Origin of the sequence: Streptomyces monashensis, assembly GCF_001866665.1 — a bacterium.
GTDB lineage: Bacteria > Actinomycetota > Actinomycetes > Streptomycetales > Streptomycetaceae > Streptomyces > Streptomyces monashensis.
This window is the reverse complement of sequence record NZ_MLYO01000018.1, coordinates 228,858-283,878: the sequence shown is the minus strand read 5'-3', so window position 1 is coordinate 283,878 and position 55,021 is coordinate 228,858. Positions and strand designations below refer to the sequence as shown.

The following is a 55,021-nucleotide window of genomic DNA, read 5'->3' as shown; positions in this document are numbered from 1 at the left end:
CTGGAGGACGACCTCCTCGTCGTCGCGGAGGCCGCGACCGGACCCGAGGCCCTCGCCATGGCCCGGGCCCACGCGCCCGACGTGGCCGTACTCGATCTCCAGATGCCGGGCGCCGACGGTGTGAGGGTCGCCACATCCCTGCGTGCCGAACTGCCGGACTGCCGGGTGCTGATCGTCACCGGTCACGGCCGGCCCGGCCATCTGAAACGGGCGCTCGCGGCCGGTGTGCGGGGGTTCGTCCCGAAGACCGTCAGCGCCCAGCGGCTCGCCGAGATCATCCGCACCGTGCACGCCGGAAACCGCTACGTGGACCCGGAGTTGGCCGCCGACGCGATCTCCGCCGGGGACTCCCCGCTGACCGCGCGGGAGGCCGAGGTGCTGGAGCTGGCGGCCGACGGGGCGCCGGTCACGGAGATCGCCGAGCGGGCCGCGCTGTCCCCCGGGACCGTGCGGAACTACCTCTCCTCGGCCGTCACCAAGCTCGGCGCCGAGAACCGTCATACGGCAGTGCGTCTCGCACGCGAGCGAGGTTGGGTATAGTTGCTCTCGCGCCACGGCGCACTGCGGACGTAGCTCAGTTGGTAGAGCGCAACCTTGCCAAGGTTGAGGTCGCGAGTTCGAGCCTCGTCGTCCGCTCCGTCGAAAAGGCCCCCGGTTCTCCGGGGGCCTTTCGCGTGTGGGTCTGTCCTACGCCCAGCTGTGACCCGTCAGGCGTTCGTAGGCCTCCACGTACTTCTGCCGGGTCCGCTCGACGACCTCGGCCGGCAGCGGCGGCGGGGGCTGCTGGCTCGTGCGGTCCCAGCCCGACTCCGCCGAGGTCAGCCAGTCGCGCACGAACTGCTTGTCGTACGACGGCTGGGCGCGGCCCGGCTGCCAGGTGTCGGCCGGCCAGAAGCGGGAGGAGTCCGGGGTGAGGACCTCGTCGGCGAGGACCAGGGCGTCGCCGTCGAAGCCGAACTCGAACTTGGTGTCGGCCAGGATGATCCCGCGGTCGCGGGCGATGTCCCGGGCGCGGGAGTACACGGCGAGGGTGGCCTGGCGCAGCTGGGCGGCGGTCTCGGCGCCGACCTGGCGGGCGACCTCCTCGTAGGACACGTTCTCGTCGTGCTCGCCGACCTCGGCCTTGGCGGCCGGGGTGAAGATCGGGGCGGGCAGCTCGGAGCCGTCGACGAGGCCTTCGGGGAGGGCGAGGCCGCAGACCGTACGGGACTCGTTGTACTCCAGCAGGCCCGAGCCGGTGAGGTAGCCACGGGCCACGCACTCGACCGGGACCATCTTCAGCTGCTTGCAGACCAGCGTGCGGCCCGCCCAGTCGGCCGGGGCGCCCGCGGGCAGCTCGGTGCTGAGGACGTGGTGGGGGGCGAGGTCCCGGAGCTGGTCGAACCACCACAGGGAGAGCTGGGTGAGGACGCGGCCCTTGTCGGGGATCTCGGTGGGCAGCACCCAGTCGTAGGCGGACATGCGGTCGCTGGCGACCATCACGAGGTCGCCCGCCTCGTTCTGGTACAGCTCGCGCACCTTGCCGGTGTGCAGGTGCACCAGGCCCGGAACCTGGATCGGCTCGGGCTTTTCTACGAATCCGGACACGGTTCCTCCCCGTGGTTCTGTCCAAGTGCCTCGATTCTCCCGTATGGGGTGGTCCACTGCGCTCGGGGGGTCAGTCGCGTTTGCAGATGCGGTCCAGGAGGTTCGCCGTGGCGCGCTGGATGCGGGGGTCCACATGGCCGGGGCGGTCCAGGGCCGGGGACCAGGCGAAGGTGCCGGAGGCGAAGACCCAGGCGCCGGAGGGGGCGCGGTACAGGGAGGTCTCCTGGTGGCGCAGGGCGCCGTCGTTGTCGGTGTAGGGGGAGTGGGCGAGCAGGATGCGCTCGTCGCACTCGGGCAGCGGGGTGCGCGGGAAGTACCGGTCGGCCTCGCCGGCGACCAGGCCGTCGATCTCGTCGCCCTCGTGCGCGCCGGTCGCCTCCCACAGCCAGTGCCCGGCGTTGCGGACGACCAGCGGGGCGGGCTCGGGCACCCGGCCCGCGTACTGGATGCCGACGAGCTGCTGCTCGGGCCGGTCGATCTCCCGCCACAGCACCGGCTTTCCGGGGCCCTTGCGCTTGCGGCAGGTCAGCAGCCGGTCCGCGTCGCCGGACGGGGACGGGCCCAACTCGACCTGCCAGTACATGGTGTTGGCGGACAGGAAGACCAGCGAGGTGCCCCGGTCCCGGGCGTCCTCGACGGCCCGGCGCATCGGCGCCGACCAGTACTCGTCGTGACCGGGGAAGACCAGGCCCCGGTAGCGGGTGGGGTCGACGCGGCCGGCGTGCAGATCGCGGGCGTCGGCGTAGGCGAGGTCGTAGCCGTAGCGCTCGGCCCAGCGGATGAAGTCGTAGGCGTGGCCGACGTGGAGCGGGAGGCCGGCGCCCGCGAAGGGGCGGTCGAAGGAGACCGTGGTCGCCGCGTCGGCCTCGCCGAGGAGGCGGCCCTTCTCGTCCCAGGCGTGGTACAGGCTCGCGCCGGTGTGGCCGTCCTCCGGGTAGAGGTTGTACGCCTGCCAGGTGATGTCCGGCAGCAGCAGGAGCAGGTCGGCGGGGTGGTCGTCGCGGACCGTGAACGGCACGTGGGAGCGGTAGCCGTCGACGGTGGTCAGGACGGCCACATAGGCGCCGATGTGCCAGTGGACGGGCACCTGGAGGCGCCAGGAGAGCCACCAGTGGTGGCAGGAGACCGTGCGGTCGGCGGTCAGCGGGGCGGGCTGGACGATGCCGGACAGCCGGGGGCTGGTGGTGATCTTGGCGGCGCCGTCGCCGCCGTAGTGGCCGATTCGGTAGATGTCGACGCTGAACTCCTGGGGCGGGTCGACCGTGATGCGGAAGTCGATCGCCTCGCCGGGTGCGACCGCGCCGGTGGAGGTGAAGCCCTTGATCTGGCGGTGCACGTCGTCGGCGGAGCGGGGGCCGCCGGGGGAGGTGCGCGGCGCGGGGACGCGCGCGGCCCTCGCGGTGTGCTGCTGGGTGGTGGCGTCGACGTACCAGGGCACGACGTGACCGGTGTCGTCGAAGTACGTCTCGCTGCCGCGCAGCCAGGGCACCGGGCCCTGGCCGAACGGGTCCGTGACGGCGTGCGCGAGCGCTCCGGACTCCCAGCGACGAATGTGGTCCGAGGCCATGATCGCTCCCCTCCCTCAGGTCCCCCGTGTCGGCCCTGTCTCGGTGGTGCTCGCTGTGCTCGGTGTGCTCGGCAGTGCTCGGTGGAGCTCGCTGTGCTCGGCCGTGCTGTCGTATGTCGCACGCCTTTGCCAGGTGCGTGGTCGCTCCCAGCACATCACATAACGCACGCGCTCGGTCACCGGTCGTCGCGAATTGACCTGAAGTGGAAGTCAGGGCTCCCATTGGACGCCTGTGGAACGAGGTCCGTCAGACGAGCCGTACGGGCTTTTCCGGACGTATTCCGGTCGCGGCCAGCCAGTCGCGCAGCGGGCCCGGGTCCCCCTCCTCGATGAGGCTGAGCACCTTGGGCGTCAGGTCGGAAGCCCGCTCGCCGTCCAGCAGCAGGGAGGGGCCGTCCAGCCAGTCCAGGGCCGGGGCCGCGCCGGCGTTGTCGACGGCCGCGCAGCACACCATCGCCGTGACGTGGTCGGCGAGGAGGTCGCGGCCGCTGCGCGGGGGTTGGAGCGGGAAGAGCGGAAGGGCGCCGTCGTCCCACAGCGCGCTCTCCGGGCTGCCGCCCGCGGGGCTCGCCCCGCTCGGCGCGACGGCCTCCTCCCGGGCCAGCTCGGCGCTCAGCCGGGCGGCGAGGGCGGCGCTGCGCTCCGTGCCGGCCTCGGCGTCGTCGGCCTCCGGAGGCTCGCCGGCGGTGCGGGAGGCGGCCCGGTGGGGCAGCGCGTCGGCGGGCTCGGTGAGGTGGTCCAGCACCCGGGCCAGGGTCGGGCCGCCGGGGCCCGTGGGGCCGGCCGAGGGGCGCACGCCGAGCGCGTCCAGGACGCGGTGCAGCCGGGCCGCCTCGGCGCGCCAGGTGCGGTCCACGACCTCCTCCGGATACGCCTGCCAGTCCACCGGCGCCCAGTCGGGGCCGGGCTCGGCGGGGCCGCCGTGGAAGAGGCGGGCGGCGAGCAGCGAGGCGGCCTCGTCCACCGTGCCGGGCTCCTCCAGCAGGTCGCAGGCGGGGCGCTCGCCGAGCCGGGAGGCGAAGCCCTCGGCCAGCCGGTCGCGCCGGGACAGCTCGGTGAGCGCCGCGACCACGCCCGCGTCCAGCCGGGCGGGCCAGCGGCCCATGCGCCAGGCAGGCAGCGCGACCCGGGTCAGCAGCCGGTCCCAGCCCGCGTAGGCGAGGCCGACCTGCTCCTGGGCGACGATCCTGAGGCCGTAGTCGACCGCCTGGGCACGCTCGGCCGCGGCTGCCGCGACCCCGCGCTCCATCTGCGTCGCGTGCTCCCGGCAGCCGCTCAGCAGCAGCCGGGCCACCCAGCCGAGCGCCGCGCACGCCGGCCGGGCCAGCGCGCCGCGACCGGGCGCCGAGGCGACCGCGAGCGCCGCGTCCAGCCCGCGTACGAAGCGGCGGGCGGCCGCTATGTCGGGGTGCGCCGAAGGGCCCGTACCGGCGACGACCGGGGCGAGGACCGCGCGCAGCTCGCCGACGCGCATCCACCACAGGAACGGGGAGCCGATCACGAGGACCGGTGCGACCGGCGTACGGCGCGGGGGCGGGGAGCCGGGGGGTCCCGTTATCTCGTCGGGCGCGGAGCGGGCAGGTGGGCCGTGCGCCGCGTGCGTGCGGTCCTCCAGCCAGCTGTCGCAGTCCGGGGTGAGGGCGACCGCCGAGGGCGCCGGCACGTCGAGCCGGTCGGCGAGGTCACGCACCAGCCGGTACAGATCCGGGGCGGACTCCTCCGGGATCGCCACCGTGGGCGTCATGGCGGGGCGGGCGCGGGCCACGACCAGGGCGATGCCGGCGGCGGCCACCAGCACCAGCAGGGCGAGCGCGCTCACCGCCATCCGGGCCGCGTCCCAGCCAGGGCCGACCAGGTGGCCCGTGGAGCCGCCGGTCAGCAGGATCACCGCGGCGCCCGCCGGCAGGAGGGCCGCGGCCACCGCCCGGCCCCGGACCCGCAGGACGGCCAGGGCCCGGGAACGCGCGGCCTGCGCGCCCACTTCCACAACACCGATTCCGCTCACGTGCCGACCTCACCCCCTCGCTGCCGTTGCCGTGCTTGCCTGGTGGTGCTCACTCCCCCACTGTGGCACCCACCACTGACATCGCAATGCCGGTGGGCCAAGTGCCGGAACGCTTGCGCGGCACCCTAGTTGGGGCCCCGGCCCCCGTCAGCCGTATAGACGATTGCTCACTCGATGGAATGGCTTTGGTCAGAGGTGGGTGACAGACAGCAAAGATCAGGCCCCGGATCGTGGATCCGGGGCCCGGGTGCGGTCCTGCGGGAGAACAGGTCGGACGGCCGACCAGGTCAGGCGCGGGCCGCCGCGGCCTCCCGCGCCGCCTTCGCGGCGATGTCGGTGCGGTGCTGGGAGCCGTCCAGCCCGATCCGGCCAACCGCCCGGTACGCCCGCTCGCGCGCCTCGGACAGGTCGCCGCCGACGGCCGTGACGGACAGCACGCGCCCGCCCGCGCTCACCACGGCGTCGCCGTCCCGCCTGGTCCCGGCGTGCAGCACGTACGCGTGCGGGGCGTCCTCGGCGGCCACCTCGGCGAGGCCGGTGATCGGGTCGCCGGTGCGGGGCGTGCCCGGGTAGTTGTGCGAGGCGACGACGACGGTCACGGCGGCGTCCTCGCTCCAGCGCAGCGGCGCCAGGTCGGCGAGCGTGCCGTTCGCCGCGGCCAGCAGGACACCGGCCAGCGGCGTCTTCAGCCGGGCCAGCACGACCTGGGTCTCCGGGTCGCCGAAGCGGGCGTTGAACTCGATGACCCGGACCCCGCGGCTCGTGATCGCGAGGCCGGCGTAGAGCAGACCGGAGAACGGCGTGCCGCGGCGGCGCAGTTCGTCCACGGTCGGCTGCAGGACCGTCTCCAGCACCTCCTCGACCAGCTTCGGGTCGGCCCACGGAAGCGGTGAGTACGCACCCATGCCGCCGGTGTTGGGGCCCTCGTCGCCGTCGAGCGCGCGCTTGAAGTCCTGGGCGGGCTGGAGCGGTACGACGGTCTCGCCGTCGGTGATCGCGAAGAGGGAGACCTCGGGGCCGTCGAGGAACTCCTCGATGACGACCCGGTCGCAAGCGGCGGCGTGCGCCGTCGCCTGCTCGACGTCCTCGGTGACGACGACGCCCTTGCCGGCGGCCAGGCCGTCGTCCTTGACGACGTAGGGGGCGCCGAAGGCGTCGAGGGCCTCGGCGACCTCCTCGGCGGTCGTGCAGACGTAGGAACGGGCGGTCGGCACCCCGGCCGCCGCCATGACGTCCTTGGCGAAGGCCTTGGACCCCTCCAGCCGCGCGGCCTCCTTCGAGGGGCCGAAGACGGGGATGCCCGCCTCCCGGACGGCGTCGGCGACCCCGGCGACCAGCGGGGCCTCCGGGCCGACGACGACCAGCTCGGCGCCGAGGCCCGCGGCCAGTTCGGCCACCGCCTTGCCGTCGAGCGCGTCGACCGGGTGCAGCTGGGCGACCTCGGCGATGCCGGCGTTGCCGGGGGCGCAGTGCAGCGCGGTGACGTCGGGGTCGAGGGACAGGGAGTGGCACAGGGCGTGTTCGCGGGCGCCGCTGCCGATGACGAGGACCTTCACGGGGGTCAGCCTAATGGCAAGGTTGCCGAAGACCGGGGGCCGGGTTTGCTGGAGTTTCCTCCAAAGAAGCCCGGAAGAGACCCCGTGGACGACCCCGGAGACCCGCCGCTCGGACGAGGTACGCGCGTGAGCCGGCCGCCTGGCTACTCGTTCGAGAACTCCTCCACCACCGTCGCCCCCAGCTCCCGCACGATCAGTTCGTGGCCGGAGAGAGCCGACTCGTCCAGGTCGGGGTCGTCGTCCTCCGGGATGTCGTCCTCGGGTGCGACGGGGGGCGGCTCGGGGGCGGGCGTGGGCCGCGAGGCGGGGGCGGGTGCCGCCGGAGCGACCGCGGGGCCGGACTGCGGGGACGCGGGGGCCTGCGAGGCGGGCTGGGACGCCGCGGGGCGGGGTGCGGCCGGGGCGCCGTAGCCACCGCCGGCGGGGGCGCTGCCGTAGCCACCGCTTCCGCCTCCGCCGACGCCGGCCGGGGCCGGGGGCGCGGAGCCGCCGGAGGGGTCGACGACCGCGTCGATCTTCCACTGCACGTTGAACTGCTCGGCCAGCGCCTGCCGCAGCACGTCCTCGCTGCCGCTGCCGGAGAAGTTGTCCCGCGCGCCCGCGTTGACGAAGCCGAGCTGGAGCGTCGTGCCGTCGAAACCGACCACCTGGGCGTTCTGGCTGAGCAGGATCCAGGTGAAGCGGCGGCGGTTCTTGACGGCCTCCAGGATGTTCGGCCACAGGACGCGGGGGTCGAGGCCGCCGGCCGGTGCCGGGGCCGCGGCGGGTGCGGGGGCCGGTGCTGCCGTGGCCGTCGGCGCGGGGGCCGGGGACGGGGCTGCCTGGTGCTGCGGCTGCGCGGGCGCACGGCCGGGGGCCTGGGCCTGCTGCCCCTGGCCGCCTGCCGGGGCGGCTGTGGGCCAGCCACCGGGGCGCCGTCCGCCACCGGCCGGGGAGGCCGTGGGCCAGGCGCCGACCGCAGGAGCGGAGGAGGCCGGGGGCTGCGCCGGTGCCTGGGCGGCGGCGGGCTCGGGGGCCGGCGCGGGGGCGGGCTCCGGGGCCGGTGCGGGCTCCGGGGCCGGTGCGGGCTCCGGGGCCGGTGCGGGCTGCGGAGCGGCGGGGGCGGACGCCGGTGCTGCCGGAGCGCCCGGCGCGCGGACGGCGGCACGGGCCGCGGCGGGACCGCCGCCCGGCGGGACCGGCGGCGTCGGCGCGACAGGCGCGACCGGCGCACCGCCGCCCTGGCCGTGGGCCTCGGGGCCGGGGACGTACCCCATGGCGGGCGCGCCGGCACCGCCCGAGAAGTTGACGCCGCGTTCGAGGCGGTCGAGGCGGGCCATCACCGAGCGCTCGTCGCCGTAGGCGGCGGGGAGCAGCACGCGCGCGCAGATCAGCTCCAGCTGGAGGCGGGGCGAGGTGGCGCCGCGCATCTCGGTCAGGCCTTCGTTGACCAGGTCGGCGGCGCGGCTCAGCTCGGCGGCGCCGAACGTGGAGGCCTGGGCCTGCATCCGCTCCAGGACGTCGACCGGGGCGTCGAAGAGCCCCTTGTCCACCGCGTCCGGAACGGCGGCGAGGATCACAAGGTCCCGCAGCCGCTCCAGCAGGTCCGCGACGAAGCGGCGCGGGTCGTTGCCGCCCTCGATGACGCGGTCGACGACCTCGAAGGCCGCTGCCCCGTCCCCGGTGGCGAAGGCCTCGACGACGGAGTCGAGCAGCGAGCCGTCGGTGTAGCCGAGGAGGGAGGTGGCCATGGCATACGTCACACCCTGCTCTCCCGCACCGGCGAGGAGCTGGTCCATGACGGACATGGAGTCACGCACGGACCCGGCGCCGGCGCGCACGACCAGCGGCAGCACGCCCTCCTCGACCGGGATGTCCTCCCGCCCGCACACCTCGCCGAGGTAGTCCCGCAGCGTGCCGGGCGGCACGAGCCGGAAGGGGTAGTGGTGCGTACGCGACCGAATCGTCCCGATGACCTTCTCGGGCTCGGTCGTGGCGAAGATGAACTTGAGGTGCTCCGGCGGCTCCTCGACGACCTTCAGCAGCGCGTTGAAGCCCGCCGACGTGACCATGTGGGCCTCGTCGATGATGTAGATCTTGTACCGACTGCCGGCGGGCCCGAAGAAGGCCTTTTCCCGCAGCTCACGGGCGTCGTCCACACCGCCGTGGGACGCGGCGTCGATCTCGATGACGTCGATGGAGCCCGGGCCGTTGCGTGCGAGGTCACGGCACGACTGGCACGCACCGCACGGGGTGGGGGTGGGGCCCTGCTCGCAGTTCAGGCAGCGGGCGAGGATGCGCGCGCTGGTCGTCTTGCCACAACCGCGCGGCCCGCTGAACAGGTACGCGTGATTGACCCGGTTGTTCCGCAGCGCCTGCTGCAACGGGTCGGTGACATGCTCCTGCCCGATGACCTCGGCAAAGGTCTCCGGGCGATAGCGGCGGTACAGCGCGAGAGACGACACGCATACGAGGTTATAGGCGCCCACTGACAACCCGGGAAAACAAGGGCCCCCCACGCACCCGCCAGAGCCGACCTACCCTTGCTGCCTTCCGGCCCTGGGGGAGTTCAGTCAGATAGCGCCACGTGAGGGGCTGGACCCCACAGTACCCGATCGCGGACCGCGTTCAGTACCCGATCACCGGCCGGGGTCGGTCCCGATCCGGGCCTGCGAGAACGGGTTCGCGAGCACTCCCCTCGGTCATGTAATGTTTCCGGCGGAGGATTCGCCTAGAGGCCTAGGGCGCACGCTTGGAAAGCGTGTTGGGGGCAACCCCTCACGAGTTCGAATCTCGTATCCTCCGCAGCCGCCTGAACAGGCGAAACGAAGAGCCGGACCGCTCATTGCGGTCCGGCTCTTCGGCATGCCCTGGTTGCAGTTTCGGTTGCATTTATAGGCGACATTTAGGACACATCCTCAAACAGAAGGGGCGCACGCTCAGGTCCTACAGGGCGACCGGCGCAGCCCCTGAGGAGCTTTGACGCCGAACGCGGTCATGCGACATCGCCAGAACCTTCCGGTCCTGCGCCACCCAGGCCGACAGCCCCTCGCTGTCCAGGACGACGGTTCCGATGTGCCCGCTCACCCGGCGCTCGCACCGCCGGCGGCCGACGTCGTACCGAAGATCCGCGCCCGCGCCTCGGCCAGCTCTTCCTCGCTGAAGGCCCCTGCTCGTCCGTGTACTGTCGGACCGCCCCTCGGGCGCAGCGTGCGGCCACGCGCCCGTCCTCGGCCAGATCGACACCGACCACGCTCACCTCGACGCCGAGAACGGTCGTGGTGAACGGCATGGCAAGGCTCTCCTCGATCATCGTGAAAAAGCCGGTGAGTTGCTCATCCTCGCCGTAGGCGGCGACGGTGGCCTCTTCGGCCAACGCCTCCGGCACGGCTGGGTCCCAGGTGCTCATGGCCGCACCCTGGCGCCGCACCGTACGGTTGAGGACCGGTGTATTCAGCGGCGGCGCATCCGTCGTGGCGCCGTCGCCGGCAGTCAAGGCAAGGCCCCTGGTTGCCCGCGTGTGACGTTGCCTGGTGGGGTTCGGTAGTGAGCGGCCCAGGGGAGGGTCCGGCAAGCGACAGGGCGGAAGAGAGTGGCACGAGTCGTCGTACGAGAGCCGAATACGAGGGGCGCACCGCCGCCGGCCCGGCAGGAGACGTCCGCCTTCGTGAGGGAGCTGCTCGGCGCCGGCTGGGCGGCGGTGTTCCTGCCCGGTGAGCCCGCCCGCCTCGGGCGGCTGCTGCTGTGGAAGCCGACCGGGGCGGCGGCCGGAGACAGTGTGACGCCCGCCGGCCTTGAGACCGAGGCGGTGGAGCTGGTCCTGCCGCACGGCCGCTCGGTCAGGCGGCGCAGGGTCGAGGGTTACGCGCTGCCTGTCGCCGTCGCTGTCTCCGCCCTGGCCGATGCGGAGCCGACGCATCCCTCCGGCGCCGCCTGGCAGGCCGCCACTCGCTTCGCGCTGCGGCTGCTCGCCGACGGCCGCCTCCACCCGGCCCTCACCCCCGCCGGTTACGACACCTGGCAGGCGGGCCCTTTCACCGCCGCCCAGCGCCAGATGCTGGACGCCCTGGCCGCCGCCTTCCCGCCACACGCCCACTGCCTGCCCGAGCCAGGCTCTGCGCCGGTGCGGATCGCCGAACCGGCTGCGCTGGTACGCCAGTTCTGCGACGCGGTCGCCGATGATCTGGTCCGTACCCCGGCCGCGCCGCTCGCCATGGGAGCGCTGCCGTACGCCTGGCGCGAGGTCCGTGCCGTGCCCACCTTGCGTGAGTGGGCCGAGGAAACCCAGGCGGCGCTTACCTCCGAGGTCAGTGTCTCCCTGCGCGTCGACGTACCCGAAGGACGCCGACGGCAGTTCCGGGCCGTCCTGCAACTGCACACCGCGTCGGACCCGGCGCTCGTCATCGAGGCCGCACGGCTGTGGAGCGAGCCGACCGAGGTGGAGCGGCTGCTCGGCCCGCGCGCCGAGACCGAGACGCTGCTCGCCCTGCGCCGCGGCGCCCGCTCCTGGCCCCCACTGCGGAGGCTGCTCGACGATGCCGCTCCCGATCAGCTCCGGTTGACCGACGACGAAGCCTTCGGCCTCCTCGGGGACGCCACGGACGCGCTGCGCGCGGCCGGTGTCGACGTGCACTGGCCGCGCGAACTGGTCAAGGCACTCACCGCGACCGCGGAGATCGGGCAGCGCACCGCCCCCGGTTCCACCGCGGGCGGTCTGCTGGACACCGAGGCCCTCCTCGACTTCCGCTGGCAGGTCTCCCTCGGCGGCGAGCCGCTCACCGAGGCCGAGATGGATGCCCTCGCGGAGTCACGCCGTCCCCTCGTCCGGCTTCGCGACCAGTGGGTGGTCGCCGACCCGAAGCTGGTGGCCCGCGCCAAGCGCCGCCGGATGGAACCGCTCACCCCCATGGAGGCGTTGAGCGCCGCGCTGACCGGCGAGGCCGAGCGAAGCGAGATGGGGGTCCCCCCGGCCGGAGGCTGGGGGAGGGACGGTGACCGGGTCCCCTGTGCGGCGGTCGGTGCGCTCGGCGACCTGGTCGCCCGTATCCGCGACCCCGAATCCCGCACCCCCGTGCCCCAGCCAGCCGCGCTCAAGGCCACGTTGCGCGAGTACCAGAAGCGGGGCCTGGCCTGGCTGGCCGAGATGTGCGCACTCGGCCTCGGCGGCTGTCTCGCCGACGACATGGGCCTGGGCAAGACCATCACCTTGCTCGCTCTGCACCTGCACCGCCAGAGCGACCCCGCCACCGCGGGACCCACCCTTGTCGTCTGCCCGGCCTCGCTGCTCGGCAACTGGCAGCGCGAAGCCGCCAGATTCGCACCGCTCACCCCCGTACGCCGCTACCACGGCGGCGACCGCCACCTCAAGGACCTGGCCGGCGACGAGATCGTCCTGGTCACCTACGGGGTGCTGCGCCGCGACCGCGAAGTGCTCGCCGAGACAGCCTGGTCGCTGGTGGCCGCCGACGAGGCCCAGCACGTCAAGAACCCCTACGCCGTCACCGCCCGCGAACTGCGCGCCCTGCCCGCCCGCGCCCGCGTCGCTCTCACCGGCACCCCCGTAGAGAACAACCTCTCCGAACTGTGGGCACTGCTCGACTGGACCACCCCCGGGCTCCTCGGCACACTCGCCGCCTTCCGTGACCGGCATGCCCGCGCCATCGAGGCGGGCGAGGATCCCGAGGCAGCCGAGCTCCTGTCCCGTCTGGTACGTCCCTTCCTGCTGCGCCGCAAGAAGTCCGACCCCGGCATCGCGCCCGAACTGCCGCCCAAGACCGAGACCGACCACGTCGTCCCGCTGACGGCCGAGCAGACCAGCCTGTACGAGGCACAGGTCCGCGAGACCATGGCGAAGATCGCGGAGTCGGAGGGCATCGCCCGACGCGGTCTGGTACTCAAGCTGCTCACCGCGCTGAAGCAGATCTGCAACCACCCCGCCCAGTATTTGAAAGAGCACAGCCTGCGCCAGTCCACTCCCCTGCGGGGTCGCTCCGGCAAGCTCGACCTGCTCGACGAACTTCTCGACACCATCACCGCCGAAGGCGAATCCGTGCTGGTCTTCACGCAGTACAAACAGATGGCGGCTCTGCTGGAGAAGCATCTCGCCGAGCGCGGCGTCCCCGCTCTCTTCCTGCACGGTGCCACCCCCGTCGCGCGGCGCGAGGAGATGGTGGACCGCTTCCAGCGCGGTGAAGTGCCGGTGTTCCTGCTGTCGTTGAAGGCGGCGGGCACCGGACTCAACCTCACCCGCGCCACTCACGTCGTGCACTACGACCGCTGGTGGAACCCGGCCGTCGAGGACCAGGCCACCGACCGCGCCTACCGCATCGGCCAGGACAAACCCGTCCAGGTGCACAAGCTCCTCGCGGAGGGAACCGTGGAGGACAAGGTGGCGAAGCTGCTCGAAGCCAAGCGCGCCCTCGCCGACGCCGTCGTCGGCTCCGGCGAGGCAGCCCTGACCGAACTGTCCGACGCCGACCTCGCCGAACTCGTCGCCCTGGGAAGGCAGTCATGAGCCCCGCCGTCCCCGGCCCGCGCCGTGCGCCCGCCCACACCACAGCACTGCCCGTCGCCCCGCCACCCGGCAGCGGCCTCGCGGCCGCAGACCTGGAACGCCTCATGGCCGACGCCGCCGCGCGCGCCGCCCGACTCCTCGCGGGCGACACCGCCGACCTGCATCTGACCCAGCACCAGGACGCCGTCCGCATCGCCGCAAGCAACCCCGGACCCGAGTGGTTCCACCACCTGATCCAGAACACCGGCACCAACCCCACTGCCTTCGCACGCCTCACCCGCGCCTGGCGCCACGGCGGCCCCACGGGCATCACCGTCGCCGAACAGCCCCACACCCCCGACCCGACGGTGATGAAGGCCACCCGCACCGCCCTGGACGCGGCCCTCGCCGAGATGACCGACTCCCCCACACACCTCAGAACCTGGCGCAACCGCCTCACCCTCACGCACCACGGCATCCAACTGCGTCTGGGCCCCGACGCCCGCTGGTACCCCTACCTCCAGGACGACGACGGCGAATGGTGGCCCGCGGCACCGGCCGACAGCGACCCGGTCACCGCGCTCACCGCGGTCTGGTCGCAGAACGGGGAGTAAGGAGGCGACTCCCCGCTGACCAGGACCCACGAACAGAAGCGGGACACACTCACGCTGCTCCACTTCCGTGGTTGCACCGCGGGGAGGTCCACGGGACTTGGCGGTGGACGTCGCGACGATTGCCGACGGCCAGGACCCACACGATCAGCCGACCGTCCTCAACGGTGTAGACGACGCGGCAGTCGCCGACCCTGAGCCGCCAGCGGGCACTGTGCCCTTGGAGGGCCTCGATGTCGAACGACGCGGTGTCCCCCGCATCCATCGCCTTCCGGAGTTCGGTGAGGCGGTGCAGGATGCGTAGGGCGTCCGGGCGTGGGATCTTGAGCATGTCCCGCTGAGCGTGCGATGCGAAGCGCGTGACGTACCCCATGGGATCAGCCCTGATGGGCACGCACCAAGGCAGCCGTCTCTTCGAGCGAGACCGCACCCTCCGTGCCCTCGGACTCGGCTTCGTCGGCCAGTCGGTTGAGCCACGCTCCTTCGGCGTTCTCCGCGATCTCACGCAGACGCTGGTACTCCCGGATGCCGATCACGACGGCTTCCTGCTTGCCACGCCGAGTGATGTAGCAGATGTACATCAAGCCCACGGGTTGATGTCTACCGCGTCACCCGCACCGGTGCCGACACCGTCACCTGGTCCACGTCCGAGACGCGCACCGTCGCCTTCATCGTCCAGGTGCCCGGAAGGGGGAGGGTGAAGGAGTCGACTGCCCAGTAGCCGCCGCGGTCGGTGACCCTGGTGTCCAGGGGGCCGATGCGTCGGTCGGGGAGGGTGAGGGTGATGCGGAGTTCGGGGACGGTGGACAGGCCGCCGTCGGGGCCGTAGACGACCGCCTGGACGGAGCAGGTGCCGACCCGGCCGGGGTCCAGGGTGATCTGGACCTTGCCGTGGCCGCCCGGGGTGCCGACGTCGAAGGGGATCGTCGTCACCGATGCCGTCGGGATGCCCGCGTCCGCCGTGGTGGACCGCGCCGTCTCCGTCGCCGTGCGGCCGGGGACGGTGCTGGTCAGGAGCGTCGTCAGGGCCAGGACCACCGCGGCCACGGCAGCCTCCGCCAGTACCGAGCGGCGCAGGTGGTGGAGGAGGAGGGACGGGGACGGAGTGGGCGTGGGCGTGGGAGGGGGCGGGGTCTCGGGGAGTGGGGGGCCCGTAGCCGGTTCGGGGATCCGGGCCGGGGTTGTCGTCCGTACCTGCGTCTGCGTCTGCGTCTGTGTCCGTGCCCCTGCCATGCGGGTCGTCCAGGTGCGGGAGCAGGCCGCCGCCAGGAGCAGGGCGGCCACCGCGGCCAGTTTGGCCAGCAGGGTGCGGCCGTACGTCGTGTCCGTCAGGGCCTGCCAGGAGCCGAGGCCCCGCCAGGACTGGTAGACGCCGGTCACGGCCAGGACCGTCACCGAGCCGAGGGCCAGGCGGGAGAAGCGGACCGGGACCGAGAGCGGGAGCGCCCTGGTCCGGGACAGGATGCGCAGGAGCGCGGCCAGGCCGCCCAGCCAGGTCCCCATGGCCAGCAGATGGAGGGTGGCAGAGGTGATCGCCAGCGGGACCTGGATGCCCGCCGAGGCGTGTTCGGCCGCCGACCAGGTCAGGGCCAGGGGGACGGACACGGCCGCGGCCACCGTCAGTGTCGCGCGGCGGGGCAGCCGGGTGCGGCGGGCCCGCAGCACCAGCACGACCGCGGCGGCCAGCAGCAGCAACGCCAGGCGGGCGAGGAGGAGTTCGCCGGGGCGGGTCGTCGCCGTACGGGCGAGGGCGGTGGGGGAGAGCGCCCGCGCCGGGGCCGTGCCCTCCTCGTACGGTGCGCGCAGGGCGAACAGGGCCGCCGTGGACGCGATGAGGGTCCAGGCCGCCGCCAGGACGGGGGCGCGCAGCGGGGCCGCCCTCGGCGGGCGGCAGTACGCCACGAACGCGGCCGTGCCGAGGAGGAGGGCCACGGAGAGGTAGGCGAGGTAGCGCGCGATGCCGTAGAGGGCCGCCGTCGCCGGGTTCTCCGTGGTGTCGGGGGCCGTGGCCGCGACCGTCGCCGTGCGCGTGCCGACCGAGAACGTCAGCGCGCCGGAGACCGGGTGGCTGTCCGCCGAGACCACCCGCCAGGCGACCGTGTAGGTGCCCTGGGCGAGCCTGGCGGGCAGCGGGACGCGGGCGGTGTCCGCACGGCCGGAGGCGTGGCCGGCCGCGCCGGTGCGCACGCGGTGGTTGGTGGGGTCGTAGACCCGGAACGAGTCGGTGAGCAGGCCGACCGACTCGGTGAACGTCAGGGTCACCTGGCGGGGGGCCGTACGCAGGACGGTGCCGTCGGCGGGGTCCGTCGCGCGCAGGGCCGCGTGGGCCGAGGCCGGGGCCGCCGCGCCGAGGAGGAGCAGGAACAGGCCGGTGCAGAGCAGGGCCAGGCGCCGCGGCCAGCGGTTCAGCCGTCCGCTCGGCCGTCCGCCCGGCCGTCCGTTCGGGCGTCCGTTCGGGCGTCGGCCCGGCCCTCGGTGTCCGTCGCGCAAGTGCACCTGGTCCCCTCCGTCGGCCCGCCGTGTTCCTTACAGGTACGGAGGGTTCGGCTCCGCTGCTCACCACGTCGGGCGGGCCGAGACGCCGCCGTCCACGACCAGGTCGTGCCCGCTGATCCAGCTCGCGAACGGCGAGGCCAGGAACACACAGGCGTCGGCCACGTCCTCGGGGCGGCCCAGGCGGCCGGTGGGGGCGGCGGCGTGGAGGCAAGGGTGCCGTCCTCGTACGCCACTGCCCGCCCTCGGCACCCCGCAGGAGTGCGACCGCTTCGCGCGCGTCGGGACGTGAGCCGCCCACGACAGCCGGCCGGTTCCCGGGGCACCCCCGGCTGCGGCCCGTGCACGGCCGGGCGATCATCGAGCCATGGACGTCACCCTGCATCTCGCCCAGGACCCCGAGGCCGACGCGCTGCTCGGTCGTTCCCCGCTCGCCGCGCTGGTGGGCATGCTGCTCGACCAGCAGGTTCCGATGGAGTGGGCGTTCAAGGGCCCGCGCACCATCGCCGACCGGCTCGGCGCCGGAGACCTCGACGCGCACGAGATCGCCGCGATGAACCCCGAGGACTTCGCCGCGCTGCTCTCCGGCAAACCGGCCGTGCACCGCTACCCCGGTTCGATGGCCAAGCGCATCCAGCAGCTGTGCCAGTACCTCGCCGAGCACTACGACGGGGACGCCGAGGCCGTCTGGCGGGACGTCCCGACCGGTGCCGAGCTGCTGAAACGGCTGGAGGCGCTGCCCGGGTTCGGCAAGCAGAAGGCCCAGATCTTCCTCGCGCTGCTCGGCAAGCAGCTCGGCGTCACGCCCCAGGGGTGGCGGGAGGCGGCCGGCGCGTACGGCGAACCGAGGGCCTACCGCTCCGTCGCCGACATCACCGGCCCCGGGTCACTGGCCAAGGTGCGGGCGCACAAGCAGGAGATGAAGGCGGCGGCGAAGGCCTCCGGCAGGTAGGCCGGTTCACCTGACCGGCCCACCCCGATGGCACGTCCCGCCCCGCCGGTCACAGCATGAACCATGACCGAGGCACCGAGCGGTGGCTCCGAGCGGAGCCCTGAGTACGACGACCGGAACGTCCACGCGGCCCGGCAGGCGGGCGGAGCGGCGGGCGGGCGGCACGAGCCCGAGCCGCCGTTCGAAGGCCCGCTGCACGCCCTGTCCCGGGCCGCCTGGCAGGTGGTCCTGGTCACCGGGATCGCCTCGCTGATCCTCGGGATCCTGATCCTGGTCTGGCCCGGCCCCTCGCTGCTCGCGGCCGGCGTCCTCTTCGGCCTCTACCTCGTCATCAGCGGCATCTTCCAGCTGGGTGCCGCGTTCGGCACACACATGACGACCTCGCTGCGCGTGCTGGCCTTCATCAGCGGTGCCCTGTCGATCCTGCTCGGCCTGCTCTGCTTCCGCGGGCCCATGCAGTCGATCCTGCTGCTCGCCCTGTGGATCGGCATCGGCTGGCTGATCCGCGGCATCACCCAGACCCTGGCCGCCGCCTCCGACCCGCGCACCCCCGCCCGGGGCTGGCAGGTCTTCCTCGGGGTCCTCACCTTCATCGCCGGCATCGTGCTCATCGACTCTCCGTTCCACTCGGTCGCCGTACTGACCCTCGTCGGCGGCATCTGGCTGGTCGTGGTCGGGATCACGGAGATCATCACCGCGTTCGGCATCCGCGGCCGGGCCAAGCGGATCCCGAAGACCGTGTGAGCCGTCGCCCCGGCCCGCGTCGTCGCCCCGCACCGTTGTCGATCCGGCGCCGACGGCGACGCCGGCGCCGTCAACAGAACGCCCCTCTCCTCCCCCGACCGGGCGGATCTGTGGCCCCCGGTGCTGCGCCCACCGCCCGCGCCGGGGAGAAACCTCTCGTGAGCAGGACCCCGCGCCGCCCGCGCAGCCGTACCTGGCTGCGGGTGCTCGTGCTGCTCCTCGCCCTGTGGGTGCCGGTCGCCCACGCACAGGCCCACGCGGCCCCCGCCTGCGCCGTCTCGGCCGACACCTCCGAGCACCACGACGGCCACGACGTCACCGACGCCCTCGACGGCCTCGACCTCCTCCTGCGGCCGACCGCCCGTGCCGTCCACCGGGCCGACGCCCCCGAGTGCCCCGCGCCCCTGCCCGGCCCGGCCGCGCCGGCGCGCCGCCCGTGTCCCGCCGCGTCCCGGGCGCCGTACACGACTCCCCTGCCGCGCACGGTGGTTCTGCGCTGCTGACGGACCCGCGTCCCCACACCACGCAAGGTCAGTCGGCTCGACGCAAGGAGCACAGCCATGCCCCAGGATCCGTACGCCGTCCTGCGCGCCCTGCTGCGCGCGGAGGCGAGGCGCGCCACGGCGCGCAAGCCGGACGAGAACCGTCCGGAACCGCAGCCCAAACCCGAGGAACGGGACCGCTGAACACACCGGCCCGGCGGCGCGGCCCCACGGCCTCCGCCGGGCCACCACCTGCGCCGTGCCGCCACCTCACCACGCCACCGCCCGCGCTGAGCCACCCCTGCGCCGGGCCATCCCTGCGCCGGACCGTGCCGAACAGGGAGCGGGTGGTCTCGCGGCCGAGCCGCGTGCCCGCCGAGCGGGCCGGTGATCTGAACACCGGGCTGCCGACGACCTGTTCGACGAGCGAGGGCTGCTCGCTCCTCGGCGGCGGCCGGCTTCTCGTGCACCGGCGCGCGGTCCACAGCCTGTGCACAACGCTCTCGGAACGCGGGGTCGACCGCCCGGTCCGGTCCGGCCGGCGGTCACTCGTCGCAGGCCTCGCTCCCGCTAGCAGCCCATTTGCCCGTTTCGCTCCATCTTTTCAGAGCTTTCAAAGGGGCGCACTCCGCCGCCATGGCTGCGCCCGGAACGTCTGGGCCGGTAGGCTTTCCGTGTGATCTTCAAGCGCATCGGAAACGGCCGGCCGTACCCCGACCACGGCCGGGAAAGCACCCGGCAGTGGGCGGACGTCGCGCCGCGCCCGGTCCGCCTCGATCAGCTCGTGACCACCAAGCAGCAGCTCGATCTGGAGACCCTGCTGGCGGAGGACTCGACGTTCTACGGCGACCTCTTCGCGCACGTCGTGAAGTGGCAGGGCGACCTCTATCTGGAGGACGGCCTGCACCGCGCGGTCCGCGCCGCCCTCCAGCAGCGCCAGGTGCTCCACGCGCGCGTGCTCGAACTCGACTGACCCGGCCCGGCGCGGCCGTTGGCCCTTTCGGGTTCCGCTGAGCGGGATCGACTGATCATCTAATAGGCATCGCCGCTCAGGCGCACTACGCTGCGCCCATGAGCATGCTGACTCCCCCTGGCATGGGCGGCCAGTACCGGATCACGGGGGACAAATACCCCCGGATGCGTCCGCCGCGCCGCCGCGCCCGGCTCGTGGCCGCCGTGGTCGCGTCCGCCTGCGCGCTCGGCCTGATCGCCTGGGGCACCCTGCAGCTCATCGACGTCTTCTCCGGCGGCACCAAGAAGAACGCGGCGACCGGCGCGAAGACCGGCTGCCGGCCCGGGGCCGCCGCCACGGCCACGCCGGCCGCACACCTGAAGGCCCTGCCCGAGCCGGGCCAGATCACCGTGAACGTCTACAACGCCACCGCCCGCAGCGGGCTCGCCAAGTCCACCGCCGACGAACTCAAGAAGCGCGGCTTCAGGATCGGCGACGTGGGCAACGCGAGCAAGGACTACGACAAGAAGGTCAAGGGCACCGGGGTACTGCTCGGCCCCGCCGCCGCCCGGAACACCTCACTGCCGGTGCTGGCCACCGAACTGGCCGGCGCCGAGAGCCGCACCGACGCCGGCCGCAAGGGCGCCGACCTGGACCTCATCCTGGGCGACGGCTTCACGGCACTGGCGAAGCCCGCGGACGCCCAGCAGGCGTTGACGGCCCTGTCGTCGCCGCAGTCGGCGACGACGCCCAAGAAGGGGTGCTGAAGGCACCCCGGAGGGCCGAAGGACCACGCGGGCGGAACTACTCCGCCGCGCCGTACAGCCGGTCTCCCGCGTCGCCCAGCCCCGGCACGATGTAGCCGTGCTCGTTGAGGTGCTCGTCCACCGCCGCCGTCACGACCGTCACCGGCGTGCCCGCCAGCTCGCGCTCCATCACCTCGACGCCCTCGGGCGCGGCGAGCAGCACCACGGCGGTCACGTCGTCCGCACCGCGCCTGATCAGCTCCTGGATCGCCGCGACGAGCGTGCCGCCCGTGGCCAGCATCGGGTCCAGGACGTACACCTGGCGGCCCGAGAGGTCCTCCGGCATGCGCGAGGCGTACGTGGAGGCCTGGAGGGTCTCCTCGTTGCGGATCATGCCCAGGAAGCCCACCTCGGCGGTCGGCAGCAGCCGGACCATGCCGTCCAGCATGCCGAGACCGGCGCGCAGGATCGGCACGACCAGCGGGCGCGGGCGGGCGAGCTTGACGCCGGTGGTCCGCGTGACCGGGGTCTCGATGTCCACGGCCTCGGTGCGCACGTCCCGCGTGGCCTCGTAGGCCAGCAGGGTGACCAGTTCATCGGCCAGCCGGCGGAAGGTCGCGGAGTCGGTGCGCTGGTCGCGCAGTGTGGTGAGCTTGTGGGCGACCAGGGGGTGGTCGACGACGTGGAGACGCATGCCCCTAACGGTACCCGCGCCCGAACGCCCTCCGACCCTGGCGCCGAGGGGGCCGTACGGGGGAAAGTGGGAGGGACGGAACCGGGGTGGTGCGACGTGCCTGACCTGCCTGACCTGCCTGGCCTTCCCGAGGACGCGCCCGGGGACACCTCGGACACCGGCGAGCCCCCGACACGCGGAGCCGGCGTCCCCGGGACCGATGCCGAACGGCGCCGCCGACGCGCCGAGTTCCTGCGCGATCTCGCCGAGGCCCGCGAGCTGCGCGCCCGGGTCCAGCCCCGGCGCACCAAGGCCGCCCGGCTGCGCCACGCGCAGCGCATGCGGACGTTCCGCTGGTAGGCCGTCCGTGGTCCGCCGTACCCGCACAGGGTGGAACCGCCCGCGGGGAGTAAGCGTCCGGAGCGGGGCCCGGTGAGAAAGTTCTCGGTGAGGAAGATCCATGTCCACGGCGGTGTTTGCGCGGTGGGCGTGCGTGAGCGCTGGGAAAAGCCGCGTACGATCCGCAAGGCGGCTGCGAGACACAGGGAGCCGAAGACGTCCCCTGAACGTCTTGTTTCTGCCACGATTCCGAGTGGGTGGGGCTCGGAGCCCAGCTCTCTCCACCCACGTACCTCCGCCGGGGGGACCCCCAACCGGCACACCTATGACCAGTGGGAGAGTCACGGTGTACTTCGCCGCACTGCTCGCGCGCACCGAAGACGGGTGGGAAGCGAGCGACACAGAGCTCGACGATGTGGAGACCCTGTCGGATCTGGCCGACCTGGCCCGGGAAGCCTCTCCCGACGACGACACGGTGCTCGTCCTGATCGAGCAGGAGGACGCCTGGTTCGGCGTCGTCCGCATCGACGGCGAGGACGACCCTCGCATCTACGTCTCGGACGCCGCCGCCGCCCAGCGCAGCGCGTACGGCGAGCTGCTGCTCACCGACGAACTGCTCGGCCGGGAGCCCGGCTCGGACGACGGCCCCGACCTGGACTCCCTGGACCTCGACGGCACCGAGGACGGCGAGTCGGAGGATGCCGACGACGCCGTCGGCGACGCCGGCGCCGACGCCGTCCCGCACAGCCCGGTGGGCGACAGCCGGATCCTCGACGACCTGGGCATCAGCGAGAAGGCACTGCGCATCCTGGACGCCGAGGACGCGCTGGGCTCGATCGCCGAGGCCCTGGGCGCCGCGGAGGTCCTGGAGACCGTCCGCTGACCACCGGGAACGCCGGGAGCCGGGCCGCCGCACCGGACCCGGTACGCGACCGCTGGCGGGCCGCGATGCGGCTCGCCCTGGACGAGGCCGGGCGGGCCGTCCTGGCCGGCGACGTCCCCGTCGGCGCCGTCGTGCTGTCCCCGGACGGCAGGACGGTGCTCGGCGCCGGGCACAACGAGCGCGAGGCCACGGGTGATCCCACGGCCCACGCGGAGGTCCTCGCGATCCGGCAGGCCGCGGGAAGGCTCGGGGAGTGGCGGCTGACCGGCTGCACGCTCGTGGTCACGCTGGAGCCGTGCACGATGTGCGCCGGCGCGCTCGTCCAGTCCCGCGTCGACCGGGTCGTCTACGGCGCCCGGGACGACAAGGCGGGCGCTGCGGGCTCGCTCTGGGACGTGGTCCGCGACCGGCGGCTCAACCACCGGCCCGAGGTGATCGAGGGCGTCCTCGCGACGGAGTGCGCCCAGCTGCTCACGGAGTTTTTCCGGGACCGCTGAATACCGATTTCGAACCACACCCCGCCGTGCTGTAGGGTCTCCCTCGGTAGCGTGTCCGAGCGGCCGAAGGAGCTCGCCTCGAAAGCGAGTGTGGCGCAAGTCACCGAGGGTTCAAATCCCTCCGCTACCGCTTCGCAGAAGGGCCCCGTCTCACGACGGGGCCCTTCTCGTCGTACGGCGCCCGTCCCGCGGAACCGGCACGTGCGCTCCGCTCGCGCGGGCCGGCAAAGGACAGCCCGCGGCGGGCCGTTGGTCCCCGAAAGGGGCGTGAAGGTTACACTCGCGGCCGGCAACAGGGGCCCACAGGGACAGGCACAGGGGAGGCCGCGGTGGCGGTGAACGCCAAGAAGATCGCCGTGTACGCGCTCGTGGTCTTCGCGCTGTACGTGATCATCACTGACCCGCCCAAGGCGGCGCACTACGTCCAGATAGTCTTCGAGGGCATATCGGACGCCGCCAAGTCCGTGGGCGACTTCATGACGTGGCTCGCCAACGGCGGAAAGAGCTGAGGTACATCGCATGATCCGGCACCTGGTCCTCTTCAAGCTCAACGAGGGCGTCGAACGCGACGATCCGCGGGTCGTCGCCGGCGTGGAGGCCTTCAGGGCACTCGGCGACCAGATCGAGGAGCTGCGGTTCTGGGAGTGCGCCTGGAACATCAGCGACCGGCCCGTCGCCTACGACTTCGCGATCAACTCGGCCGTCGAGGACACCGCTGCCCTCCAGCGCTACCTGGAACACCCGGCCCATCAGGCGGGCGTCGCCGCGTGGCGCGAGTTCGCCACGTGGGTGATCGCCGACTACGCGTTCTGACCCCCGCTCCCCCCGAGCCCTCCGCCACAACGGCGGGGGGCTTTCGTGCGTCGCACGCCCCAACTTGTCGAAATTTGAACACAACACGGCGTTATGCGGTGCTTGCACACAGTGCACATGTCTTGTGATGCTATGACCGCTTTTGACCGATGATTGAGCGACGAAGAGGTGGCGTTGACCGTGCCGGCCAGTACTGCGCCACCCCAGGAGGAGGAGGCACCCCCCGCGCCCGATCCGGCGCCCGATCCCGTGCCCGTCCCCCCCGAGAAGCGGCGCAGCGCCGACACCCGAGCCCTCACCCAGGTGCTCTTCGCCGAACTGAAGCAGCTCACCGCGGGCACGCCGGAGCACAACCGGGTGCGCGGAGCGCTGATCGAGGCGAACCTCCCGCTCGTGCGCTACGCGGCCGCGCGCTTTCGCTCCCGCAACGAGCCGATGGAGGACGTCGTCCAGGTCGGCACCATCGGCCTGATCAACGCCATCGACCGCTTCGACCCGGACCGGGGCGTGCAGTTCCCGACCTTCGCGATGCCGACCGTCGTCGGCGAGATCAAGCGGTACTTCCGGGACAACGTCCGCACGGTCCACGTACCGCGCCGGCTGCACGAGCTGTGGGTGCAGGTCAACAGCGCGACCGAGGACCTCACCACGCTCTTCGGCCGCTCCCCGTCCACCGCCGAGATCGCCGAGCGGCTGCGGATCAGCGAGGACGAGGTGCTGAGCTGCATCGAGGCGGGACGGTCGTACCACGCGACCTCCCTGGAGGCCGCGCAGGAGGGCGACGGACTGCCCGGCCTGCTGGACCGGATCGGCTACGAGGACCCGGCCCTCGACGGCGTGGAACACCGCGACCTGGTCCGGCACCTGCTCGTCCAACTCCCCGAGCGCGAGCAGCGCATCCTCCTCCTGCGCTACTACAGCAACCTCACCCAGTCCCAGATCAGCGCGGAGCTGGGCGTCTCCCAGATGCACGTCTCGCGGCTCCTCGCCCGCAGCTTCCAGCGGCTGCGCTCCGCGAATCGCATCGACGCCTAAGGTCTCCGCGCTTTAGAGGCCCGCGCTTAAGGGCGCGATAAGAATCGGTACGGGCCGAAGCGCGGGGGGCGTTCGGTCGATGCATAGCGGGCGCACGGAAGCACGCCTCAAGCGGTTCTGCATCGCATACCCGAGCGAGCGGTAACCGTCGCGGGCGAATCGCTCACCTGGGCCGATGCCGGCAGTTGGGGCCCGAAATACCGTCAGGCCCCTTCTCTCCAGGGTCGATTCGGATCTCGCATGTCGACATGTCACTACAGCGTGTTGCCGACATGTGACATTCTGCGGGAGACGCGTTTGCCGGGCCCTCAGCTCCGGTATTCAGGTGAAGGCTGCGTTGCCCGAAAGGCGGCGCCGCCCCGACCGTCCCGCGACCCAAAGGGGGTGGCATGTCCGCAGACCAGGGCAGCTCGAAGGTGCTGACGCCCGCGACGAGCGAGGCAGCGCCCAAGGAGCTCGACGCTCTCGACGTCCTCGACGGAATCGAGGCCGTCACGGCCCTCGACGCCGTGCCGTCCCCGCCTGCCCAGGAGGCCGCGCCCGTCCCGGTCCTGCCGGCCACCGGGGACATCGACACCCGCACCCTGTCCCGCTCGCTGTTCCTGCGGCTCGCCGCCCTCGGCGAGGACAGCCCCGAGCGGGCCTACGTCCGGGACACCCTGATCGAGCTGAACCTGCCGCTGGTCCGCTACGCGGCCGCGCGCTTCCGCTCCCGCAACGAGCCGATGGAGGACATCGTCCAGGTCGGCACCATCGGCCTGATCAAGGCGATCGACCGTTTCGACTGCGAACGGGGCGTGGAGTTCCCGACCTTCGCGATGCCGACGGTGGTCGGCGAGATCAAGCGGTTCTTCCGGGACACCTCGTGGTCGGTGCGCGTCCCGCGCCGCCTCCAGGAGCTGCGCCTCGCCCTCACCAAGGCGAGCGACGAGCTCTCCCAGAAGCTGGACCGCTCCCCGACGGTGACGGAACTGGCCGCCGTGCTCGGCGTCTCCGAGGAGGACGTCGTCGACGGCCTCGCGGTCGGCAACGCCTACACCGCCTCCTCCCTCGACTCCCCGGCCCCCGAGGACGACGGCGGCGAGGGCTCGCTGGCCGACCGCCTCGGCTACGAGGACACGGCCCTGGAGGGCGTGGAGTACCGCGAGTCCCTCAAGCCCCTGCTGGCCAAACTCCCGCCGCGCGAGCGCCGGATCATCATGCTCCGCTTCTTCGCCAACATGACGCAGTCCCAGATCGGCGAGGAGGTCGGCATCTCCCAGATGCACGTCTCCCGGCTGCTGACGCGGACGCTGGCGCAGCTGCGGGAGGGGCTGATCTCCGACTGAGAACCTACTGAGGGTTCATTTCTGACGGTTCGTCAGCGACACTGGCCCGATGCTGCGCGCGACAGGGCCGGACGACACCGCTCCAACAACCCGTGCGACATGGACGCGTGGCCGCCGAGGCGCCGTTACGGCAGCATCGGCGGCCGTCGTCGTCCTGGGCGGGCTGCTCGCCGCGTGCGCGGACCGGGACCCGGGTGGCGGTTACGTCGCGGTAGGCGCGGTGGGCGGCCCGGACCGGGCCGGTACGGCCTCGGCCACCCCGACGGGCTCGGTCTCGCTGACCCCGCTCGACGGCAACTCGCCGACGACCGCGCCCGGTTCGCCGCGGCCGAGCGGCGCGCCGGCCGCTCACGGTACGCCCGGCCCCCCGGGCAGCCCGGAGCAGAGCACACCGGCGCCGGACACGGCCGGCCCGTCCGGCGCCACGTCCACGTCGCCCGCGCCGTCCGCCTCCGCCGCCTCCCCCACCCCAACTCCCGGCACCGGCACGACCGTCGGCCCTGCCGAGCTCTCCTGGGGCAAGCCGACGACGAAGGACACCGATCAGCGCTGGTGCCAGAAGGTGACCGTCGAGTTCCGCAACTCGGGTGGTACGGCGGTGCGTTCGGGGTCGGTCACGTTCGGGACGCACGTCATCGGCGCGCTCGGCATCGACTGGGGGACGATCGACTCGGCGGCCGACCTCCCGGTGCCGATCGCGCCGGGCGCGCGGGTGCAGCCGTCCTGGACGGTGTGCGTCGACGCCTGGCGCGTGCCGCTCGGCATGCACATCGAGACGCGGGACGTCACCGTCCAGTGGAAGTGATCCCGGCGTAGGAGCTACTTCAGCGCCAGCCAGGCCACGCCCGCCACCACGGCGATCGCGACGATGACGCCGATGATGAGGCCGACGCGCGGACCGCCGGAGGAGGTGGCCGCGGCCGTCTGCGCCTGGCGCCCCTGGGGGGCCTCGTCGACGAACGCGCGGAACATCTGGGTGCTGCCGGCGGGGTCGTAGTTGCCCTCGGGGCCCTGGGTGTTAGCCATGGCCCGAGACCTTAGCGAAGACGGCCCCGGCCGCCCAAGTGGGGTCCATGACGGTCCCAACGGGACAGAGGGGGGCACGCCACCCGCCCCCACCTGCATATTTACTCCTGCAATGCATGTCTTTGCCAAGTTTTTGCGCTTCCGGACCCCTGTTTGTTTGCCTGCAGCAACCAATCACTTTATGGTTGCCCCAAGCAACGAATACGGGAGGTGTGATGGCCGAGCAGGCGCAGTTCGAAGAGCTGGCGCGTCAGCTCAGTGCCGTCGGAGCCGTGAAGCGGGACCTGGGGCGGATCCTTCCGCCCGACTGCCCGAACGGCTCGGCTGCCGTGCTGACCCTGCTGGGGCGCCACGGCGACATGCGCATGAGCAAGCTCGCGGAGTTGCTCTCCGTGGACATGTCGGTCACCAGCCGGCACGTCGCGCACGTCGCCGCGCGCGGCTGGATCGAACGGCTGCCGGACCCCGCGGACAAGCGCTCGCGGATCCTGCGCCTGACGCCCGCGGGGCTGGCACAGCTCGACGAGCTGTCCCGGCGCACCACGCACCTGCTCGCGGAGCGGCTCGCCGACTGGACCGACGAAGAGGTCGGCCAGCTCATCCGGCTGATGACCCGCCTGCGCGACTCGTTCGGCGACTGCCGGTCCGCCTCCTCGGCGTGCCGCGTCCCCGCCCCCGTACTCGAAGAGACCACCCGTACACCCGCAAACACGTAAGCAAAGGAAACCCATGGCAACGACCACACCAGCCGGTGTGCGGGCTCATGCCAAGCATGGGGGAGGCTCCTCGGCCGAGCACGCCCCGATGACGCACCGGCAGATCATGGAGGCGCTGTCCGGCCTGCTGCTGGGCCTGTTCGCCGCCATCCTCTCCTCGACGATCGTCACCAACGCACTGCCGACGATCATCAAGAGCATCGGCGGCGGCCAGTCCGCCTACACCTGGGTCGTCACGGCGGCACTGCTCGCCATGACCGCCTCCGTGCCGCTGTGGGGCAAGCTCGCCGACCTGGTCAGCAAGAAGGCCCTCGTCCAGATATCCCTGGTCATCTACGTCATAGGCTCGGTCGTCGCCGGTCTCGCGCAGAACCCGGCGATGCTGATCAGCGCGCGTGTCATCCAGGGCCTCGGCGCCGGCGGTCTGTCCGCCCTGGTGCAGGTCATCATGGCCGCGATGATCTCCCCGCGCGAGCGCGGCCGGTACTCCGGCTACACCGGCGCGACCTTCGCCCTCGCGACCGTCGGCGGCCCGCTGCTCGGCGGTGTCATCACCGACACCTCCTGGCTCGGCTGGCGCTACTGCCTGTTCGTCGGTATCCCCTTCGCGCTGATCGCGCTGGTCGTCCTGCAGAAGACGCTGCACCTGCCGGTCGCCAGGCGGAAGGTCAAGGTCGACTGGACCGGCGCCTTCTTCATCACCGCGGCCGCCTCGCTGCTGCTGGTCTGGGTCACCTTCGCCAACGACAAGTACGCCTGGCTGTCCTGGCAGACGTACACGATGGTGGGCGGCACGATCGTGCTCGCGCTGCTGTTCGTGTTCACCGAGACCAAGGCCGCCGAGCCGATCATCCCGCTGCGCTTCTTCCGCAACCGCACGATCACGCTGGCCTCGCTGGCCTCCCTGTTCGTCGGTGTCGGCATGTACGCGGGCACCGTGTTCTTCTCGCAGTACTTCCAGCTGGCCCGCGACAAGTCGCCGACGATGTCCGGCGTCATGACCATCCCGATGATCGGCGGCCTGTTCGTCGCGTCCATGGTCTCCGGCCGCTTCATCACCAGCACCGGCCGCTGGAAGGGCTGGCTGGTCGGCGGCGGTGTCTCCCTCACCGCGGGCCTCGCCCTGCTCGGCCTGATGCGCTACGACACCCCGTACTGGGAGCTGTCGATCTACATGGCGCTGCTCGGCATCGGCGTCGGCACGATGATGCAGAACCTGGTGCTGTCCACGCAGAACCAGGTCGCCCCGCACGAGCTGGGCGCCGCCTCCTCCGTGGTGAGCTTCTTCCGCTCGCTCGGCGGTGCGGTCGGCGTCGGCGTGCTCGGCTCGGTCATGTCCGAGCGGATCACCCACCACGCCAAGGACACCGTCACCGAGCTGAGCCCGAGGGCCCAGGAGGCCGCGGCCAAGGCCGTCGGCAACAGCAACCTGCCCGACATGAACGCGCTGCCGGCCCCGGTGCGCACCTGGCTGGAGGGCGCCTACGGGCACGGCATCGCGGACGTCTTCCTCTACGCCGCCCCCTTCGCCCTGATCGCCCTCGTCACGGTGCTGTTCATCAAGGAGGTCCCGCTGCGGACGTCCGGCGCGCTGGCCCAGGCCGCGCAGGAGAAGAACGGGGCGGTCACGGAAACCGCCGCCCCCGTGGAGAGCGTTGTGACCACTGTGGAGAACGCGATGAACGCCGAGCAGGAACCCGCACAGCAGAAGGTGCCCAGCTGGGCCACGCCCGTCGTCCCGGACACCTCCGCCGTCTCCCCGGCCGCCGCCACGGCCGCCGCGCCGGTGGCGACCGCCGTCGCGCTCGCCGAGCCCGGCTCGGGCGGCAGCGGCGGCACCCCGGTGCACGGCTTCGTCCGCGGCGCCGAGAGCGCCCCGGTCCCGCAGGCCGCGGTCACCCTGATCTCGCTGACCGGCCGCCAGCTGGGCCGCGCGGTCGCCCAGGGCGACGGTTCCTACTCCGTCGACGCCCCGGGCACGGGCTCGTACGTCCTCATCGCCTCCGCCGACGGCTACCAGCCGCAGGCCTCCACCATCGTGGTGGGCGGCGAGCCGCTGTCGTACGACATCCTGCTCAGCGGCACCAGCGGGCTGACCGGTGTGGTCCGGGCCGCGGGCAGCGCGCTGCCGGTCAAGGACGCCATGGTGATCGTCACCGACGTCCGCGGTGACCTGCTGGCCAGCGCCGCCACCGGCGAGCAGGGCCAGTTCGCCTTCACCGACCTGGTGCCGGGCACGGTCACCCTGGCCGTCAACGCGAGCGGCTTCCGGCCGCGCGCCCTGCCGATCGAGGTCGGCACCACCGGGCTCACCCGGATCGAGATCGACCTGGACGCCGGTGCCCGGCTCCAGGGTGTCGTCCGGGCCCCGCACGGCCCGCTGGCCGACGCCCGGGTGACCCTGGTCGACCAGGCCGGCAACGTGGTCGGCAGCGCCACCACCGGTGCGGACGGGGCGTACGCCTTCACCGACCTGGACAGCGGCGAGTACACCGTCATCGCGACGGGCTACCCGCCGGTGGCGACGGCCCTGACCGTGGCCGGTTCCGGGGTCGACGGGCACCGGATCGAACTCGCTCACCCCGGCGAGTAGTTCCACCCCGGCCCGTGGCGCACGTACGGTCGTACACGTCGTGCGTGTGCCACGGGCCGGTTCGCTTGAGACCGATGAGCAAGGCTTTGCAGGGAGAAAACGGGATGGGACTGACCGCGAAGATCCGTACGCGGGACGGGTGGGCCGTGTCGCACGCGGTCGTCACGGTGACCGACATGACCGGTTCGCAGGTGCTGCGCGCCGAGACGGACGCCGAGGGGACCGTGCGGGACACCACCGAGCTGGCCCCGGGGGCGTACACCGTGATCGTGACCGCCGTGGGCTACGCGCCCGCGGCCTCCTCGGCGATCGTCACCGCGAGCGGCCGGGCCGAGGTCGGCACGGTCACACTGGCCCGGCAGGGCGGCACCGAGCTGCCGCCGCCCGGCCCCTGGACGATCGACCCGGTGCATTCCTCCGTCGCCGCGGTCGCCCAGCACCTGGGCATCTCCAGCGTGCACGGCCGGTTCGCGGAGTTCGGCGGCACGATCGAGATCGCGCCCGACGACATCGCCAAGTCCCGGGTGGAGGCCGTGATCAAGGCCGCGTCCGTCGACACGGGCAACGGCATGCGGGACACGCACCTGAAGTCCGGGGACTTCCTGGACGTCGAGCAGTACCCCGAGATCACCTACCGCTCCACGGGCCTGTCGCCGGCCGGCTCCGACCGCTGGACGGTGCACGGCGAGCTGTCCATGCACGGGATCGTGCGGCCGGTCGACCTGGACCTGGCCTACCTCGGCACCGGCGCCGACCCCTGGGGCGGCACGCGGGCCGCGTTCCGCGCGACGGCCGAGCTGCGCCGCGAGGACTTCGCCATGAACTACAACCAGGTTCTCCAGGCCGGCATCGCCGCGATCGGCACGACGCTGAAGGTCGAGCTGGACATCCAGGCGGTCCAGGGCGACTCGCTGCCCCAGGCGTAGGCACAGCAGGGTCAGCCACAGGGGCGGGGGTTGCCCCTAGGCTGACTCGTCATGGCACCGAACATCGCGACCAACACCCGTGTATCGCTCGCCGAACTGCTCGACTTCGTACGCCCCCGCCATCGCGCGCTGCTCATCACGCGCCGCGCCGACGGCGGGCCGCAGGCCTCCCCGCTGACCTGCGGGGTCGACGACGCGGGCCGGATCGTCGTCTCCACCTATCCCGAGCGCGCCAAGACCCGCAACGCCCAGCGCGACCCGCGGGTCAGCCTCCTCGTCCTGAGCGACGAGTGGAACGGCCCCTGGGTCCAGATCGACGGCACCGCCGAGGTCATCGACACCCCCGACTCCGTGGAACCGCTCGTCGAGTACTACCGCAACATCGCCGGCGAACACCCCGACTGGGACGAATACCGGGAGGCGATGGTCAAGCAGGGCAAGTCCATCATCCGCGTCACCCCCGAACGCTGGGGCCCGGTGGCGACCGGAGGATTCCCGGCACGGCTGGCCAGCGACCAATAGACACCGCCCGCCCGACCCTCGACGGACGGAGTCCGGCGCAGCGCCTCGAAGCCTGCGAAGCAGTGCGAGAGGCGCCGACAAAAGGGGCCCGCCAGGCGATGGTCAAGCAGGGCAAGTCCATCATCCGCGTCACCCCCGAGCGCTGGGGCCCGGTGGCGACCGGAGGATTCCCGGCACGGCTGGTCGGCGAGGATTAGACACCGCCCGCCCCCGGCCGCCAGGGCCTCGAGACGACCGAGGGGTTTCCGGCGCGGTTGGTCGGTGAGGGGTGAGGAGGGGGGTCAGCCGCGGTTGACCATCGCCTCGATGCCCGCGATCAGCAGGTCCAGAGCGAAGGCGAAGTCGCGGTCCAGCATCTCGGCGACCGTGTCACCGCCGCGGGCCGCCACGAGGTCCCTGGACTCCTCGATGGCCCCGGCGGTCTCCGGGGTCTCGGCCACCCTGGCCATGGCCTGCTCGTAGTACTCGTCGGCGCTCAGCCCCGTGTCCGCGATCCGGGCGCTGAAATGGCTCTCGATGGTGCCGTAGCCGTAGACGAACTGGAAGACCGCCGAGATCGCCCCCATCACGCCGTGCGCGGGCAGCCCGGCCCGGCGCACGACCCGCTGGACCACGCGGGAGAAGGCCAGTGAGTTCGGGCCGATGTTGAGATAGCTCCCCGCCAGCGGCGACAGCCAGGGGTGCCGTACCAGCAGGGCCCGGTACTCGGTGGCCAGCGCGCGCAACTGCTCGCGCCAGTCCTCGCCCCCGGCGTCCGGATCAGGCAGCGGCAGCTCCCCGAAGACGGCGTCCAGGGCGAGTTCGAGCAGGTCGTCCTTGGTGTCGACGTACCAGTACAGGGACATCGCGGTGACGTTCAGCTCGGCGGCCAGCCGCCGCATGGAGAACTTCGCCAGCCCTTCGGCGTCCAGCAGCCGTACGGACGCGTCGGTGATCCGCTTGCGGTCCAGCCCCGAGGGCTGGCCGCCGCGTCCGCTGCGCTGTGCCTTCTCCCCCTGGAACCACACGCTGCCCCGCGCCGACCGCGCACCCTGCTCCACCATCGGCGCCTCTCCCTTTGCGACTTCGGCCAAGTGGTCCAACTCTAGGGGCGCGGCCTACACCGCCACCCGCTCCGCCCTGCGCAGCAGCCCCGCCGCCACGAACCCTCCGGCGAGCACGGCCACCGCGCCCACCAGCTGACCGGCGCCCAGGCCAGAGGACAAGGACGCCCCCGACGCGACGGACGAGCTGAGGACAGCGCCCAGAACGGCCACGCCGAGACCGTTGCCGAACTCGGCGAGGGTGCCGTTGATCCCGGCTCCCACGCCCGCCTTCTCCGGCGGGATCGCGCTCATGATGGCGTGGGCCATCGCCGGGTTGGCGATCGCGCAGCCCGCGCCGATCAGCAGCAGGCCCAGCAGCGTACCGGCATAGCCGTTCGTGTCGATCTCGGCGATGGTCACCAGGCCCGCCGCCATCAGCACCATGCCGAGCGCGATCGACACCGGGGTGCCGAGCCTCGTGGACCACTCCGCCGCGACACCGGTGAAGTTGAGCAGCACGACCGTCAGCGCCAGCGGAGCGGTGCGCAGCCCGGCCTCCAACGGCTCGTAGCCGAGCACGAACTGCAGGTGCTGGGTGAGCAGGAACAGCGAACCGGTCATGCCGAAGCTGAGGAGTACGGCCCCCGCGACCGCACCCGTGAACCGGCGGTCCCGGAAGAAGTGCAGGTCGAGCATCGGCTCCTCGACCCTGCTCTCCCACCGGGCGAAGGCCCCGAGCACCAGCACCGCGACGGCCGCGGTGGCGAGCACCCGCGGCGATGTCCAGCCGTGGAGCGGGCCGGAGATGATCGCGAAGACGACCGCGGCCATGCCGACGGTGGACAGCAGCGCGCCGAACAGGTCCGGACGGTCCCCGCGGGGGTTCTTCGACTCCGGTACGAGGGCCACGACGGCGACCAGGGCCAGCGCCGCGACCGGGATGTTGACCAGGAACATCGAGCCCCACCAGAAGTGACCCAGCAGGAAACCCCCGATCAGCGGACCGGTCGCGAAGCCGAGGGCGTTGACCGCGCTCCAGATGCCGATCGCCCTGGGCTGCTCCTCGGGCGTGAAGATCTGCATCGCCACCGCGAGTGTGGTGGTCACCAGCAGCGCGCCGCCTATGCCCATGCCGGCCCGCGCGGCGATCAACTGCCCGGTGGAGTGGGAGAGTCCGGCCGCGAGCGAGCCGATCCCGAACAGGGCGAGACCGGCGATGAGCATCTTCTTGCGGCCGTAGCGGTCGGCGGCGCTGCCCGCGGTGAGCAGCAGACCGGACTGCACCAGGGAGTACGCGTTGATCATCCACTGGATGTCCGAGGTGGCCGCGTGCAGCTCGCGGGTCAGCGAGGGGATGGCCACGTTCAGGACGGTGTTGTCGAGCAGCACGGTGAGCTGTGCGAGACAGATGACGCCGAGGATCAGCCACCGCTTCGGATGGCCCTGGCGACCTTGGTGGCCTTGGGAGGTGGACATGTCGTACACCGTATAGCAGTCACTATACGGTGTACGACACATTTCTCGGCCGGCCGCTCGCTCAGCCGTTCTTCTTCTGTGTGAGGTCGTAGAAGGTGGCCGAACCGACCGTCACCTTCGTGAAGTTCTTCCGGACCCACGAGCTGATCTGCGAGGCGGCGCCGTTGCTGCTGGTGCCCAGGCCGGCGCCCATGCCACCGCCGGCGATGAAGTAGTGGATCCTGCCGTCCGCCACGTACTTCTCGAACTGCGCCAGAGTCGGGGACGGGTCGGTGCCGTTGAAGCCGCCGATCGCCATCACCGGATCACCGGTGGCGAGCTGGTAACCGGCCGCGTTCTGGGAGCCGACGGACGCGGCGACCCAGGTGTACGTCGAGGCGTCCTGTGCCAGCAGCTTCCTGGCGGCGGAGGAGACGCTCGCGCCGTTCAGCAGGCCGCCGGCGCCCATGCCGCCGCCCATGCCACCCTCGCCCGTCCGGCCCGCGCCGGGGAAGCCGTTGCCGCTTCGGCCCGGGCCCCGCGTGCCGCCGTTGCCGTTCTGCTGGTTCCGGCCCGGCATTCCCCCGCCCGGGAAGCCGTTGCCGTTCCGGCCCTGCTGACCTTGCTGTCCCTGCCCGCCGGGCATGCCGCCGCCGAAACCGCCGCGCATGCCGCCCTTGCCGCCGCCCGGACCGCCGCCGAAGCCCATCGTGCTCGCGCCCGCCGGACCGGCCGTCGGGATGGAGCCGGTGTGCGCGGAGCCCACCGTGCTGAGGGTGTACGCCGTCGGACCGGCGAGCGCGGCCACGAGGCCCACCGCCGCCGCCCCGAGGGCGAGTCGCCGGGAGATCCGGCCCGCGAGGACCAGGCCCGGCGCGGCGGTCAGACCGCCGATCAGCACCAGCCACTTCATCCAGGGAAGGTAGTCGGTGGTGCGGTTGAGCAGGACGTAGCCCCAGACCGCGGCCGCGACGACGGAGGCGGCCAGCGTGATCGACGCCCACAGCTCCTGCCGCTTCTCCCACAGCAGCCCGGCGCCCATGCCGGTCACGGCCGCGAGGTAGGGGGCGAGGGCCACGGTGTAGTACTGGTGGAAGATGCCCGCCATGTAGCTGAAGACCACCAGGGTGATCAGCAGCGAGCCGCCCCAGACCAGGAACGAGGCCCGGGTGACGGACGTGCGCCTCAGCCTGCGGGTGGCCACCAGACCGGCGGCCAGGAGGATCAGCGCGGCCGGGAGCAGCCAGGAGATCTGGCTGCCGATCTCGGAGTTGAACATCCGCTCCCAGCCGGTCTCCCCCCACTGGCCGGTGCCGCCCGCGCCGCCGACGCTGCCGGTCTCGTCGCCGTTGATCCGGCCGAGGCCGTTGTAGCCGAAGGTCAGCTCCAGGAAGCTGTTGTTCTGCGAACCGCCGATGTAGGGCCGCGAGGAGGCCGGCCACAGTTCGACGATCGCGACCCACCAGCCGCCCGCGACGACGAGCGCGAGGGTGGCGGCGGCCAGCTGGCCGAACCGCTTCCGCACCGGGACCGGGGCGCACACCGCGTACACGATCGCGAGCGGCGGCAGGATCAGGAACGCCTGCAGCGTCTTGGCGAGGAAGGCGAAGCCGATCGCGGTCCCGGCCCACACCAGCCACCTCGTCCGGCCGTCCTCCACGGCCCGTACGACGAAGTAGCAGGCCAGCGCCATCAGCAGGGCCAGCATCGCGTCCGGGTTGTTGAACCGGAACATCAGCGCGGCGACGGGGGTGAGCGCGAGGACCGCGCCCGCGATCAGGCCGGCGACCGGGCTGAACCGGCGCCGTACGCCCGCGTGGACCACCGCGACCGAGCCCACGCCCATCAGCACCTCGGGCGTGAGGATCGCCCATGAGTTCAGGCCGAAGATCCGCACCGACAGCTCCATCGGCCACAGGAACCCCGACGGCTTGTCCACGGTGATCGCGTTGCCCGCGTCCAGCGAGCCGAAGAAGAACGCCTTCCAGGATCTGCTGCCCGCCTGGACGGCCGCCGAGTAGAAGGAGTTGGCGTAGCCGGAGGCGCTGAGGCCGTAGAGGTAGAGGACCAGGGTGGCGGCCAGCAGGCCGAGGAGGGCCGGGCGCGCCCAGCGCGGGTCCTCGGGCCGGCCGCGCCACAGTCCGCGGAAGAAGGGCCGCCGGGGCTCACCGGCCCGCGCGGCCGGCGGGGGAGCCGTGGCGGACGGCAGCCACGCGGCCGTACCGCTCTGCCGGTCGACGCTCATCGGGGGTCCCTCGGCTCGGTGTCGTGGGGGCGCACCGGCCGCACCCGCATGGTGGCGTCCCGCCAGGTGCCGTCCCCGGCTTCGTACGACTGCTGGTGCGGCAGCGGCGCGCAGGGGGTGTGCCCGGCGACCACGGTCGAACCGGAGCCGGAGCCAGGGCCCGAACCCGGGCCGGAGTCGCCGCGGTCCGGGAAGACCCAGGCGCGGAAGAGCAGGAAGCGCAGCACGGTCGCGGCGAGGTTGGCGGCGATGAGCACCGCCAGCTCGGTGGAGTGCGCCGGGCTGGGGCCGGCCGCGTTCAGGGCGGCCAGCGAGCCGCTGGTCAGGGCGAGGCCGATGCCGAAGACGACCAGGCCCTGCGCCTGGTGCCGGACGGCGCCGCCCCGGCCGCGCACTCCGAAGGTGAGCCGCCGGTTGGCGGCCGTGTTGGCGACCGCCGAGACCAGCAGGGCGAACGCGTTGGCGGTCTGGGAGCCGGAGAACTGCCGGAAGAGGCTGTAGAGCAGCAGGTAGAAGAGGGTGGACAGGACGCCGACGGCGACGAAGCCGACGAGCTGGCGGGCCAGGCCCTTGGGCACGTCCTGGATGTCCCGGTCGCGCGGGTCGTCGCCGAACGGCCGGGCGAGCCGGTCCAGCGACAGCGAACCGGTGGCCAGGGCCTTGCCGACCCGCCAGACGCCCTTGAGGTCGTCGGTCGCGGTCCGCACGATGTGCACGGTGGAGTCGGGGTCGTCGACCCAGTCCACCGGCACCTCGTGGATCCGCAGGCCGGCCCGCTCGGCGAGCACCAGCATCTCGGTGTCGAAGAACCAGCCGGTGTCCTCCACCAGCGGCAGCAGCACCTGGGCCACATCGCGCCGGATGGCCTTGAAGCCGCACTGGGCGTCCGAGAAGCGGGCCTGGAGCGAGCCGCGCAGGATCAGGTTGTAGGTGCGGCTGATGAACTCCCGCTTGGGGCCGCGCACCACGCGCGAGCTGCGGGCGAGCCGGGAGCCGATCGCGAGGTCGGAGTGGCCCGAGATCAGCGGTGCCACCAGCGGCAGCAGGGCGTTGAGGTCGGTGGACAGATCGACGTCCATGTAGGCGAGGATCGGCGCGTCGGACGCGGACCACACGGTCGCGAGGGCCCGGCCGCGGCCCTTCTGCTCCAGACGGAAGTTGCTGACCTCGGGGATCTCCCGTGCCAGGCGCGCCGCCACCTGGGGAGTGGTGTCCGTCGACGCGTTGTCCGCGACGGTGATGCGGAACGCGTACGGGAACGTGCGCTTGAGGTGGTCGTGCAGTCTACGGACGCACGGCTGGAGATCCTTCTCCTCGTTGTAGACGGGGATCACTACGTCCAGGACAGGCGTACCGGCGTCCGCGGCCGGGAGGTGCTCCCGCGCCGGCAGAGTGCCGGGAGAAGAGTCGGTTCGCATGGGACCGACTCAACTCAGGCCCCCTGTCGCACCCATGTGGTGGCACTGTGCTGTGCCTGTGAGTGCGATTGCCGGTCCGTTTCGGGGGCCGGCCGGGGGACGGCCGGAGCACGAGCCGGCAGCCGCACGGTGAACACGGTCCGCCCGGGCACGCTGTCCACGGTCACCGCACCGCCGTGCGCGGTCGCGACGGCCTGCACGATGGCCAGCCCCAGCCCGGTGGACCCGGTGGCGCGCGAGCGCGCGGAGTCGCCGCGCGCGAACCGCTCGAAGACGTGCGGCAGCAACTCGGCGGGAATCCCCTGCCCGTTGTCCTCGACGTCGACGCACATCCAGGGTCCGCGCCGCTGCACGCGCGCGGTGACGGTCGTCCCCGGTGGCGTGTGTTTGCGGGCGTTGCCGAGCAGGTTGACCAGCACCTGCTGGACGCGTGCCGCGTCCGCCGACACGAGCGCGGGTTCGTCGGGCAGGTCGAGGCGCCAGTTGTGGTCCGCGCCGGCCGCGCGGGAGTCGCTGACGGTGTCCACGACGAGCGGGACGAGATCGGTCTGCTCGAACTGGAGCGGCCGTCCGGCGTCGAGCCGGGCGAGCAGCAGGAGGTCCTCGACGAGGAGGGTCATCCGGCCCGCCTCGGACTCGATCCTGCCGAGGGCGTGCCGCGTGTCGGGCCCGACCTGTTCGCGTCCGCGCCTGGTCAGCTCGGCGTAGCCGCGGATCGACGCGAGCGGCGTGCGCAGTTCGTGGCTGGCGTCGGCGACGAACTGCCGTACCCGCATCTCGCTCTGCTGCCGGGCGTGCAGGGCGCCGTGCACATGGTCGAGCATGCGGTTGAGTGCGGCGCCGACCTGGCCGACCTCGGTGTGCGGATCGCACTCGGACTCCGGGACCCGCTCGCTGAGCCTCACCTCGCCGGTGTGCAGCGGGAGTTCGGAGACGTGGGTGGCGGTGCCCGCGACCTTGCGCAGGGGGCGGGTGGCGATGCCGACCAGTACGTACCCGGCGATACCGGCGGCCACGAGACCGGCCACGGTGACGCTGATCTCGATCAGGACCAGGGTGTTGATGTTGTCGTCGACGTCCTGGGTCGGCAGGGCGACGTAGAAGGCGTCACTGCCGTCCCGGCTCTTCATGTACTCGACGAGGTAGTCCCCGAGCCCCGGTATCTCCACGACGTGCGCGTCGCGGTCCTTGGACACCGAGCCGAGGGCGTTCCTCTGCGCCGTGTTCAGACCGTCGGCCTTCATCCGCTTGAAGAAGCCGGTGGTGTAGTTCTGCTGCTCCGAGACGGCCGCGCTCACGATCGAGCCGTTCCGCACGTACGCGGCGATGGTCTTCGCCTGCGTCGGCCCCTTGGTGAGCAGGTTGTCGACCTTCTCGTCCGGCGTGGCGTTGTCCGCCGGGGAGGAGTCCGGGCCGCCCGGACCGCTCAGGTTCCCGTCGCCACCCGGCAGCCGCGGATGGCCGACCGCGCGCAGACCGATGTCGCTCACCTGGCCGGCCAGCTGCTGGTACAGATGCTGGCGCAGCGCGAGCGTGGTGACCGTACCGATCACCGCGCACACCACCGCGATCAGCACCACCGACGCGACGACGAGCCGGGTCCGCAGAGTGCGCGGCTGCCCGGCTCGCCGCGTCCGCCGCTTCCGTTGGCCCTGTTGCTGCTGCTTCCTCTGCGGGGCCGGCCGTCGTCGCCTGCTCATGACACGGCGGGTTTGATGAGGTAGCCGGCCCCACGCCGCGTGTGGATCATCGGCTCGCGTCCGGCGTCGATCTTCCGCCGCAGGTACGAGATGTACAGCTCGACCACATTGGCCTGCCCGCCGAAGTCGTACGACCACACGCGGTCCAGGATCTGCGCCTTGCTGAGCACGCGCCGCGGGTTGCGCATGAGGAAGCGCAGCAGCTCGAACTCGGTGGCGGTGAGGTGGATGTTGTCACCGGCCCGCGACACCTCGTGGCTGTCCTCGTCCAGAGTCAGGTCCCCGACGACGAGCACCGAGTCCGACCGCCGGTCGGCGGCACCGGACCGGCGGATGAGCCCCCGCAGCCGCGCCACGACCTCCTCCAGGCTGAACGGCTTGGTGACGTAGTCGTCCCCGCCCGCGGTGAGCCCGGCTATCCGGTCCTCGACGGCGTCCTTGGCCGTCAGGAACAGGACGGGCACGTCGGGCAGTTCGCGGCGCAGCCGGCCGAGGACGGCGAGCCCGTCCATGTCGGGCAGCATCATGTCCAGGACGACGGCGTCGGGCCGGAACTCCCGGGCGGTCTGTATCGCGCCCTGCCCGTCGCCCGCGCTCCTGATCTGCCAGCCCTCGTAACGAAGGGCCATGCTCAGCAGTTCGGTGATCGACAACTCGTCGTCCACCACAAGCACGCGGACGGGGCTCCCGTCCGGCCTCAGCAGTTCGGTGCGCCCCTGGGGCGAGGTCGTGGTCATGGTGCACACCCTGTCCGGGCCCTCTGAGAAGACGCTTTCCGCAATCTGTGATTTGCCTGAGAAACTCACAGGCGGCTCTCAGGCGGCACCTGGGAAGCGCCCCGGCGTCAGGCCGCCCGTGCGAAGGCGTGACTGTGCTCGACGCGGGCGATGTGGATCGTGTACCGCTCGTACCACCGATCCCGTCCGTGCTGCTTGGCGTCGAGGTGCTCGGGATGGTCCCGCCACCGCTCGAGGCCGGCCAGATGCCGGAAGTAGGCCACGGATACGGCGAGTCCGCCCGGCCCGGGGCTGTGGGCGAAGTCCTCCCCGAGGAAGCCGGGGATCTGCCGGACGAGCCGCGAGAGCCGGGCCGCGGTCCGCTCGTACGCGCCGGGTTCGTCGTCGTCGCGGCGTACGGAGGTGAACACGACGGCGTAGTAAGGGGGTTCGTGGGCGGGAGTGGGAACGACGGTGGTGTCCGGTTGTTCGCTCATGACGACAACCGTCGGCGAACGCCCTGCCGCGTGTCCATGGATCTTGCCGAAGGGGATCCGTCCGGGATCCGTTTCTTTACGGTCTTTTCTTGACGGTCGTTTCTTTACGGTCGTTTCTTTACGGTCGTTTCTTTACGGTCGGTCAGAACAACCCTTCCGGCTCCTGTCTGAACTCCCGTACGGGAAACCCGAGTCGGAGCTCTTGGGCCTCGCCCGGCACCAGCCCCCAGCCCGCCATCAGCCGGGTGTCCAGCACGACGACCCCGCGCCCGCCGACCGCCAGATGCAGATCGGGTCCGACGGCGGCGACCAGCTCCCCGCTCACGGCGCCGCCCGGCGCCAGCTCCACGACCTCGCCGAACGCACCCGGCGCCCGGTCGAGCCCGAACACACCGAGATGATCGGTGACTCGGCACTCGGCGGCCCGCAGCGACTCCGGCCACGCCGGAAGCGCCACGGCCCGCGCATGCAGCTCCCGCACCTCGGCGGCGCGCTCCGCCGCGGTCTTCGGCAGCGCCGCCCGCACCGCCCGCTTCTCGGCGTACGGAATCCGGTCCGGCACCCGCAGCGCGGCCCGCAGCAGCTCCTCGGTGCGCCGGGCGGCCATCAGCGGGCCGGTGCCCAGCCAGCTGAAACAGACGGCACCCTGCTCCAGCAGCCGGGCGTCCCCGCGCTCGGCCGCGGTGATCCCGACCTTGACCAGCCCGGGCCCGAACCACGCCAGATACACCCGGTACGGCCGGGGGTCGTCGGCGATCGTGTCGGCGGCCACGGAGTGCGCCCGGTCCAGCCGGGCGCACTCCTCGCACCGGGCCCCCGTACTCCTGCCCGGCACGCCGGCCCGCACCGGGCAGCCGTTCCCCCGCGCCCCGACGCAGGTCCGCACCCCGCCCTCGGGCACGGCGAAGGCGACCCGCTTCCCCCACGCCGGCGCGCTGCGCCGCCCACCGTCCCAGACCAGCACCGGCCCGTCCGCCGACCAGCGCAGTCCCGAGCATCTCCATTCACGTGCCATCCCTCCCGAGAGTAGGGGGAGGGTCTGACAGCGGGCCGGGAGCGGCCGACGCCACCGCACGCGGTGCGCACACCGTGCGAGCGGCCTTCCCCGCGACAACCGGACGGATCGGCTCCCACACCCCCGACTTGTCCAGACACCTTTTCTCCACGGATCGATCCATCACTGTTCGCGTCGATGTCCTTTCCGCCGTACCGGCGAGTACCTAGAGTCTGTCGCGCTGTCATGGACGCGCCCCATTCGTCGGCCACGCACCGGCCGGCCGGGGCCTCCTCCCACTTCCTCCTGGAGAGCGCATGGTCTCGCGTCGTACCGCTACCGCCCTCACCTCCGCGGCGGCGGCCCTGCTGCTCGGCGCCGGCGGTTACACGGCCCCCGCCGCGAGCGCGGCCACCGGCACCGACCTGTCGGTGTTCGCCTGGAACGTCGACCTCGGCACCCCGATCGTCGACACGACCCAGAACGAGAAGGCGGCCCAGCGCACCCCGGTCATCGAGTCGATCATCCGCAAGCACGGCGCGGACGTGGTCGTGCTGGACGAGGACTTCAACAACACCTCGACCGCCGACATCACCGGCAAGCTCGCCGACCTGTACCCGTACCACACCCCGGTCGTCGGCCAGACGTGCTCCGGCGGCGGCTGGAACGGCATCAGCGGCGACTGCTCCAACTCGCCGTTCGTCATCAACGGCGGCACGATGATCCTCTCCAAGTACCCGATCACCGCCCAGTACGCCCACGTCTTCAGCAACTCGACCTACGGCACCTGGGACTACCACGCCGACAAGGGTGCGGCGCTGGCACAGATCGACAAGGGCGGGGTGAAGAGCTGGGTCGTCGGCACCCACCTCCAGGCCGACGAGTCCGACACCTCCACCGACACCACCCAGGCCACCCGTCTCGCCCAGCTCGAGGAGATCCGCTCCTGGGCGGACGGCATCGCCGGCACCAGCGGCCCGGTGCTGATCGGCGGCGACATGAACGTGGAGTACTACGGGGGCCGGTCGCGCGGTGACTATGCGGCCGCCCAGAGCGCGGTGAACGGCGTCCTCGGCACCCCCGCCACCGACTCCTCCCAGACCCTGCGGACCATGGACTGCCCGGTCTCCGCCTGGTGCCAGTACATGTCCGGCGTCGAGTCCTTCCCGAAGGACTACCGCGACGACCTCGACTACATCGGCTACCTGAACGCCACCGGCCGTCCGGTCCCGGCCGCGATGTCCACGGTCAAGGTCGACTTCGACCCCCAGTCCGGCTGGACCACCGGCCAGACCGACACCGACGCCCCCAGCGACCACTACCCGGTCGAGGCGACCTTCCAGCTGAACTAGAGCGCGCCGGCGGCCCCGGAACTCTCCGGGGCCGCCGGCGTCCCGTTGGTGCCGGTGACCGTTCGGCCCTGTGGGGGTGCCGTTCGGCCCTATCGCCCCGGGCCGGGGCCGACCAGGCTGGACGGATCGGCAAGGGAGGTCGTCATGGATGACCGCGACTTCCAGGCACACGGCCTGATCGACGAGTTCTTCGACCGGAGTCTGCCCGTGGACGACGGGGCCGGCCCCCGTTGGCGCGACAGCGGACAACTCGACCCGCTCACCGTCGCCCAGATCCGCATGTGGGCCGCCAACCGCACCCTTGCCGCGTTCAGACCCGGCAGGTCCGACACCGCGCGGGCCCTCCGGGAGGTCGAACGCAACTCGCTGGACCGGTGGCTCACCGACCGGGGCTTCATCGCCCCGGCGTGACGACGGGGCGTCCGGGTCCCCCACTCATTCCCTGCAAAAGCCAGAGGCCCTGTGGATCTCTCCACAGGGCCTCTGATCTGTTGTGCACTCGGCAGGATTCGAACCTGCAACCTTCTGATCCGTAGGATCGGGCAGGCTGTTTGGCGGGGGCTCCGCCTTCCTCCCGGCTGATAGCTGAAGGCCGTGATCAACAGCCTCTATGTGCCGTCGTTGCCGTCAGCGTTGCCGTCAGCTCTGAACGGTGGCCCCGACAAGCGCCGACTCGCAGTCTTCGCAGGACTTCAGGCCCAGCCCGGCTGAGAGCTACGACTTTCTCTACAGGTTTTTGGACCGACCGCTCCGGAGGTGGGCCGAGGTGGAGCAACTGCTGCCGCGATGCGGCTTGGCCCGTCGTGGGCGCTCCGCCAGGGGGCTCCACCCGGTCGTTGAGACTTCGCCGACTTCCCGAACAGCCCTCAGCAAGTGGTCCGTGCGAAGAGTTCCGGAATTGGAAGTACCTAGAGGGAACTTCCTCGCAGGCTCGCCAAATCCCACTCTTGCAATTTCCAAGAGATGAGGAAGGAACTGGCGGCAGATCGGAAGGATGTGGACGTAGACGCACCCTCTCTCGCTAGAAGGCTCTGGAGCTTGCGAACCTTGATGGCGTGACGATGTATTTTCCGGCCACGCCGCACCGTACCAATAAGGTGCCAATGCGCGACCCATTGCAGTCGGAAGTTAAATGGGGGAGTTGCTCGCTGAAGGCGCAGGACAGATTGGCAATATTTGCCATCGATTCGGTAAAACTCCTCCAGCGCATCAATCCGATCCATCAATCCACCAAGTAGTGATTCCACTCTTTGTGAATCCTCCAAGGCTGTCGGCATCTGATTTATATAGGAGTCGATGGATACATTCAAAGCCTGAAGACGCGCCTGGTGCTCCGGCATCTCTGCCTCGAACTCACGGAAGGCCTCGGAGAGGCTTACCCGTTTCTGCAGCCCGGTTTGATAGCTCGGTCCGCTATGAGTTAGAGCGTTCAATATAGCATTTGCGCGCATCCGTGAGGAATGTTCGGCCTTCCGTGCCACTCTATAGCTAGGACCACTGTGAGTTACCGCATCGAGAACCTGTGCAAGTAGCTGATCAGCCATCGCTCTGCCCTCCCGCAATATTCACAACCCCCGTGCCGCCATTATTGACTGGGGACCCCATCTCGGATTCCTCTGGCACTGCTTGCGCAGGTGAATTCCTCTCCCATTTATCAAGAATGGCTGGCGCGCCAGCCCCAGCAACGATGGCGCCAAATACGCTGAATGGGCCAGCTATGGCCAGCACCCAAGCTACCCCCGCCCCGATGGACACTCTGAGAATCTCTATCGATATCCACACGGAGAATGACACTCCACCGTCGGCGAACCAGGGCCACATCTGTTCCTTCTTCAGATAACGAAAAAGGCCCAAGGCTGCGATAAGCAGACCGCCCACAGCTCCGTAGAGCGCCATGATCAAATGGGTCACTCGTCCCCCTGCGGCAGCTCAAGCACTCAAGTGCCGCTAGCTTAGCCCCTCTTGCGCGTCAACTCACCGAGTCGGGCATGACACTGCCGGGTATGCGTCCCACGCTCCCGGGCTGGGAGCTCTCGGGAACAGCCGAGCTTGTCCGAGCATGTACCCACAGAGCGAGCGGTGCCGTCACCGCGGGCCTACGCGGTCAGCCAAGATAGGGCCGCTCACGGTGTTCCAGGAAGTGACGGATCCGGAGCTGCTGCGTGTGGTGCATCGGCAGTTGGTCGATCTCCTCTGGCTGGACGAAACGCAGCTCCGTGGACTCGTCCGAGATTGCGAGTCGGCCGCCCACCACACGGGCGGTGAAGCAGACGTTGAACTGTCTGCGCACCTCACCGTCCGAGTAGGCGATGATGTGGCGAGGGTCGGTGTACGTGCCCACGAGCCCCGTGATCTCTACGTCCAGACCCGTTTCCTCCTTCACCTCGCGGACGGCCGTTCCCGGGAGTGAGTCGGTCATCTCCATGCCGCCGCCAGGTAGCGCCCAGAGATCATTGTCCCGTCGGCGCTGGAGGAGAACGCGCCCTTCGTTGTCGGTAACCACGGCAGACGCCGCGACCACCAAGCTGTTCGGCTCCGGTGCCGCCGGGTCGTCGTAGTACTCGGTCCGTGCCATGGTCAGTCTTCTCCTACCGGCGTCGCGGTCTCCCACACCGCGTCGAAGCTGCTGGCGTAGGTGTCGAACATGCCGCCCTCTCCGTTGCGCCGAAGATGCCACACGGGAGCACCGTAGGCGTTCACGCCCCAAACATGGGCATTGACCAGCGCCTGGTCATCCGCACGATAGATCGAGTTGTAGAGCGTGGTGGCATGGGTCCGCACCTCGATGCCGGCTACCTCGGCCAGGGGGCGATAGTGCATGAGGGCGAGTCGGCAGCGGGACTCGATCCCATGACCGAACCTCTCTTCGCTACCGCGCTGTTGGACGTTCGTGCTGTCCGGATCGCCGATCGCGATACGGACCGCACACCCGTCGGCGGCTCGCTCTCGCAGCAAGTCGTTGAGCCGTGGGTACGCCTCGTGCAGGAAGACGGCCGCGTACACCAACACGTCGATGTGCTCGCGAGCCTGGGACAGCATGTCCACGAAGGCGGACACGGGGATGTCCGCCCGCTGGTCGTAGAGAGCCACAAGTTCGGGACTGACGGCGCGGGCAGGGCGTGCTTGCCGGAGCGCTGGCCATAGAGCGTGCACGTCTTCTCCTAGCGTTTCCGCTGCCAACATGGCCGTGGCACGGCGCGGCGTACGCCCCAAATTGACCCATCGTTCGACGGACTTGGGGTCGACTTCGACCCGGTCCGCGAGGGCGGTGTACGTCCAGCCGCCGGCCGCCATGGCAGCACGTAGCCTCTCGTTCGGCATCCCAATCTCTCCCAACACTCGGGGACGGCACTAGGGACGTTCTATCCGACGCGGGACGTCCTGAAGTGGTGTTTGTCGGAGGTTCCGACGTCCTCATGGGCGCCAGGATGCTCGTGCACATGGCGAGCAACCAGCAGACCAGACCAGGCATCGGTGAACTGGCGAAGGACACTGCCAGCGGACGAATCGGCGTCGTCATGGGTGAGATCGGCGCCCGGGTGCAGATACGGCCCATCGGTGGCGGCGTCGAGTGGGACGCCCGGCCGGACAACGTGGTGGCGCCGACAGCGCGGGAGGAACTGAGCGCCCGCCTTGCCATCAAGGACGGCAACCGCCGGGGCAGGCTGTGATGCGCGCCATCGGCCGATATGCGGGGCCTCTGTTCATCATCATGATCAGCAGCTCGTGTGGCCTGGTGATCGGCATGGCTCTCGGTATCCGCCGGTAGACCGGCTGGCCCCGGACGGGGTGCCACCTTCCTTGGCTCCCCCTTCCCCGTTCGGGGCCGGCCTTCCATCCCACTCGGTTGTCCTGGGCCATGCCTAGGTGACCGATGCGGGCGTAAGTGCCAGAGCACAGCGACACTCAAGGAGTTTTCGCATGACGGCAACGGCCAACGACCAGAGGACCGGGCGCGCGGTGGCTGGTGAGGAGCTGTTCGACAGCCTCACCCGCTTCGTGGTCGTCCACAACGGGCAGTCACCCGAGCGGGCGGCACGGATCGCGGACCAGGCGGTGGCCTTCCTGGTCACTGCGGCAACCGCCACCGTTCCCATGGTCCCGTCGGACGACGTGGACCTCGGCCTGCACGCGCTCATCCTGCACACGAAGGAGTACGCCGCGCTCTGCGAGCAGAACGCGGGCCGCTTCCTCCACCACAACCCGACGCCGGGCGGCGGACCCCGTGACCCGGAGAAGGTCTCCGACTCCGCGCACGCGATGAAGTCGGCCGGGTTCATGGTCTTCGACGACCTGTGGACCGTGGACGGCACGAACCTCGCGCAGTGCGACTCGGACTGCGGTCGACCGTACGGCCAGGCATAGCAACACGACATCAGCGACGCGGCCGGCCTCGACTCTGGGTCGGCCGCGTCGCCCGGAAGGAGAACAGACGTTGTCCGGGACACCCCCTGAACTGCCGATCGTCGTGCTCGACGCACTCATGCCCACGGCTCAGCGCCTGGTCCTCAATCGCCGGGGCTCCACGGTCTGGGAGGTGGAAAGCCACAGGGGCACCTACGCCGTGAAGGTCGGCTACCCGATCGAGGCAACGGCGGACTGGTCCGCCCAGCCCTGGACGGCGCTGGCACCCGCGCGTGAAGGTGCCGTGCTGCACCGCCTCGGGTTCCCTGACTTCGCGTACGGCGAATGGGACGGCGGTACCTGGAACTTCCAGCCGTGGCGGGAAGGACCGGATCTCTACCAGCTGTGGGAGCCCTGCCGTGCGCCGGACTCGCGCATCGAGCCGCACACCAGCGTGGCCCTGAGTTGTGTGGAGGCGCTGGCCGAACTGCATGCCCAGGGCTGGGCCCACGGCGATGTGCAGCCCGCGCACTTCATCATCGGGCCGGAACGGACCCACCTCATCGACTTGGCCTTGGCGCGCGGTGGGCACGTGCCCGAGGGGTACGACTTCCCGTTCCGCGGCTGCCTCGTCCACTACGAGGCGCCGGAGATCTCGCGCAGTGTGCTCGCGACCGGAGAGGCGCAGGCCACACCAGAAGCCGACATCTACGCACTCGGCGCGTCGCTGCTCATCTCCGCCACGGGCTGGCGGGCGGTCGAGTACCCGGACGACGCACCGCGCCCCGTGCAGAGGCAAGCCGTGGCGGACGGCAGGCGGCGGCCGGTGAAGATGCAAGGCGAACTGGGCGAGCTGTTCGAGGCCATGCTCAGCCATGCCCCCGAGGACAGGCCAACGATCTACGAGGTCGGTAAAGCCCTGAGCTGAGCCCGCTGACGCCGCGCACGGCGAACGTCGACCACACGCAAAAACCGGACCACCCCTCAGCCTAGACAGCATTCCGGGTGGTCCGGTCGCGGAGGCCCTGATCAGGACCCCGGTGCCGATGGTACCGGGGCCGTTGGCGTGCTCGGATTCGGGCGCTGCCTCAACAGCGGCCTTTCGATGTCGATTTGAAAGGGGTTCTGACCTGAGCCACAGAAAGTCAGCCACGACGGCGGGTGCGCCGAACGAGCACCCGTCACGTGTGTTGCAGCAACCCCCCACCGGCCTCTGCCACGCTGCCATGCTTTTGATCTTTAGCCCGCAGACGCCTCCGCTCCGCCCCCGCCAGCCACTCAGCGATGGCGCGACCGGTCAGCAGACCGTGATCAAACCGGGCGCCGCGCCACGGATCTTGTCGGCGTCGTGCGCTTGGTTGTGCCTGTACTGGTGGCCATGTGGCCTGGAGCGGTGGGCGGTTGGGTGGCGTGGTCGTGCTTGGTGTACGTCGGCCTGGTCCTGGTGCTCGGAGCGGTTGGGTTGCTTCCTGCTCTGGCTGTCCGCCTTGGTGATCCTGCGCGCTGAGCGGCGGGGGGCCGCCGGAGCGGTGGCGGAGACATGGAGCGGTGGCGGCCACGGGCCGCCAGCGCGCGCGGGCCGCCGTAGGCGGGCCGCCTTGATCCAGTAAAGAAACTCTGAACAGCTCCGCAGGGCAGGGCAACACGAGAGACACGCGACTGCACGACGAACAAGCGCCGGACCTACATCAGAGGGCCCGTTGGGCAAGCGATCAAGCAGTGCCCTGGCGGTTCGAGCTAGCACCTACGCAACGACGGCACGGCGGCAAACGAGGAGCGATGGCCGAGCACATACCGGACAGCGAAATGGGGTTGACCAGCATTCACGTCGGGGACGCAGAACAGGTGACCGCTCTGATCAAAGAGATGCGGGCCATGGTCGGTCGCCTCAGCAGGGAGACCAGAGAGTTGCGAAAGGAAGTGGCCAAGCTCAGGGCTACTGCTTCGCCTGCTGGGCAGCCTTCAGCTCCTCGACCTCACGCCGCAGTTCCTGATGATCAGCACTGAGGGCACGGATCTCGTCTCGTAGTGCTGTGAGCATTTCGGTGAGGGTGGCGCTGGCGGCTTCGTCGTCGGGCCTTCCCTCCGCTTGCTCTGCCCGGCTCGGCTTGTCGCCCCTGTTCGACAAGTACCAGGCAGGCGCGTTGTAGTTCGCTGAGAACTCGCCCCCGCCATCGTGGTCTGCGACGAAGCTGCCCCGACCGTGGATCGTGTAGATCAAGCCCTCATCGCGCAGCACGTTGAGCGCGGACCTCATGGTCATGTTGGCCACGCGAAAGCGTTCCTGTAGCTCGCGAATGGCCGGCAACTGCTCGCCCGGCTTGATCCGCCCCTGCAAGATCTCGCGCCGAAGCTCGTCGGCAGCGTGCTGGTACGGCGGCCGACGGTCCTGCTTGCTCTCTGGCGCGGGGCTCATGGCCCAAGAGTATCGAGTCCTAGCACGCCTAGCACACCCCACTGACATAGGTGGCCTATGCCAGATGACACCTAGCTCACTCCACTCACTTGACTCTGCTAGGTCAGCTATGTTCAATGGAGATCACGCCCCACCGCCCTGGTGGAGCGCAACCGAAAGGACGCAACTCCCATGGCACGCATCCGTGTTGGCCTGCTCCCCACCTCGTCGTTCATGGTCGGCACCCTGCCGGTGCCGAAGTACGCGGACGCCGAGAAAACTCAGTTCGCCACCGACCGCGAGACCGGCGCGAAGCTCTACACGATCACCCTCTTCTTCATGGAGGAGGACCGCGCCGAGGCCCTGAAGATCACCGTTCCGGAGACTGGTCTCCCCAACGGTCTCCGGCCCGGTGTCCCGGTCATGCCGGTGGAGCTGTTCGCCACCCCGTGGGCGCGGATCTTCAACGGCTCGCTGTCGGACGGGATCGCCTACCGCGCTGATCGGCTGGACCTGGTGGCCTCGGCCGCTGAGGCGGCGTGAGCGGCACGGCTTTCCGGTTCGGCGCTGAGCGCAGCTACCCGCTGCCTCACGCCGGGCCGGATGCCCGGTTCACCGAATCGCTCGTGAACTCGGTGGCGGCCGTGCTCGTCGGCTACGGCTATCCCCGCCTCGGATCCTCGGCGGATCGGGCGGCCCTCGAATCGGCCCTCGTGACCTTCCTCTACAACTCTCCGGAGAACCACGCATGAAGGATCAGAACGCCCTGGCTGAAGGGGCCGTCGGCCACATGCCCCTATTCGTCGTCCTGGTGCTCGCCGTGATCGTCGGCTGGGCGGTGTGGTGGGTAGTCCGCTACCTGCGCGCCGACACCATGACCCGGCAGTCCATCCGGCAGGCCGTACGTGTGCGGTGGGGCTGGAAGCGGCTCGCACCGATGCTCAAGCTGTCGGTCACGGACAAGACCCCGACCGCGCTGGCAACGCTGGCGAACACGAACGGCAAGCCCATCAAGCCCCGTATCCTCATACCCGCCCTGCGGGTGACGCACGACGCGTACGGAGTGATCGCACGAGCGCGATGCCTGCCCGGCGTGGGCCTCCAACAGTTCCAGAAGGCTGCCCCACATCTGGCTGACGCCTGGCGGTGCACACGAGTGGCGGTCACCCAGGACAAGCCGGGGCAGGTCCTCATCCGGGGCGTGCGCCTCGATCCGCTGAAGTTCCCCACCGAGCACCAGCCCACGGGTGACGTGCCGGATGAAACGGCTCGGTGGGACCTGGGTGTGGACGAGTACGCCCAGCCGGTGTCCGTGGACCTCACGCAGGTACCCGGCGTGACCGTGGCCGGCCTGCCCGGTTACGGAAAGACCAGCCTGGTCAACCGCCTTCTGTCGGACTGGGCACCCTCGCCCGCGGTGCAGTTCGCCTGTGCGGACGGCAAGGTCTCGGCTGCGTACGAGGGCGACTACGCCGACTGGGTGCAGCGCATGTTCGCCTTCGTCGGCGATGACCTGGAAGAAGCCAACAAGCTGTTCCGTCACCTCGTGGAACTTCGCCGTGCACGATCGGCCTCGGTGCGCTCGGTGCTCGGTGTGAAATCCATGTGGGACGTCGGCCCGTCCGACCGCTGGCCGCTGGTCGTGCTGATCATCGACGAAGCCCACACCTACTTCCGCGACCACAAGGGCAGTGACCCGAGGACCAAGAAGCTCGCCGCGCTGGCCGCAGAAAACGCCCGGCTCGTCGAAGACCTGGTGAAGAAGGGCCGTTCCGTGGGCCTGCTCGTCATCCTCACCACCCAGAAGTCCACAGGCGACGCGATCCCGACCTTCATCCGAGATGTGTGCCCCGTGGGCCTGAGCTTCGCGCAAAAGACCGCCGAAGCCGCTGTGGCCGCGCTCGGCGAAGAGATCCGGGAATGGCCGGACGCCAACCCGATCAACCTCCAGGACCCCACCTATGTCGGCGTCGCGTCCATGAACCACCAGTCCCAACCCGGCTTCACCCGCATCCGCACGCCATACGTGCCGGACGCGGACGCGGCCCGCATCGCCGAGGAGACCGCGAGCCTCACCGCCGACCCTTACGCCCTCCTCGAAGCCGTCCTCGGCCCTCGCATGGGGGACGTGGACCTCATCAAGGCCGACACCGAAGCGGCCTGACCACCCCGGCACTGCACAGCCACGGCCCACCCGAGAGGAGGTGAACACCCATGACAGAGGACCGGATCACTCAGCGCACCATCACCGCCGTCATGATCGTCATTGCCGCGCTGGCGTTTGTCTTCTCTTTCGGCAACGTCTGGTCTCTCGCCCTGCGCCTGGGCGTCCCCGCCCCGATCGCGCCGCTCATCGCCCCGATGGTGGATCTGTCCGTGGTCGGCCTCCTGGTCGCCCTGCGCTACCTCTCCCTTCACGGTCTATCTGCCGAACAGATGACGGCGGCTACCCGGCTCATGCATTTCTCCGGACTGCTGACCCTGGCGCTCAACGTCGCCGAACCGATCGTCGCCGGACACTACGGCCGTGCCGCCGTGGACGCCGTGGCCCCGCTGCTCCTACTCGGCTGGGGCGCTGTCGGCCCGCAGCTCCTGCGCGCCTTCCACACGGTCGCCCGCCCGGCCAATCCGGACTCCGCGCCGGACGAGACAGGGCCGGAAGCCGACACGACGCCCGCCCCGGCTGCACCCAGGGCACTGCCCGTCACGCCAGAACAGAACTCCGTGCCGGTCGCTCCCCTCGTCGCCCCGGCTCCCGCCGCGCCTGCGGTCAAGGTGCCTGAACCCCTGCTGGCCGAAGCACGCTCGATCGCCGCGTTCCACCACACCGAGCACGGCGAACCCATCACAGCGGCCCAGCTCAAGACGCGGCTCGGCATCGGCCTGCCCATGGCCACCGCCCTCCACGCCGCCTTGTAGGGCCGCACCCTCCGCCGGCCTCCCGGCACCTCCCACCCCTGGGCCCACCTCGTCATGCCCTGCGGGCAGCAGCCCGAGCGCACTGAATCGCTGCTGCCCGCAGGCCCCACCCTCGTGCCAGAAGGGAGACCGCACCACTGATGCGCCCCCAATCGGATCTTCGCCATGTGATCAGCCCCGGTCTGCGGGACCTGATCGAACTGGCCAACACCCACGACTTCGACCGCGTCACCGACCAGGTCCGCAACTTGCGCGGCTGCACCCACCCCGTCAACCTCCACGGCTGGACCACCACCACCGACCAGGCCACGAAGGAAGTCGTCCGCTCCTACCGCTCCGAAGACGAGCCCTCCGGACGCCTCCTCACCGTCTGCGGCAACCGCCGCGCCTCCCGCTGCCCAGCCTGCTCCCGCGTCTACGCCGCCGACACCTACCACCTCATCAAGGCCGGACTGTCCGGCGGCAAGAACGTCGCCGCAACCGTCCGCGACCACCCCCGCGCCTTCGTCACCCTCACCGCCCCCTCCTTCGGCCCCGTTCACAACCGCCCCACCACCGACGCGGGCAAACCCCGGCCCTGCGCCTGCGGCGACACCCACGCCGAAGACGCCCCCGAACTCGGCACCCCACTGAACCCATCCACCTACGACTACGCCGGGGCCGTGCTCTGGAACGCGCACGCCGGACAGCTCTGGGCACGCTTCACCACCTACCTACGCCGCGCCCTGGCCGAACACCTCGGCATGACGCAGAAGGCGCTGAACACCGCCCTCCGCGTCTCCTTCGCCAAGGTCGCCGAGTACCAAAAGCGCGGCCTGGTCCACTTCCACGCCGTGATCCGCTTCGACGGACCCGACGGCCACACCAGCGCGCCCCCTCTCTGGGCCACCTTCGACGCCCTGAAAACCGCCGTGGGCCTGGCTCGGAAGCGAGCCCGGCTCACCGTCGAGTCGGACGCAATCGGCGAACGAGTCATCGCCTGGGGCCGCCGGTTCAAAGTCGACCCCATCTCGGCCCTGGGCGACGGCGAACTCACCGACGCCAGGGTTGCCGAGTACACAGACGCCAAGGTCGCCGGATACATCGCCAAGTACGCGACCAAGAACGCCGAAGGCACCGGCACCGTCGACCGCACCCTGATCTGCCGCCCCTGCGCCGGACGCGGCTACGTACGCGGCCCCGACCGCTTCCACGACCGATGCCTTGACTGCGACGGCACCGGACAGGCCGAACCCATCAAGGCCCTGCCCGTCCAGCAGCACGTACGGCAGATGATCCGCACAGCCTGGGCCCTCGGCCACCTGCCGGAGTTCGCCGAACTCAAGCTCTGGAAGTGGGCCCACATGCTCGGCTTCCGCGGTCACTTCTCCAGCAAGTCCCGCGCCTACTCCACCACTCTCGGTGCACTCCGCGACGTACGCCGCGCCTGGCGCCTCGCCCAGGCCGAAGCCGCCCGCGCCCGCGCCGGCCTCCCCACCACCGACGAGAACACCACCCTCGTCACCGCCTCCTCCTGGACCTACCTCAGCAGCGGCTACCGCCCCGGCGAAGAACTCCTCGCCGCCCAGGTCCGCCACGACATCGCCCACGCCCAACGCCTCAAGCAGGAAGGACTGGTGCCTTCATGACGTCGGCCGTCCTCACCGTGGACGAGGTCGCCGAGCGTCTCGGCATCAGCCGCTGGAAGGTCCACGACCTGATCCGCTCCCGCGAACTCGCCTCGTTCAAGATCGGCCGCTGTCGCCGCATCAGCGAAGCAGCCGTGGACGCCTACGTATCTCTCCGCACCGAACAGGAAGCCGCCTGATGGCCAAGCCGAAGAAGAACGCCAACAACGAAGGCACCATCTACCAGCGGAAGGATGGCCGCTGGGAGGGCAGTGCGTACGTGCTGACGACGGACGGCACGTACAAGCGACGGAGCGTCTACGGCAAGACCTGGGACGACGCACACGAGAAGCTGACCAGGCTCAAGGCCGACTCCCTCAACGGCCTCCCGGTCGCCACCAGCAAGATGACCGTCGCCCAGTACCTGACGTACTGGCTCACGAACGTCGCCAAGGGCAAAGTCCGCCGGACGACCTACGTCAACTACGAATCGCTCGTCCGCAACTACGTCACGTCCGAGTTCGGGAAGAAGAAGCTGACCCGGCTCACCGCCCGAGACATCCGGGCCTTCCTGACCAAGACGGCGGCCACCTGCCAGTGCTGCGCGCAGGGCAAAGACAAGAAGCGGCCCGAGCACAAGCGGCGCTGCTGCGCCCTCGGCAAATGCTGCAAGAAGCTTCCCTCCGACCGGACCGTGCGCTTCCTGCTGGTGATCCTTCGGGCCGCCCTCCAGCACGCCGTACGTGAGGACGAGCTACCCCGGAACGTGGCCCGGAACGTGGAGCTGAGCATGGGAACGCAGCGCGAGATCGAACCTCTCACCGCTAAGGAGGGGC

56 protein-coding genes, 3 tRNA genes, 1 other RNA gene and 2 pseudogenes (2 of these 62 only partly in view) are annotated in these 55,021 nt (G+C 71.0%); 37 read left to right on the top strand and 25 right to left on the bottom strand.

All coding sequences use genetic code 11. The annotated features are described in order from the left end of the window. On the top strand, positions 1-540 hold the 3' portion of the coding sequence (locus BIV23_RS11455) for a response regulator transcription factor (RefSeq protein ID WP_071380669.1). 75 nt of this gene lie to the left of the window's left edge; only the last 540 of its 615 coding nucleotides appear in the window; its start codon lies off the left edge, out of view; the stop codon is at positions 538-540. Positions 541-563: 23 nt separating this feature from the next. Continuing rightward, positions 564-636 (top strand) — tRNA-Gly (locus tag BIV23_RS11450). Positions 637-687: 51 nt separating this feature from the next. Here BIV23_RS11450 and BIV23_RS11445 read toward each other — a convergent pair. From BIV23_RS11445 to ffs, 6 genes are all read right to left on the bottom strand, one after another. After that, a complete protein-coding gene (locus BIV23_RS11445) occupies positions 688-1,587 on the bottom strand; it encodes a phosphoribosylaminoimidazolesuccinocarboxamide synthase (protein ID WP_071380668.1) in 900 nt (299 codons plus the stop codon). Between the two features lie 70 nt (positions 1,588-1,657). After that, positions 1,658-3,154 (bottom strand): N,N-dimethylformamidase beta subunit family domain-containing protein, encoded by a 1,497-nt coding sequence (locus BIV23_RS11440; RefSeq protein WP_071380667.1) that lies wholly within the window; start codon positions 3,152-3,154, stop codon positions 1,658-1,660. A 247-nt stretch (positions 3,155-3,401) separates the two neighbouring features. Then, complete coding sequence (locus BIV23_RS11435; protein ID WP_071380666.1) at positions 3,402-5,159, bottom strand: M48 family metalloprotease; 1,758 nt, start codon at positions 5,157-5,159, stop codon at positions 3,402-3,404. A gap of 287 nt (positions 5,160-5,446) precedes the next feature. Beyond that, positions 5,447-6,715: a phosphoribosylamine--glycine ligase gene (gene purD / locus BIV23_RS11430; protein WP_071380665.1), complete on the bottom strand. Its 1,269-nt coding sequence runs from the start codon at positions 6,713-6,715 to the stop codon at positions 5,447-5,449. A 143-nt stretch (positions 6,716-6,858) separates the two neighbouring features. Next, entirely contained in the window at positions 6,859-9,159 is a 2,301-nt protein-coding gene (locus BIV23_RS11425) for a DNA polymerase III subunit gamma and tau (RefSeq protein ID WP_071380664.1), read from the bottom strand. A 38-nt stretch (positions 9,160-9,197) separates the two neighbouring features. After that, positions 9,198-9,294, bottom strand: an RNA gene (gene ffs / locus BIV23_RS11420) — signal recognition particle sRNA small type. Between the two features lie 120 nt (positions 9,295-9,414). On the opposite strand from ffs, the gene BIV23_RS11415 reads away from it, so the two are divergent. Beyond that, positions 9,415-9,499 (top strand) — tRNA-Ser (locus tag BIV23_RS11415). Positions 9,500-9,697: 198 nt separating this feature from the next. Here BIV23_RS11415 and BIV23_RS51720 read toward each other — a convergent pair. Continuing rightward, positions 9,698-9,781, bottom strand: a pseudogene (locus BIV23_RS51720) (DNA-binding protein); the annotation flags it as partial. A 580-nt stretch (positions 9,782-10,361) separates the two neighbouring features. Between BIV23_RS51720 and BIV23_RS11410 the strand changes: the two are divergent. Further along, complete coding sequence (locus BIV23_RS11410; RefSeq protein WP_071380663.1) at positions 10,362-13,208, top strand: DEAD/DEAH box helicase; 2,847 nt, start codon at positions 10,362-10,364, stop codon at positions 13,206-13,208. Continuing rightward, on the top strand, positions 13,205-13,801 hold the full coding sequence (locus tag BIV23_RS11405) for a hypothetical protein (protein ID WP_245790485.1): 597 nt from the start codon (positions 13,205-13,207) through the stop codon (positions 13,799-13,801). The genes BIV23_RS11410 and BIV23_RS11405 overlap by 4 nt, the downstream gene beginning before the upstream one ends. Before the next feature lie 49 nt (positions 13,802-13,850). Here BIV23_RS11405 and BIV23_RS11400 read toward each other — a convergent pair whose 3' ends face one another. From BIV23_RS11400 to BIV23_RS11385, 4 genes and pseudogenes are all read right to left on the bottom strand, one after another. Continuing rightward, positions 13,851-14,171, bottom strand: coding sequence for a type II toxin-antitoxin system RelE family toxin (locus BIV23_RS11400; RefSeq protein ID WP_071380662.1), 321 nt, complete (start codon positions 14,169-14,171; stop codon positions 13,851-13,853). A gap of 4 nt (positions 14,172-14,175) precedes the next feature. Next, positions 14,176-14,379, bottom strand: coding sequence for a prevent-host-death family protein (locus tag BIV23_RS11395; RefSeq protein ID WP_071380717.1), 204 nt, complete (start codon positions 14,377-14,379; stop codon positions 14,176-14,178). Positions 14,380-14,398: 19 nt separating this feature from the next. Continuing rightward, complete coding sequence (locus BIV23_RS11390) at positions 14,399-16,186, bottom strand: copper resistance CopC/CopD family protein (protein WP_425443477.1); 1,788 nt, start codon at positions 16,184-16,186, stop codon at positions 14,399-14,401. A 168-nt stretch (positions 16,187-16,354) separates the two neighbouring features. Then, positions 16,355-16,492 (bottom strand): annotated as a pseudogene (locus tag BIV23_RS11385) (SDR family oxidoreductase); the annotation flags it as partial. A 166-nt stretch (positions 16,493-16,658) separates the two neighbouring features. On the opposite strand from BIV23_RS11385, the gene BIV23_RS11380 reads away from it, so the two are divergent. The 6 genes from BIV23_RS11380 to BIV23_RS11360 all read left to right on the top strand — a co-directional run bounded on the left by BIV23_RS11380 (position 16,659) and on the right by BIV23_RS11360 (position 20,188). Beyond that, positions 16,659-17,243, top strand: a complete 585-nt coding sequence (locus BIV23_RS11380; protein ID WP_071380660.1) for an HhH-GPD-type base excision DNA repair protein — start codon at positions 16,659-16,661, stop codon at positions 17,241-17,243. A 63-nt stretch (positions 17,244-17,306) separates the two neighbouring features. Further along, a complete protein-coding gene (locus BIV23_RS11375) occupies positions 17,307-17,987 on the top strand; it encodes an HdeD family acid-resistance protein (RefSeq protein WP_071380659.1) in 681 nt (226 codons plus the stop codon). 158 nt (positions 17,988-18,145) lie between these two features. Next, entirely contained in the window at positions 18,146-18,490 is a 345-nt protein-coding gene (locus BIV23_RS50250) for a hypothetical protein (protein ID WP_071380658.1), read from the top strand. 57 nt (positions 18,491-18,547) lie between these two features. Continuing rightward, positions 18,548-18,673, top strand: coding sequence for a hypothetical protein (locus BIV23_RS53185; RefSeq protein ID WP_281250135.1), 126 nt, complete (start codon positions 18,548-18,550; stop codon positions 18,671-18,673). A 472-nt stretch (positions 18,674-19,145) separates the two neighbouring features. Beyond that, positions 19,146-19,442, top strand: a complete 297-nt coding sequence (locus tag BIV23_RS11365) for a type II toxin-antitoxin system VapB family antitoxin (protein WP_004943146.1) — start codon at positions 19,146-19,148, stop codon at positions 19,440-19,442. Between the two features lie 98 nt (positions 19,443-19,540). Further along, positions 19,541-20,188, top strand: a complete 648-nt coding sequence (locus tag BIV23_RS11360) for a LytR C-terminal domain-containing protein (RefSeq protein ID WP_245790484.1) — start codon at positions 19,541-19,543, stop codon at positions 20,186-20,188. A 37-nt stretch (positions 20,189-20,225) separates the two neighbouring features. Here the strand turns inward: BIV23_RS11360 and upp are convergent, their stop codons facing one another. After that, positions 20,226-20,861: a uracil phosphoribosyltransferase gene (gene upp / locus BIV23_RS11355; RefSeq protein ID WP_071380656.1), complete on the bottom strand. Its 636-nt coding sequence runs from the start codon at positions 20,859-20,861 to the stop codon at positions 20,226-20,228. A gap of 105 nt (positions 20,862-20,966) precedes the next feature. On the opposite strand from upp, the gene BIV23_RS11350 reads away from it, so the two are divergent. From BIV23_RS11350 to BIV23_RS11310, 9 genes are all read left to right on the top strand, one after another. Then, complete coding sequence (locus BIV23_RS11350; protein WP_071380716.1) at positions 20,967-21,200, top strand: hypothetical protein; 234 nt, start codon at positions 20,967-20,969, stop codon at positions 21,198-21,200. Between the two features lie 325 nt (positions 21,201-21,525). Then, positions 21,526-22,062, top strand: a complete 537-nt coding sequence (locus tag BIV23_RS11345) for a tRNA adenosine deaminase-associated protein (protein ID WP_071380655.1) — start codon at positions 21,526-21,528, stop codon at positions 22,060-22,062. A gap of 65 nt (positions 22,063-22,127) precedes the next feature. Next, complete coding sequence (gene tadA / locus BIV23_RS11340; RefSeq protein ID WP_071380654.1) at positions 22,128-22,559, top strand: tRNA adenosine(34) deaminase TadA; 432 nt, start codon at positions 22,128-22,130, stop codon at positions 22,557-22,559. 45 nt (positions 22,560-22,604) lie between these two features. After that, positions 22,605-22,689: transfer RNA gene (locus BIV23_RS11335), tRNA-Ser, on the top strand. 199 nt (positions 22,690-22,888) lie between these two features. Continuing rightward, entirely contained in the window at positions 22,889-23,068 is a 180-nt protein-coding gene (locus BIV23_RS11330) for a hypothetical protein (RefSeq protein ID WP_071377271.1), read from the top strand. 10 nt (positions 23,069-23,078) lie between these two features. Continuing rightward, on the top strand, positions 23,079-23,372 hold the full coding sequence (locus tag BIV23_RS11325; protein ID WP_071380653.1) for a Dabb family protein: 294 nt from the start codon (positions 23,079-23,081) through the stop codon (positions 23,370-23,372). 174 nt (positions 23,373-23,546) lie between these two features. Then, positions 23,547-24,407 carry an RNA polymerase sigma factor SigF gene (locus BIV23_RS11320; protein ID WP_079173089.1) on the top strand — a complete coding sequence of 287 codons (861 nt, stop codon included), beginning with the start codon at positions 23,547-23,549 and terminating at the stop codon, positions 24,405-24,407. 389 nt (positions 24,408-24,796) lie between these two features. Continuing rightward, complete coding sequence (locus BIV23_RS11315; RefSeq protein ID WP_071380652.1) at positions 24,797-25,735, top strand: RNA polymerase sigma factor SigF; 939 nt, start codon at positions 24,797-24,799, stop codon at positions 25,733-25,735. A gap of 49 nt (positions 25,736-25,784) precedes the next feature. Continuing rightward, the gene (locus BIV23_RS11310; RefSeq protein ID WP_071380651.1) at positions 25,785-26,540 is read left to right on the top strand and encodes a hypothetical protein; all 756 of its coding nucleotides are present in this window, start codon (positions 25,785-25,787) and stop codon (positions 26,538-26,540) included. Between the two features lie 14 nt (positions 26,541-26,554). On the opposite strand, the gene BIV23_RS11305 is transcribed toward BIV23_RS11310, so the two are convergent. Next, positions 26,555-26,761 carry a hypothetical protein gene (locus BIV23_RS11305; protein WP_071380650.1) on the bottom strand — a complete coding sequence of 69 codons (207 nt, stop codon included), beginning with the start codon at positions 26,759-26,761 and terminating at the stop codon, positions 26,555-26,557. A gap of 215 nt (positions 26,762-26,976) precedes the next feature. Between BIV23_RS11305 and BIV23_RS11300 the strand changes: the two genes are divergently transcribed. The 4 genes from BIV23_RS11300 to BIV23_RS11285 all read left to right on the top strand — a co-directional run bounded on the left by BIV23_RS11300 (position 26,977) and on the right by BIV23_RS11285 (position 31,518). Next, positions 26,977-27,477 (top strand): MarR family winged helix-turn-helix transcriptional regulator, encoded by a 501-nt coding sequence (locus tag BIV23_RS11300; RefSeq protein WP_071380649.1) that lies wholly within the window; start codon positions 26,977-26,979, stop codon positions 27,475-27,477. 88 nt (positions 27,478-27,565) lie between these two features. Continuing rightward, positions 27,566-30,070: an MFS transporter gene (locus BIV23_RS11295; protein WP_071380648.1), complete on the top strand. Its 2,505-nt coding sequence runs from the start codon at positions 27,566-27,568 to the stop codon at positions 30,068-30,070. Between the two features lie 104 nt (positions 30,071-30,174). Continuing rightward, positions 30,175-30,996, top strand: a complete 822-nt coding sequence (locus BIV23_RS11290) for a YceI family protein (RefSeq protein ID WP_071380647.1) — start codon at positions 30,175-30,177, stop codon at positions 30,994-30,996. A 51-nt stretch (positions 30,997-31,047) separates the two neighbouring features. Beyond that, positions 31,048-31,518 carry a PPOX class F420-dependent oxidoreductase gene (locus BIV23_RS11285; RefSeq protein ID WP_071380646.1) on the top strand — a complete coding sequence of 157 codons (471 nt, stop codon included), beginning with the start codon at positions 31,048-31,050 and terminating at the stop codon, positions 31,516-31,518. A gap of 281 nt (positions 31,519-31,799) precedes the next feature. Here BIV23_RS11285 and BIV23_RS11280 read toward each other — a convergent pair whose 3' ends face one another. From BIV23_RS11280 to BIV23_RS11245, 8 genes are all read right to left on the bottom strand, one after another. After that, positions 31,800-32,561: a TetR/AcrR family transcriptional regulator gene (locus tag BIV23_RS11280; protein ID WP_071380645.1), complete on the bottom strand. Its 762-nt coding sequence runs from the start codon at positions 32,559-32,561 to the stop codon at positions 31,800-31,802. A 54-nt stretch (positions 32,562-32,615) separates the two neighbouring features. After that, on the bottom strand, positions 32,616-34,019 hold the full coding sequence (locus BIV23_RS11275; RefSeq protein ID WP_071380644.1) for an MFS transporter: 1,404 nt from the start codon (positions 34,017-34,019) through the stop codon (positions 32,616-32,618). Between the two features lie 61 nt (positions 34,020-34,080). After that, complete coding sequence (locus BIV23_RS11270) at positions 34,081-36,243, bottom strand: ArnT family glycosyltransferase (RefSeq protein WP_079173081.1); 2,163 nt, start codon at positions 36,241-36,243, stop codon at positions 34,081-34,083. Next, complete coding sequence (locus BIV23_RS11265; protein ID WP_071380643.1) at positions 36,240-37,661, bottom strand: bifunctional glycosyltransferase family 2/GtrA family protein; 1,422 nt, start codon at positions 37,659-37,661, stop codon at positions 36,240-36,242. The genes BIV23_RS11270 and BIV23_RS11265 overlap by 4 nt, the downstream gene beginning before the upstream one ends. 14 nt (positions 37,662-37,675) lie before the next feature. After that, the gene (locus tag BIV23_RS11260) at positions 37,676-39,361 is read right to left on the bottom strand and encodes a sensor histidine kinase (protein ID WP_079173080.1); all 1,686 of its coding nucleotides are present in this window, start codon (positions 39,359-39,361) and stop codon (positions 37,676-37,678) included. Then, a complete protein-coding gene (locus BIV23_RS11255) occupies positions 39,358-40,098 on the bottom strand; it encodes a response regulator transcription factor (RefSeq protein ID WP_071380641.1) in 741 nt (246 codons plus the stop codon). The genes BIV23_RS11260 and BIV23_RS11255 overlap by 4 nt, the downstream gene beginning before the upstream one ends. 107 nt (positions 40,099-40,205) lie before the next feature. After that, positions 40,206-40,574 carry an antibiotic biosynthesis monooxygenase family protein gene (locus BIV23_RS11250; RefSeq protein ID WP_071380640.1) on the bottom strand — a complete coding sequence of 123 codons (369 nt, stop codon included), beginning with the start codon at positions 40,572-40,574 and terminating at the stop codon, positions 40,206-40,208. Positions 40,575-40,716: 142 nt separating this feature from the next. Then, complete coding sequence (locus tag BIV23_RS11245) at positions 40,717-41,589, bottom strand: DUF2797 domain-containing protein (RefSeq protein WP_079173079.1); 873 nt, start codon at positions 41,587-41,589, stop codon at positions 40,717-40,719. A gap of 296 nt (positions 41,590-41,885) precedes the next feature. Between BIV23_RS11245 and BIV23_RS11240 the strand changes: the two genes are divergently transcribed. From BIV23_RS11240 to BIV23_RS49570, 3 genes are all read left to right on the top strand, one after another. After that, entirely contained in the window at positions 41,886-42,920 is a 1,035-nt protein-coding gene (locus BIV23_RS11240) for a sphingomyelin phosphodiesterase (RefSeq protein ID WP_071380639.1), read from the top strand. A 144-nt stretch (positions 42,921-43,064) separates the two neighbouring features. Then, positions 43,065-43,331, top strand: a complete 267-nt coding sequence (locus BIV23_RS11235) for a hypothetical protein (RefSeq protein ID WP_071380638.1) — start codon at positions 43,065-43,067, stop codon at positions 43,329-43,331. Positions 43,332-43,975: 644 nt separating this feature from the next. Beyond that, positions 43,976-44,158, top strand: coding sequence for a hypothetical protein (locus BIV23_RS49570; RefSeq protein ID WP_143079070.1), 183 nt, complete (start codon positions 43,976-43,978; stop codon positions 44,156-44,158). Between the two features lie 298 nt (positions 44,159-44,456). Here BIV23_RS49570 and BIV23_RS49565 read toward each other — a convergent pair whose 3' ends face one another. The 3 genes from BIV23_RS49565 to BIV23_RS11225 all read right to left on the bottom strand — a co-directional run bounded on the left by BIV23_RS49565 (position 44,457) and on the right by BIV23_RS11225 (position 46,241). Then, positions 44,457-44,831 (bottom strand): hypothetical protein, encoded by a 375-nt coding sequence (locus BIV23_RS49565; RefSeq protein ID WP_143079069.1) that lies wholly within the window; start codon positions 44,829-44,831, stop codon positions 44,457-44,459. A 193-nt stretch (positions 44,832-45,024) separates the two neighbouring features. After that, positions 45,025-45,495 carry an NUDIX domain-containing protein gene (locus BIV23_RS11230; protein WP_071380637.1) on the bottom strand — a complete coding sequence of 157 codons (471 nt, stop codon included), beginning with the start codon at positions 45,493-45,495 and terminating at the stop codon, positions 45,025-45,027. A 2-nt stretch (positions 45,496-45,497) separates the two neighbouring features. Next, complete coding sequence (locus tag BIV23_RS11225; RefSeq protein WP_071380636.1) at positions 45,498-46,241, bottom strand: helix-turn-helix domain-containing protein; 744 nt, start codon at positions 46,239-46,241, stop codon at positions 45,498-45,500. A 107-nt stretch (positions 46,242-46,348) separates the two neighbouring features. Here BIV23_RS11225 and BIV23_RS11220 point away from each other — a divergent pair, with 107 nt between their 5' ends. From BIV23_RS11220 to BIV23_RS11210, 3 genes are all read left to right on the top strand, one after another. Next, on the top strand, positions 46,349-46,591 hold the full coding sequence (locus BIV23_RS11220; protein ID WP_071378489.1) for a hypothetical protein: 243 nt from the start codon (positions 46,349-46,351) through the stop codon (positions 46,589-46,591). Between the two features lie 250 nt (positions 46,592-46,841). After that, entirely contained in the window at positions 46,842-47,285 is a 444-nt protein-coding gene (locus tag BIV23_RS11215) for a glycine-rich domain-containing protein (RefSeq protein ID WP_071380635.1), read from the top strand. 70 nt (positions 47,286-47,355) lie between these two features. Beyond that, on the top strand, positions 47,356-48,192 hold the full coding sequence (locus BIV23_RS11210) for a protein kinase domain-containing protein (RefSeq protein WP_071380634.1): 837 nt from the start codon (positions 47,356-47,358) through the stop codon (positions 48,190-48,192). Positions 48,193-49,200: 1,008 nt separating this feature from the next. On the opposite strand, the gene BIV23_RS11205 is transcribed toward BIV23_RS11210, so the two are convergent. Next, complete coding sequence (locus BIV23_RS11205) at positions 49,201-49,680, bottom strand: GntR family transcriptional regulator (RefSeq protein ID WP_071380633.1); 480 nt, start codon at positions 49,678-49,680, stop codon at positions 49,201-49,203. 171 nt (positions 49,681-49,851) lie between these two features. On the opposite strand from BIV23_RS11205, the gene BIV23_RS11200 reads away from it, so the two are divergent. The 7 genes from BIV23_RS11200 to BIV23_RS11170 all read left to right on the top strand — a co-directional run. Then, complete coding sequence (locus BIV23_RS11200) at positions 49,852-50,202, top strand: SCO3933 family regulatory protein (protein WP_071380632.1); 351 nt, start codon at positions 49,852-49,854, stop codon at positions 50,200-50,202. Beyond that, complete coding sequence (locus BIV23_RS11195; protein WP_071380631.1) at positions 50,199-50,411, top strand: hypothetical protein; 213 nt, start codon at positions 50,199-50,201, stop codon at positions 50,409-50,411. Before BIV23_RS11200 ends, BIV23_RS11195 begins: the two co-directional genes overlap by 4 nt. Further along, positions 50,408-51,823 carry an FtsK/SpoIIIE domain-containing protein gene (locus tag BIV23_RS11190; RefSeq protein WP_079173077.1) on the top strand — a complete coding sequence of 472 codons (1,416 nt, stop codon included), beginning with the start codon at positions 50,408-50,410 and terminating at the stop codon, positions 51,821-51,823. The genes BIV23_RS11195 and BIV23_RS11190 overlap by 4 nt, the downstream gene beginning before the upstream one ends. Positions 51,824-51,873: 50 nt before the next feature. Then, complete coding sequence (locus tag BIV23_RS11185) at positions 51,874-52,578, top strand: DUF2637 domain-containing protein (protein ID WP_071380630.1); 705 nt, start codon at positions 51,874-51,876, stop codon at positions 52,576-52,578. A gap of 140 nt (positions 52,579-52,718) precedes the next feature. After that, complete coding sequence (locus BIV23_RS11180) at positions 52,719-54,206, top strand: replication initiator (protein WP_071380629.1); 1,488 nt, start codon at positions 52,719-52,721, stop codon at positions 54,204-54,206. Then, positions 54,203-54,385, top strand: coding sequence for a helix-turn-helix domain-containing protein (locus tag BIV23_RS11175; protein WP_071380628.1), 183 nt, complete (start codon positions 54,203-54,205; stop codon positions 54,383-54,385). The genes BIV23_RS11180 and BIV23_RS11175 overlap by 4 nt, the downstream gene beginning before the upstream one ends. Continuing rightward, positions 54,385-55,021 carry the beginning of a site-specific integrase gene (locus tag BIV23_RS11170; RefSeq protein WP_071380627.1) on the top strand. 647 nt of this gene lie beyond the right edge of the window, so 637 of the gene's 1,284 nt are visible here — the first part of the coding sequence; its start codon is at positions 54,385-54,387; its stop codon lies off the right edge, out of view. The genes BIV23_RS11175 and BIV23_RS11170 overlap by 1 nt, the downstream gene beginning before the upstream one ends.

What these genes read in the sequence shown, in the direction of transcription:
- BIV23_RS11440 (WP_071380667.1), bottom strand. Translation starts at nt 3,154, where the DNA reads ATGGCCTCGGACCACATTCGTCGCTGGGAGTCCGGAGCGCTCGCGCAC.
- BIV23_RS11405 (WP_245790485.1), top strand. Translation starts at nt 13,205, where the DNA reads ATGAGCCCCGCCGTCCCCGGCCCGCGCCGTGCGCCCGCCCACACCACA.
- BIV23_RS11400 (WP_071380662.1), bottom strand. Translation starts at nt 14,171, where the DNA reads ATGGGGTACGTCACGCGCTTCGCATCGCACGCTCAGCGGGACATGCTC.
- BIV23_RS11395 (WP_071380717.1), bottom strand. Translation starts at nt 14,379, where the DNA reads ATGTACATCTGCTACATCACTCGGCGTGGCAAGCAGGAAGCCGTCGTG.
- BIV23_RS11380 (WP_071380660.1), top strand. Translation starts at nt 16,659, where the DNA reads ATGGACGTCACCCTGCATCTCGCCCAGGACCCCGAGGCCGACGCGCTG.
- BIV23_RS11375 (WP_071380659.1), top strand. Translation starts at nt 17,307, where the DNA reads ATGACCGAGGCACCGAGCGGTGGCTCCGAGCGGAGCCCTGAGTACGAC.
- BIV23_RS53185 (WP_281250135.1), top strand. Translation starts at nt 18,548, where the DNA reads ATGCCCCAGGATCCGTACGCCGTCCTGCGCGCCCTGCTGCGCGCGGAG.
- BIV23_RS11360 (WP_245790484.1), top strand. Translation starts at nt 19,541, where the DNA reads ATGAGCATGCTGACTCCCCCTGGCATGGGCGGCCAGTACCGGATCACG.
- upp (WP_071380656.1), bottom strand. Translation starts at nt 20,861, where the DNA reads ATGCGTCTCCACGTCGTCGACCACCCCCTGGTCGCCCACAAGCTCACC.
- tadA (WP_071380654.1), top strand. Translation starts at nt 22,128, where the DNA reads ATGCGGCTCGCCCTGGACGAGGCCGGGCGGGCCGTCCTGGCCGGCGAC.
- BIV23_RS11325 (WP_071380653.1), top strand. Translation starts at nt 23,079, where the DNA reads ATGATCCGGCACCTGGTCCTCTTCAAGCTCAACGAGGGCGTCGAACGC.
- BIV23_RS11315 (WP_071380652.1), top strand. Translation starts at nt 24,797, where the DNA reads ATGTCCGCAGACCAGGGCAGCTCGAAGGTGCTGACGCCCGCGACGAGC.
- BIV23_RS11310 (WP_071380651.1), top strand. Translation starts at nt 25,785, where the DNA reads ATGCTGCGCGCGACAGGGCCGGACGACACCGCTCCAACAACCCGTGCG.
- BIV23_RS11305 (WP_071380650.1), bottom strand. Translation starts at nt 26,761, where the DNA reads ATGGCTAACACCCAGGGCCCCGAGGGCAACTACGACCCCGCCGGCAGC.
- BIV23_RS11300 (WP_071380649.1), top strand. Translation starts at nt 26,977, where the DNA reads ATGGCCGAGCAGGCGCAGTTCGAAGAGCTGGCGCGTCAGCTCAGTGCC.
- BIV23_RS11295 (WP_071380648.1), top strand. Translation starts at nt 27,566, where the DNA reads ATGACGCACCGGCAGATCATGGAGGCGCTGTCCGGCCTGCTGCTGGGC.
- BIV23_RS11290 (WP_071380647.1), top strand. Translation starts at nt 30,175, where the DNA reads ATGGGACTGACCGCGAAGATCCGTACGCGGGACGGGTGGGCCGTGTCG.
- BIV23_RS11285 (WP_071380646.1), top strand. Translation starts at nt 31,048, where the DNA reads ATGGCACCGAACATCGCGACCAACACCCGTGTATCGCTCGCCGAACTG.
- BIV23_RS11280 (WP_071380645.1), bottom strand. Translation starts at nt 32,561, where the DNA reads ATGGTGGAGCAGGGTGCGCGGTCGGCGCGGGGCAGCGTGTGGTTCCAG.
- BIV23_RS11275 (WP_071380644.1), bottom strand. Translation starts at nt 34,019, where the DNA reads ATGTCCACCTCCCAAGGCCACCAAGGTCGCCAGGGCCATCCGAAGCGG.
- BIV23_RS11270 (WP_079173081.1), bottom strand. Translation starts at nt 36,243, where the DNA reads ATGAGCGTCGACCGGCAGAGCGGTACGGCCGCGTGGCTGCCGTCCGCC.
- BIV23_RS11265 (WP_071380643.1), bottom strand. Translation starts at nt 37,661, where the DNA reads ATGCGAACCGACTCTTCTCCCGGCACTCTGCCGGCGCGGGAGCACCTC.
- BIV23_RS11260 (WP_079173080.1), bottom strand. Translation starts at nt 39,361, where the DNA reads ATGAGCAGGCGACGACGGCCGGCCCCGCAGAGGAAGCAGCAGCAACAG.
- BIV23_RS11255 (WP_071380641.1), bottom strand. Translation starts at nt 40,098, where the DNA reads ATGACCACGACCTCGCCCCAGGGGCGCACCGAACTGCTGAGGCCGGAC.
- BIV23_RS11250 (WP_071380640.1), bottom strand. Translation starts at nt 40,574, where the DNA reads ATGAGCGAACAACCGGACACCACCGTCGTTCCCACTCCCGCCCACGAA.
- BIV23_RS11245 (WP_079173079.1), bottom strand. Translation starts at nt 41,589, where the DNA reads ATGGCACGTGAATGGAGATGCTCGGGACTGCGCTGGTCGGCGGACGGG.
- BIV23_RS11240 (WP_071380639.1), top strand. Translation starts at nt 41,886, where the DNA reads ATGGTCTCGCGTCGTACCGCTACCGCCCTCACCTCCGCGGCGGCGGCC.
- BIV23_RS11235 (WP_071380638.1), top strand. Translation starts at nt 43,065, where the DNA reads ATGGATGACCGCGACTTCCAGGCACACGGCCTGATCGACGAGTTCTTC.
- BIV23_RS11230 (WP_071380637.1), bottom strand. Translation starts at nt 45,495, where the DNA reads ATGGCACGGACCGAGTACTACGACGACCCGGCGGCACCGGAGCCGAAC.
- BIV23_RS11225 (WP_071380636.1), bottom strand. Translation starts at nt 46,241, where the DNA reads ATGCCGAACGAGAGGCTACGTGCTGCCATGGCGGCCGGCGGCTGGACG.
- BIV23_RS11220 (WP_071378489.1), top strand. Translation starts at nt 46,349, where the DNA reads ATGCTCGTGCACATGGCGAGCAACCAGCAGACCAGACCAGGCATCGGT.
- BIV23_RS11215 (WP_071380635.1), top strand. Translation starts at nt 46,842, where the DNA reads ATGACGGCAACGGCCAACGACCAGAGGACCGGGCGCGCGGTGGCTGGT.
- BIV23_RS11205 (WP_071380633.1), bottom strand. Translation starts at nt 49,680, where the DNA reads ATGAGCCCCGCGCCAGAGAGCAAGCAGGACCGTCGGCCGCCGTACCAG.
- BIV23_RS11200 (WP_071380632.1), top strand. Translation starts at nt 49,852, where the DNA reads ATGGCACGCATCCGTGTTGGCCTGCTCCCCACCTCGTCGTTCATGGTC.
- BIV23_RS11190 (WP_079173077.1), top strand. Translation starts at nt 50,408, where the DNA reads ATGAAGGATCAGAACGCCCTGGCTGAAGGGGCCGTCGGCCACATGCCC.
- BIV23_RS11185 (WP_071380630.1), top strand. Translation starts at nt 51,874, where the DNA reads ATGACAGAGGACCGGATCACTCAGCGCACCATCACCGCCGTCATGATC.
- BIV23_RS11180 (WP_071380629.1), top strand. Translation starts at nt 52,719, where the DNA reads ATGCGCCCCCAATCGGATCTTCGCCATGTGATCAGCCCCGGTCTGCGG.
- BIV23_RS11175 (WP_071380628.1), top strand. Translation starts at nt 54,203, where the DNA reads ATGACGTCGGCCGTCCTCACCGTGGACGAGGTCGCCGAGCGTCTCGGC.